This window comes from Actinoplanes sp. NPDC051475 (assembly GCF_040689425.1).
Taxonomy (GTDB): domain Bacteria; phylum Actinomycetota; class Actinomycetes; order Mycobacteriales; family Micromonosporaceae; genus Actinoplanes.
Window position 1 is genome coordinate 1 of record NZ_JBFAZZ010000002.1, and the last position, 56840, is coordinate 56840.

The window sequence follows — 56840 nt, forward strand, 5'->3', positions numbered from 1 at the left end:
GAGCAGGTCGGCATCTCCCAGATGCACGTCAGCCGCCTGCTCACCAAGGCCCTGACCAAGCTCCGCGGCCAGCTCGCCGCCGACAGCATCTGACCACTCAGCTACGAGAGCGCCAAGCGCTGAGCGCGTACCGGCCGTACAGTTGCGGCGTGATCGAGAACGAGTGGGTGCGCCATGCCGTGTGGTGGCAGGTGTATCCCCTCGGCTTCGCCGGTGCGTACCCCGAGCACGACAACGGCGGCCTCCGGCGGCTCGATGCCTGGCTCGACTACGCCATCGAGCTGGGCGCCTCAGGGCTGCTGCTCGGGCCGATCTTCGCCGCCGAGACGCACGGCTACGACACCGTCGACCATCTCCGTATCGACCCGCGGCTCGGTGACGACAGCGACTTCGACGCGCTGATCGCAGCCGCACACGAGCGGGGCCTGCGGGTCGTCCTGGACGGGGTCTTCAACCACGTGGGGCGCGGGCACCCCGCGTTCCAGGACGTGCTGGCCCACGGCGAGGCCGCCGCCACCGCCCGCTGGTTCCGCCGGCGCGGCGCGGACGGGTTCGTGACCTTCGAGGGGCACGACGCCCTGGTCACGCTCAACCATCTGGAGCCGGCCGTCGCCGACTACGTCGTCGAGGTCATGACGCACTGGTTGCGGCGCGGCGCCGACGGGTGGCGGCTGGACGCCGCGTATGCCGTACCGCCGTCGTTCTGGGCGAAGGTGCTCCCCCGGGTCCGGGCCGAGTTCCCGGAGGCGTACGTCTTCGGCGAGGTGATCCACGGCGACTACCCGGCCGTGGTGGAGCAGTCCACGCTGGACTCGGTGACCCAGTACGAGCTGTGGAAGGCGATCTGGAGCTCGCTCGAGTCGGCCAACTTCTTCGAGCTCAGCTGGGCCCTGGAACGGCACAACGACTTCCTCGGCACCTTCGTGCCGCAGACGTTCGTCGGCAACCACGACGTGACCCGGCTGGCCAGCAGGCTCAGCGACGAACGACTCGTGCCGCTCGCCGTGGCGGTGCTCCTGACCGTCGGCGGTACGCCGAGCATCTACTCCGGCGACGAGCAGGGCTTCCGCGGCGTGAAGGAGGACCGCGCCGCCGGCGATGACGCGGTGCGCCCGCCGTTCCCGGCCACGCCCGCCGGGCTCGTCCCGTACGGGCGGCCGTTGCTCCGCGTCCACCAGGAGCTGATCGCCCTGCGGCGGCGCAACGCCTGGCTGCACCGGGCCCGTACGCGCACCCTGCACCTGACCAACGAGCAGTTCGTCTACCAGGCGTACGACGGCGACAACAGCCTCGTCATGGCCCTCAACGCCGCGAAGGAGCCCGCCGTGGTGCCGGCCCCGTCCGGCGGCACCGTGGAGCTCGCGCCGCAGAGCTGGTCGGTCCTGACCTAGCGGCGCGGCGAGGGAAGCGCCCGGGCGACGTCGCCGTTCGCGGGGCCGAACGAGGTCAGGAACCGGTCGCGGAACTGGTTCATCGGCCACACCGGGGCGGCGGGCCCCGGCTTGAGCCCGTCGGTCCAGTTCCAGTCGGCGACCCGATCCAGCACCGCCTTGTCCTTGGCGACGATGGTGATGGGTACGTCGTGGGTGGCGCTTTCGCCGACCACGATCGGCGCCGGCTGGTGGTCACCGAGGAAGACCATGACGGTGTTCTCGTCGCCGTACTTCTCCAGGTACGAGATGATCGACGTCAGCGTGTACTGGATCGACCGGCTGTACTCGCGCTGGACCTTGGCCGGGTCCTTCCAGATCGAGCCGGGCTTCTTGGCGTCCGCCTTGATCTGCTCGTAGACCGCACCGTCGCCGACGTCCTTCCAGTCGATGAAGGTCGGGATCGGCGCCCAGGGCGTGTGGCTCGACACCAGCGGCATCTCGACGAACAGGGGCCTGTGCGCCGGGGCGTGCACGTTCTTCTCGAACCAGGAGAGCGTGTACTGGTCCGGCAACGGCCCCCAGCCGAACCTGGGGCCGGCGTAGCCGGTGTTGCGGGAGTCGTACACCCGGTCGTAGCCGTAGAAGTCACCCTCCGGCCAGGCCCGGGTGGTGCCCGGCATGACGCTCATGGTGTCGAAGCCGGCCTTCTTGAAGAGGCTGGTCAGCGTGAGCCGATCGCTGGACGTGAGGTTGCGGTAGCGCTTCTGGTTGTTGATCCACACCCCGGACAGCAGCGTCGAGTGGGCCAGCCAGCTGCCGCCGCCGAAGGTCGGCGAGCCGAGCCAGCCGCTCTTGGCCGCGAAGCCCGCCTTGGCGAGTGTCGCCGTCCCCTCGTCGAGCACCTTGACCGTGCCGGGGTTCAACACCGGGTTCTCGACGGCGGAGCGGCCGTAGCTCTCCACGAAGGTGACCATGACGTCCTTGCCGCGCAGCCCGGTGAGCAGCTGGTCCGCGGGGGTGGCCGCGAAGGCGTCGACCCGTACCTCGCGGGCGAACTTCTTCTCGTCGTTGAACCCGGCCTTCACCGAGTGGGCACGGTCCCAGGCGTACAGGGCGCTGCTGCGGGCCGCCACCGGGATGTTGTTGAACAGCTGGACGCCGAGCACCATGCAGACGACCCAGACGGCCGTGCCGGCGAGCGCGGTCCGGGCGGTGACCCGGCGGTGCTGCCCGGCCACCTTCGCGATCCGCATCGCGGCCAGCGTCATCAGGGTCACCACGGCGAGGACCAGGACGATCACGCCGATCAGCGCGCCGGTCGCGCCGGCGTCGCCGACGGAGCCCTTGAGGAATTCGCGGGCGTCGTCGAGGAGCACCCAGTCGAGCACCGGGTCGAAGGGCCGCACCAGGACCGCGTAGAAGCCCATGTCGAGGCACTTCTCGACGGTCAGCAACCCGAGTCCCGCCCCGAGCACCCCGGCCAGGACCCGCCGCCACCGCCCGGGCAGCAGGAGCAGCAGCCCGACCGCGACGAATCCTTCGATCGGCAGGCGCAAGTAGGTGCCCGGCCGCTCGAACCGGCTGAGCACGTTCGGCAGGATCAGCGCGGCGAAGACCAGCACGATCGCGCCCACGGTGAGCGCCCGGCTGGCGATCCGGCGCACGCGACCGGGAGGCGCGGACGCTTCCTCCGCACCCGCCTGCTCGAAGGAAACCTCCACGGTTCCGGTCTGCGAAGGCTCGGTCGCCGGCTCCGGTGCCGCCGCGGGGGCGGGGGCGGAGCGGCGCAAGCGGGCGGCGAGCGCTTCGCGGATGGAAACAGACAAGACGTGGCCCTCCTCCGGGACGTTCCCGAGTGAGGAACGGATCTCGGGCGCAAGCAGTTCAATGCCGTTCATCACCCCGCCGGCGAAGATCGGGTTGACACATCGGATCGGGTCGATACAAGCTGAGCTTCGACATGGCCTGACATCGATGTCATCAAGGGGACTCGCATGCTCGGACGCCGTACCGTCGCCGCCCTCGCCGGGGCGGTCCTGACCGTGCCGATTTCCGTCGCCGCGCAGGCCGCGGCCCTGCCGCCCCTCGTCGCGGAGCCGGCGGCGTACGTCAACCCGCTCATCGGCAGCACGAACCTGGGCAACACCTACCCGGGCGCGGTCACCCCGTTCGGCATGCTGGCGTGGAGCCCGCAGACGTCGCGCGGCAACCAGCTCTCGACCCCGGCGCCGGGCGGCTACCAGTACACGGCCACCCGGATCCGCGGACTCAGCCTGACCCACCTCAGCGGGGTGGGATGTTCCGGGGCGAACGGTGACATCCCGATCATGCCGCACGTCGGGGACGTGCCGACCTCGCCGACCGCGGACGCCACCGACGCCGTGTACGCCAGCACGTTCTCGCACGCCAACGAGGTCGCGAAGCCGGGCTACTACAAGGTCGGGCTGGACAGCGGCGCGGCTGCCGAGCTGACGGCCACGCCGCGTACCGGTTTCGGCAAGTTCACGTTCCCCGCCGACAAAGCGGCCAGCCTGCTGTTCCGTACGTCGTTGTCGGAGACCGGCAGCGAGGACGCGACGGTCCACGTCGACCCGGCCACCCGTACGGTCACCGGCTCGGTGAGCGCCGGCAACTTCTGCGGGCCGCAGAGCACCGACAACTCGCACGCGTACTACACGCTGCACTTCACCGCGAAGCTGGACCAGCCGTTCGCGGCCACCGGCACGTGGACGGACACGACCCTCACCCCGGGCGGCACCGAGGCGCGGGGCGGCAGTGGATACAGCAGCACGGGACGCCCGAACGCCAACAAGGGTTCCGGCGGATACGTCACCTTCGCCCCCGGCACCACGAGCGTGACGATGCGCGTGGCGATCTCGTACGTGAGCCTCGCTGGCGCGGAGAAGAACCTGGCGGCCGAGTCCCCGGACCGGCTCAGCTTCGGCGCGATCCAGGCCGGCGCCCGCGCCGCGTGGTCCGCCCGGCTGAAGAAGATCGGCATCGGCGGCGGCACCGAGGACCAGAAGACGACGTTCTACACGGCGCTCTACCACTCCATGCTGGAACCGACCCTAACCAGCGACGTGGACGGCGGCTACTACGGCGCCGACGGCGAAATCCACACGTTGTCCACAGGACAGAAGGCGCAATACGGGACATTCTCGGGCTGGGATGTGTACCGCGCCCAGGTGCAGCTGCTCGCCCTGCTCGACCCGAAGATGGCGAGCGACTACGCGCAGAGCCTCTACAACTACGCCACCCAGCGCGACGGCGAGTGGGACCGCTGGCTGCTCCAGCACGGCAAGACAGCCGTCATGTCCGGCGACCCGTCGGCGGCGGCGGTGGCCGGCATGTACGCGTTCGGCGCCCGCGACTTCGACGTGCGGGGCGCGTACGACTCCCTGGTCCACGCGGCGACCGTCCCCACCGCCAACGACTCCAGCGACACCGGCTGCAACGTCGAGTGCGTGGGCCAGCGCCCGGCCCTCGACAAGTACCTGGCGCTCGGCTACGTCCCCGCGGACGACTGCCACTGCTGGGGCGGCGCGGCCGAGACGCTCGAGGACGCCGCGGCCGACTACGGCATCGCCCAGCTCGCCAAGGGGCTCGGCGCCGACGACGACCACGCCGAGTTCCTGCGGCGGTCGCACAACTGGCGCAACGTCTTCGACGAGAACGCCAAGGCCGACCCCGGGCTCGAGCACAACGTCCGCGAGCGGATCACCGAGATCCAGGCGAGCGGCGAGAACGCCCCGTGGGAGGGCAAGGCCCAGGCGTTCGACGGCGACAAGGGCACCAAGTGGCTCACCTTCGCCACCACCGGCTGGGTACAGGCGAAACTCAGTTCCCCGCTGAGCGTGAACCGGTACGCCCTGACCTCCGCAAACGACGTACCCGAGCGCGACCCGAAGAACTGGGAGCTGCAGGGCTCGGCCGACGGCACCACCTGGACGACTGTCGACACCCGGGCGGATCAGAGCTTCGACAAGCGCGGCCAGACGAAGGAGTACGAGGTCGCGGACCCGAAGCCGTATGCGTACTACCGGCTGAACGTCACCGCCAACGGGGGCGCGCCCATCGTGCAGCTCGCCGAGCTGGAACTGGCCGACCCGGCCGTACCGACCCCGGTGCCGGCGGACGGCGCGGCGGTCGGCTGGATGCGCGACCGCTACAGCGACGGCACCTGGGCCGCGGGCTTCAGCCCGTCGACCGGCACCGGCTTCGTCGAGGGCAGCAGCGCGCAGTACACCTGGATGGTCTACTCCGACGTGGTGACGCTGGCGCAGAAGATGGGCGGGAACAAGACCGCCGTCGAGCGGCTGGACGCGTTCTTCGGCAACCCGGACGGCACGTTCGACCTGAGCGCCACCAAGAGCACGAGGTTCGACGCCACCAACGAGCCCGACATCCAGACGCCGTACCTCTACAACTACCTCGGGGCCGCGTACAAGACGCAGGAGACGGTCCGGGCGATCATCGACGGCAAGTGGAGCAACGGCACCGGCGGCATCCCGGGCAACGACGACGCCGGCACGATGAGCGCCTGGTACGTCTTCTCCGCCCTGGGCCTCTACCCCACCGTGCCGACCCGCGCCGAGCTGGTCCTCACCAGCCCGCTCTTCCCCCGCGCGGTGGTGCACCTGGGCAGCGGCAAGGACCTGGTGATCGAGGCGCCGCGGACCGACGCCAAGGCGATCTACGTCCAGAAGCTGACGGTGGACGGCAGGTCCACGACCAAGGGATGGCTACCGGCGTCGGCCGTCGCTGCGGGCGGCAAGCTGACCTACACCCTCGCCACGACGCCCAGCCTCACCTGGGGCAGCGGTCCGGGTGACGTACCCCCGCAGAATTAGGTTGCATTCCCCGCGGAAGCGGGACAAGTGGTGCCCCGGCGAGGGATCGTCGGGGCACACCCGTGTTTGCGGGTCCGACTGGCGGATACGGTGTGACGTCGTAGCCGCCGGCCCGACACCGACGACGGGAGCCTCTCGAGCCCATGCCGCCGCCCGACGATCTGCCGAGCTTCCTGCACGGAGTCGCCCCGATCCTGGACCGATGGGGCTACCTGGCGGTGGCCGGCGTCATCGGGGTGGAGAGCTTCGGGGTGCCCGCGCCCGGTCAGACGATCATGGTGGCCGCGGCGATCTACTCGAGCTGGGGCCGGCTGGACATCTTCGCGGTCGCCGCGATCTCGTTCGTGGCGGCGGTCCTCGGCGACAACATCGGCTACTGGATCGGCGTCCGCGGCGGCCGCAGGGCCGTGCACCGCTTCGGCAAGTACATCTTCATCACCCCCCCGCGGCTCGAACGCGCCGAGAAATTCTTCGCCCGCCGCGGCAACAGAATCGTCCTCGTGGCCCGCTTCATCGACGGGCTGCGGCAGCTCAACGGCGTGATCGCCGGCCTCACAGCGATGCCCTGGCGCACCTTCCTGATCTACAACGCCATCGGCGCGGCGCTGTGGGTGGGCTGGTGGACCACGATCGCCTACCTGCTCGGCACCCACCTCGTCGAGATCATCGACCAGGCCCACCATTACAAATGGTGGGCGATCGCGGCGATCGTCCTCGCCGTCGGCGCGTACGCCTACCTGCACCTGCGCCACATCCGCAAGCGCCGGGCGCGCAGCGCGGACACAGTGCAGGAGGAGTCACAGGCTTGACCGTTCCCCCTTCCGGGTAGGGCTAAGGCATGACCGGATGGGAGTGATAGTCGTGACTACAACGGCCAAGCCACTTGACCGCCGCCGGGACAAGGCGGGCGCCACCGGAGCCGCCGCCGAAAAGGCGCGGGCGGCCGTCACCGACCTCGACAACCAGCTCAAGACGATCGCCGGCCTCACCGAGGAGCAGCAGCTCTCGCTGCGCCGGGCCACCGACGAGGCGGCGCGCCTCAAGCGCTCGCTGAAGGCGGCCGGCAAGCGCCGCGCCGAACTGACAAAGCAACGCAAGAAGGCCGTCGCCCGCGCCGAGAAGGCGAAGGAGCGGGCCCGGGCGGCCGAGGCGAAGTACGACAAGGAACTACTCGCCGACATGGTCCGCCGCGAGAAGGAACGCGACCGGAACCAGACTGCGAATTCCTGACTTCTTTTCCGGTACGGGCGCCGGCGCGGCCAACCGCAACACCGGCGCCCTCACCTCACGGCCGGCGACGGCCGCTGCCTGGCTCAGGTTCCCGTCGCGGTCCCGCCCTGCGTGACCCCACCCTGGGCGCCGCCCTGCGTGCTTGATCCCGACGCCAGTTCCGAGTCCGTGACCGTCGTAGCGGTCGCGGTGTCCCCCGACGTTCTCGCCACCACACGAACCGTGTGCCCCTCCGACACCTCCGCGATCTGATCGGCGCCGTTGTCGACCGACGTCGCGCTGTTGACCACGTACGTCCTGCTGTAGCCGTCGGCGCTCTTCACGGTGAGGGACGTCGCGCTGACCTTGGACACCGTGCCCGTCTGGGTCTCCTGCGTCACGTAACCGCCGCTGCCGTCGGAGACCACGTACGTGCCGTGCAGCGCGCCGGCCATGCCGCCCCCACGGCCACCTCCGGCGAACTGCCCCCGGCCGCCGTCCGGCACCCCGCCGGGCACACCTTGCCCACCCGGTGCGGCGGCCGCCGCGGCACCGTTGCCGCCACTGTCGCTGTCGCCCCCGGAGCCGACCACCGCGGCGGTCACCCCGGCGGTCGCCACGACCGCGGCCACGATCGCACCGGCGACCGCGAGCTTGCCCTTGGCTCCTCCTCCCCCGGCCGGCCCCGAGCCCTCCGGCCCGGCGGCGGGAGGCCCCCACTCGGGCGGCGCCCCCGAACCGTCACCGGACGCCAGCACCGCCGACCAGGAAGGAGCGACAGGCACAGCGACCCCCGCCCCCGTCGCCGGCGCCACGCCCACGGGCGTCGCGGGCCCGGTCGCCGTCGCGGGGTCGGTGGCCGGTGGCCGGGCGATCACCGGATGGGCGTCGATCACCGTGGGGTCGTCTGCCGGCCCGGGCTGCGGCGTACCCGCGCCGGTGGGACGGAAGGCGTCGGTCGGGCGGTCGTGAACGGACATCGGTGCGGGTCTCCTCGGTCGGCGGATCAGCTACCGGCGAGCCTGGCCGTGCGGCCTGTGCGGGGCCTGTGCGTTTGCCAGGCGGCGGGTGTGACCCCGGCGCGGGCGGCCATAATCGTGCGTATGACCACGATGGAGCGGTTCGCATTCGCCGGGCGTACGTGTGTGATCACCGGGGCGGCGAGCGGCATCGGTGCCGCGCTCACGCTCGACCTGGCCCGGCGGCGGGCCGTGCTCGCGCTGGTGGACAAGGACGCCGACGGGCTGGCCCGGGTCGCCGCGCTCGCCCGGGAGCTCGGGGCCAAGGACGTCAGCACGTACGTGGTGGATCTCTCCGACGGCGGTGACCGGCTGGACCTGGCCGCCGAGGTGGCCGCCCGGCACGGTGGCACCGATCTGCTGATCAATAACGCCGGGGTGGCGCTGAGCGGCACCTTCGAGCAGGTAAGCATCAAGGACTTCGACTGGCTGATGGAGATCAACCTGCACGCCGTGGTGCGGATGACCAAGTCGTTCCTGCCGCAGCTGCTCGACCGCCGCGGCTCGCACATCGTGACCATCTCCAGCCTCTTCGGGCTCATCGCGCCGCCGGCCCAGGTCGCGTACGCCACCAGCAAGTTCGGCGTCCGCGGCTTCTCCGAGGCGCTGCGGCACGAGCTGGCCGGGCGGGTCGGGCTGACCGTCGTGCACCCCGGCGGTGTCCGTACCAATATCGCCGTGAACGCCCGGATCAGCGGCCCGGACCTCGACCGCGAGCAGGCCGAGCAGGCCCGGCGGTTCACCGAGCGGGCGCTGACGCTGCCGCCGGAGGAGGCGGCGAAGCAGATCATCGCCGCGATCCAGGCGCGCAAGCCGCGCCTGGTGATCACCAGGGCGGCGAAGGCGGCCGACCTGTTGGCCCGGGTCGTGCCCGGCCGCTACTGGTCCGTCATCGCGCGCGGGCTGCGCGACAGGCTGTAGGGGCCGTGTCGGCGCCATGTCGGCGCCGTGTCAGCGGGGCCGCGCACGCTGGGCGGCATGACAGATCTCGTGATCGAGGCCGAGGGCCTCGTGAAGCGCTTCGGCGAAACCAGGGCGCTGCAGGGCGTCGACCTGGCCGTGCCGCGCGGAACGGTCCTCGGCGTGCTCGGACCCAACGGCGCGGGCAAGACCACCGCCGTCCGCATCCTCTCCACCCTGCTCGTACCCGACGCGGGCAGCGCCCGGATCGGCGGGTTCGACGTCGTCCGAGACGCCGAGCGGGTCCGCCAGGCGATCGGCCTCACCGGCCAGTACGCGTCGGTGGACGAGGACCTCACCGGCCGGCAGAACCTCGAGCTGTTCGGCAAGCTGCTGGACCTGGGCCGCGCGGGTGCCCGGCGGCGGGCCGCGGAGCTGCTCGAGTGGTTCGACCTGACCGACGCGGCGGACCGGATGGCCAAGACTTACTCGGGCGGCATGCGACGGCGCCTCGACCTGGCCGCGAGCCTGGTCGGCTCGCCCGACGTGATCTTCCTGGACGAGCCGACGACCGGGCTGGACCCGGCCAAGCGCGAGGACATGTGGGACGTGGTCCGCACGCTCGTCGCCGGCGGCTCGACCGTCCTGCTCACCACGCAGTACCTGGAGGAGGCCGACGCGATCACCGTGATCGATCACGGCCGCGTCATCGCCCACGACACCCCGGACGGCCTCAAGCGGGTGGTGGGCGGCCAGACCCTCGAGGTACGCCCATCGCACCCGGCCGATCGGGAGCGCACCGCGGCCATCCTCTCCGAGGTCTCGTCGGGCGCGGTGGCCGACGAGATCCGCAAGGGGGTGCTCGCCGTACCGGTCACCGACGACGCGGCGCTGACCGAGGCCGTCGCCCGGCTGTCGGCGGCGGGGATCGCGGTCACCGAGCTCTCCCTGCACCTCCCCAGCCTCGACGAGGTGTTCTTCACTCTCACCGCCAAGGAAGAGGTGCCGGCATGACCACTCTCGTTCGGGAACCCCGTAAACCTGCCTCGTTGCGCCCGGTGGCGGCGACACCGCATCCACGCCCGCTGCGCCTGTTGCGGCATTCGCTCGCGCTGACCAAGCGCAGCCTGATCAAGACCTGGCGTACGCCCGAGGCGCTCATCGACGTGTCCCTGCAGCCGGTCCTGTTCCTGGTCATCTTCGTGTACGTCTTCGGCGGCGCGGTCGCCGGCTCGACCCACGACTACCTGCAGTTCCTGCTGCCGGGCATCCTCGCGCAGACGATCGCCACCGGCTGCATCGCGATCGGCGTCAACCTCAATACCGACCTGGAGAAGGGCATCTTCGACCGGTTCCGGTCGCTGCCGGTGCCCCGCTCGGCGCCCCTGCTCGGCGCGGTGCTGGGCGACATCGTGCGGTACGCGATCGTCACCGTGGTGACGGTCGGCTTCGGCTACATCCTGGGCTTCCGCATCACCACCGATCCGTTGAGCGCGCTCGCGGGCGGGCTGCTGGCGATCCTGTTCGCGCTCTGCCTGAGCTGGCTGCCGGTTTTCGTGGCGATGAAGGTCCGTACGCCCGGCGCCGTCCAGGGCCTGATGTTCGCCCTGATCATGCCGTTGAGCTTCGCGTCCAACGTCTTCGTCGGCACCGGCACCCTCCCGGGCTGGATGCAGGGATTCGTGAAGGTCAATCCCCTGACGCATCTCGTCGGGGCGGTCCGCGGGCTGTTCCTCGGCACGCCTCTCGAGAATCACGTGTGGTGGACCCTCGCGTGGTGCGCGGGATTCGTGGTGGTGTTCATGCCGCTGGCGCTGCGGGCGTACCGGAAAAAGGTCTGACTCCCACACTTTGGCCGGTTCTTGACAGCTTTGGGCCGCAGGTGGAGCCTGTATCCGTTTGATGCCCGGGTGCCCAGTTGACGGCACTCGTGGCACCGGGGTCCTCCTGCGGCCTCCGTCGATGAACGCAACCGCCGCCGACGGTTGCGTGGGTGATTGCGCCCAAAAGCCATTTGAGCCCTATCAACGTCAACATCGCATTAAATGAGTTTCTATCGATGGAACTGCTGATTGGGCCCTGGGCGAGCGGGCAAAGGGCGGCCTGACAGACGATCGTCGATGGAAGGATGGGACATGCGACCGAACACGTTCACCCGGGCCCTGCTCGCCGGCGCACTCGCGCTCTCCGCCGTGGTGGCCACAGGCGCCTCCGCCACCGCAGCACCGGCTCAGGCTCCCGCGGCACCCCGGTCCGCGGCGGGCACGATGACCTCCCAGGTCACCGGCACCTTCACCGACGCCCTCGGCGGCGCCGGCGCGGTGACCGGCACGTTCACCCCGACCCGCTTCGTGGCCCAGGGCGACCGGCTGCTCGCGACCGGCACCCTGCACAGCATCCTGACCGACTCGGCCGGCACCCAGGTCGGCGCGACGGACACCACCGTCACCATGCCCGTCCAGCTGCCTGCGGGCGGCGTGGGTGCGCAGGCCGTCTGCCCGATCCTCGACCTGACGCTCGGCCCGCTGGACCTCGACCTGCTCGGCCTTCAGGTGCACCTGAACCGGGTCGTGCTCGTCATCACCGCGGTGTCCGGCCCGGGCAACCTGCTCGGCAACCTGCTCTGCGCGATCGTCGGCCTGCTCGACGGCGGCCTGCCCCTGCCGCTGCCGCTGATCGCGAACCTGCTCAACCAGGTCCTGGCGCTGCTCTCGCTGTGACCGGCGGATGATCCGTCAACCGTCCGCGAGCAACCGGTCCATCACCTCATGGATCCGCGCGACGGTGACGGCGACGGGCTCCTCGCTGAGCCCGTCGAGCAAGGCACGGCGGCGGTCCTCGTCCCCGAGGGCCGCCGCCAACCGGCCGCCGAAGCCCGGCGGGACCAAGTTGATCACCGTGGCGCCGACCCGGGTGGACAGGGCCCACAGCTCACGGGCGCCCGCCTCGTCCCCGCGATACGCAGCGAGCGCGGCCCCGCCGATGCCCCAGGAACCGGAGAGCGGAATGTCCCGTGCGGACAGCGTCTCCTCCCGGCACTGCGCAAGCAGCGTGGCGGCAGACGCATCGGCGTGCTCCACCGGATGTTCTGCGGCGACGGTCAGGTACAGCACCGCGGCGGCCACCCGGAACATGACCCGGGGGTGCGGCATCGGCCCCGACACCTCGGCGGTCATCCGCACCAGCGCGTCGGCGTAGGCGAGGGTGCCCGGCACATCCCGCCGGTGCCAGGCCAGATGCGCGAGCCCCAGGTACGCCTGAGCCGCGTCACCCACCTCGGCCTGCGGGGACATCGCCGTTTCGTGCAGGCGCCGCTCGGCCTCGACGTCGCCGTCCACCGCCAGCCGGGCGTCGAGCACCACGCGGATCGACCGGGCGTCCTGCGCCGCACCGACCAGCTCCATGTGGCGTACGCTGCGCGCCAACCAGGTGACCGCGGTGTCGCGCTGCGAGGAGTACGAGTGGCCGACGGCCTGCGCCGACATCGCCATTCCCCAGTGGTCTCCCGCGGCTTCGAACAGCGCGTACGCACTCTCCGCATCGGCCACCGAGACCTCGGGCATCCCGCCGTTCTCCCGCATCACCGCCCGCGTGAAGTAGCCGAGCGCCCGCACGTACGGGTCGGGGTGGGCGATCAGCTTCTCCGCGCCGCGCAGGCTCTCCTCCGGCTGGATCCGGTCGAACGCGGGCAGCTCCTCGGCCGGCGCCGCGTACCGCGGTGAAACGTCCGCGGACCGTTCCGCCATCAGCAGGCGCAGCGCGCGCCGGGCCAGCACGGTCAGCCGGACCGGACCGGTGATGCCGCCGTTGATGCCGGTGAGGATGAGGACCTGGGCGAGGCGGTCCGCGTCCGGCAGGGGCCGACCGCTCCCGCGGCCGTTGGCGATCGCCGAGCGGCTGCGTGCCACCGGGTCGTCCACCCGCAACAGCAGCAGGCTCCACGCGGACACCTCCAGGTGCAGCCCGCGGACGGCCCACAGCTGGAACACGGTCCCGGCCAGGTCGACCGCGGCCGGCTCGTCCTCGTGGTCCACGGCCCAGCGTAGCGCCGCGACCAGGTTCTCCTGCTCGCGGGCGGTGGCAGCGAGCGTTTCGAGCTGACGCGGTCCGATGTGGTCGGCGGCCAGCTCGACGGCGCGGGACCGGGCCCACGACACCAGGCCGGTCATCGCGGCCGTGCGGTCGCCGAGGCGGGCCTCGCCGTACTCGCGGACGGTCTCCAGCATCCGGTAGCGCGGCGGGCCGCCCTCCCCCTCCTCGAGGGTCAGCAGCGACTGTTCCACCAGGACGGCGAGGCCGCGGCGCACGTCCGGCGTGCCGGCGACCGCGGCGGCCGCCTCGGCGGTGAACGGGGCCGGGATCACCGACAGTCGCTGGAGCAGGTCGCGTTCGGCCGGCGCGAGCAGCTCCCGGCTCCAGTCCACCATGGCCCACAAGCTGGCGTGCCGCTCGGGCAGCCCGCGCAGCGCGTCGTCGAGCAGCGCGAAGCGATCGGAGAGACCGGCCAGGACGTCGTCGATCGGCATGTGCCGCAGGCGTGCGGCGGCCAGCTCCAGGGCGAGCGGGAGGTTGTCGAGCCGGTGGCAGAGGGCCAGCGCGCGGTCCTCGTCCCAGGTGGGCGGGGCGCCGCCGGCCCGGGCCCGGGTCTCGAGCAGGTCCAGTGCCTCCGCGTCGGGCAGGGTCGCGAGCCGGTGCACCAGCTCCCCGACCAGCCCCAGCGGGGCCCGGCTGGTGGCCAGGACCGCGAGGTCGTCGGCGGCGGCCGCCAGCAGATCGGCGACGACGGTGGCCGCCGCGTCCAGGACGTGTTCGCAGTTGTCGAGGACGACCAGGCCGTCGACCTCACCCGCGACCACGCGGAGCCGCTCCTGCGGGGTGAGCACCCGCCGTTCGACGCTCATGCCCGGGGTGCCGCCGGCCGTCTCCGCCCCGCCCAGCGCCGCGAGGACCACGGGCAGCACTTCGCCGGGCGTACGCACGCCGGCGAGCTCGATCACCCGGACGGCGCCGGACGCCCGGCGGGCCACCTCGGCGGCGAGCCGGGTCTTGCCCGCCCCACCGGTCGCCACGAGGGTGACCAGCGCCGCCTCGGTCAGCTCGCGGGTCACGGCCGCCACGTCCGCCTCGCGACCGACGAGCGCGGTGCCGGGCCGCCGCCAGGAGCCGGGCATCGTCACCCGGGCCGCGCGGCGGGGCCGCGATCCGCGCGTCAGCTCGCCGCGCAGCAGGGCCAGGTGCACGGCCGCGATGACCGGGGAGGGGTCGGTGCCGTACCGGTCGGCCAGCTCGGCGCGGAGCCGCTCCACCACCTCCAGCGCCTCGGCGTCGCGGCCCTGCGCGGCGAGCACCTGCACCAACAGGGCCGCGGCCGGCTCGTCCGGCGGGGTACGGGCGACCAGCAGGCGCAGGTCGGCCTCGTCGTACGACCCGGCACCGGCGAGCGCCGCCTCGGCCCGTACGGCGGCGACGTCGCCGAACAGCCGGGCGGCGTCGGCGTCCACCAGCTCGGGAAGCTCCGGGAACAGGGCCCGGGCGGCGTCGGCTTCGCCGCGGGCGAGCTTCGGGTCACCGGCCTTCAGTGCGGCCCGCGCCCGGTCCGCGAGGCCGCGGGCGGCGACGACGTCGGTCTCGACCTGGTCGGCCGGCACCCGGTAACCGCCGGGCCCGGCCACGACCGGCACCCCCAGCCGGCGTACGCGGGAGATCAGCGCCTGCACGGCCCCACCCGCGTCGTCCGGCGGGTCGCCCTGCCAGACGGCGTCGATCAGCCCGGCCGGGGAGACGGCCCGCCCGCGCGCGCCGACGAGCTCGCGGATCACCGCGGCGAGGCGCTCGCCCCGCACCGGTTGTCCGTCGACGGCCAGCGGGCCGAGCGTCGTGATCCGCACTGGTCAGTTATAGCCTCCGGGCGCGAAGCCCCGGCGGTCAGTCGAAGGACGCGTACCGCTTGCGGTTCTGGCCGCCGATGGTGGTGAAGTCGCCGCCCGCACCGAGCGCACCACGGTTGCGGTCCACGACCAGCGTACGGACCCCGATGACCCCGTTGGCCTGCGGCGCCCAGCCGGTCAGCGCCCCGCCGCCGGTGACCGCGGCGAGCTTGACCCGCGGCACCGAGCCGTCGGTGCAGGTGCCGTGCGCACCGTTGTTGACGGTGGTGCAGGCCCGGTCGAAGTGGCCGCCGACGTAGATCGTCCCGCCCAGCGAGGCGACCGCGACCGCGTCACCGTCGAACACCCGCTGCCAGCGCATCGCCCCGCCGCCGCTGTACGCGATGACCCGGCCGCCCTGGCCGCCGGTGGCCACGTACACGCCGGCGGAGTCGGTCGTGAGCCCGTTGACCTGGGCCGGCGCCGTGGGCAGGAAGCCCCGGTCGACCGCGCCGCCGGCCGGGCTCACCGCGGCGATCCGCAGCGTCCGGCTGACGCCGTTGACCTGGTGGAACGCGCCGCCCAGGTAGACCCGGGAGCTGGTCACCCCGAGGGCGTGCACCGAGTCGTCCGCGCTGGGCCGCCAGCCGCCGTCCAGGGCACCGCTGGACAGCGAGAAGGCGGCGGCGTTGTGCCGGCTGCTGCCGTCGATCGCGCTGAAGCTGCCACCCGCGTAGAGCCGGCCGTTGCCGACGGCGAGGGCGTACGGGGCACCACTCACCCGGTGCGAGAACGAGCCGACGGATCCGGAGCCGGCGTCGATGCGGGCGAGATTGTCGCGGGCCACACCGGAGACGCGGGTGAAGGCGCCGCCCGCGTACACCGAGGAGCCGCTGACGGCGAGGGCCATCACCGTGCTGTTGGCCCCGGGCGACCAGGACAGCAGGGTCCCCGAGCCGGCGTCGAACGCGGCGAGCCGGGCCCGGGCGTAGCTGCGGCCGCCCCACGCGACGCTGGTGAAGGAGCCGCCGACGTAGACCGTGCTGCCGCGGTACGCGATCGCGTACACGGACCCGTTGAACAGCGGGGCCTTCTCGGGGCTCGCGCTGAGGGCTAGGGCCGGGGCAGCACCGGCGGCGGTGACGAGGGTGGTGGCGGCGACGGACGTCAGCAGTGCTCTACGCACAAAGTGGAGAAAACGCACATTTCAATCAACCATCCCGGCTGTGCGAAAGTCGCGCCGCCGCGCCGTCGCGGTCCTCTGCGAACGCCGCGAAAGGCTCTTCCTCGGCGACCAGCTCCTCCTGCCGCGCGTCCGGCGTACGCAGACCCAGTAGGGCGAGCCACTCCACCAGCTGCCGGTGCACCGCGTCGGGGCCGGCGAGCTCGCCCTGCGTGATCTGCCACTCGGCCGGGTGCACGAGCATCGCCTCGGTCTGCCAGCCGCCCAGCCCGCCGTGCGAGCCCACCAGCTCCTCGAAGGCGCAGACCTCGTCGGTGACCGGGTCGACGGCGCTGATCAGCACGAGGTCGCCGACGTGCCGGGACTCCTGGTGGCGCAGCAGGTCCCCGCGCGCCTGCGGGCCGTACGGCAGCAGCGGGTCCTGCCCCTGCACGGTCCCGTCGACCAGCCGGTGCGACCCGGCGGCGCCGTACGCGACCGGCCCGTCGCTCTCCCGCACCACCACCAGGCCGATGCCGGGGTGCCCGGCCAGGCCGCCGACCAGCTGCGGATAGTCGGCGTCGATGCGCTCCCGGTCCAGCCGCTCGGGATGGCGGGTCAGGTAGATCAAGGCGAGGTTGCCGGACGAGACCACCAGCAGCGGCGCGACCGGCCGGCTCGGGAAGTCGGGCTCCCTGGTCGCCTCCTGCTCGGCCGGTGCGGAGGGCGCGTCCGCGGGATCGGGCGCGGAGAAGCGGCCGACCGCCTCGTCGAGGGTCTCGCCGTACCGCTGGCGGAAGGTCGTGCCCTGGCTCTGGCCGTGGTCGGAGAGCACGACCATCCTGTACGCCCGCGCCGCCTCGGGCCGGAGCCGTTCGAGCACCCCGAGCATCCGGTCGAGGCTCTCCAGCTGGCGCATCGACTCGGGGCGGGCCGGGCCGGCGTGGTGCGCCACCTCGTCGTAGTCCACGAGGTCGCAATAGATCACCGGAGCGCCGCGGGCCATCTGCTCGGCGACGAGCGAGACGTTGACGTCGCGCAGCAGCACCGACGCCGGTCGCAGAGCCAGGAAGACGCCGGACCGGCTGACCCGCGGCTGCAGGTTGCGCCGCCGCTGGAGGCGGGCCTGGTGCAGCTCGGTGAGGACCTCGCCGACCCCGAGGACCAGCGCCCGGGTGAAGCCGAACGGGCTGGCCATGAACGCCGCCCAGCCCCGCGCCGAGCGGCCGGGCAGCGCCGCGTGACTCACCGTCAGCAGGTTGGTCACCGCATCACCGGAGAAGGCGTTGCCGATGCTGACGCCGCCGTCGCGCAGCAGGCCCCGGCCGTCGGAGAGGCGGGGCTCGATCACCGCGGCGTCCCGGGGCCGGTTGGAGACCATCAGCTTCCCGGTGCCCTTCTCGTACCAGCGGAAGCCGGGGATCTCCCGCGAGGCGCCGTGCAGGATGCCGGCCTGGGCGGCGGGGGTGGTCGACGGCAGCCCGGTGTGCCAGCCGCACACCGCGTGGGTTCCCGTCCGCAGCCAGCGGCCGATGGTGGGCAGGTTGCCGGCGCGTACGGCCCAGCGCAGCACCGGCTCGCTGACCCCGTCGAGCTGCACGACGAGCAGTCCCGGCTCGGTGCCCGGCGCCGGACGGCGCAGGGTGAGCAGGCGGCCGCCGCCCCGTCGCGCCTGCCGCCGCCGGACCGCCCGCATGAGGCGCCGGGCCTCCTTGAGGAACGTGCCGTCGGTGCCGCTGTCGACCATCCAGTCGATGACCGCCGCGCAGACCACCGCGAGCAGGGCGGCCACGCCGACGGTCGGCCAGCCGCTGAGCCGCTTGGACGGGTCCAGCTCCAGCGCCACCACCATCACGATGACCTGGGCGGCCACGCCGAGCAGCATCGCGCCCCAGCCGCCGAGCGCGGTGACGCCGGCCAGCAGCAGCGGGCGCAGCACCGCGCCGACCACCGCCACCAGGACGACGAGGCCCATGGTGTCGATGACGTCGGTGGCGCGTACGCCCGGCATCAGCCACAACGTGAAGGTCAGCACCACGAACGTCGTCACGCCGTTGCGGACGACCGCCTTCATCCGGTCGAGGACACGCGGCCAGGCGAACAGCGCGCGCAGCTCGGCGCGCCGTGTCCCCCCTGGTTCTACGGCCACGGGAAAACGATCGCACAGCAGGGGCGGACCGTGCTGCCCGCGTCGCGAAGGACACTCACCCGCCCGGCGGAACCCCGGTGTGCCCGCGGGCGTCGGACCGATAGCGTCGATCCCCGTGGAGGGCACTGTGCGTCGTCTCATCCCGTGTGCCGTGTTCGCCGTGCTGCTGGGCGGCTGCGCCCAGCCTCAGGCCCAGCCCCAGCCAGCCGTCGGGGCGGCGGCGCCGGCGACCTGGACGGTCCCCGACAAGTACGCGTTCACCCTCACGTCCGAGTGCGGCGAGCGGGCCCTGCTCGGCACGTTCCGGGTCACCGTCGTGGGTGACGAGGTGACCCGCGCCGAGGGGCTCGACGACGCGGCGCGGCGGGCGCTGATGCTGCGCCTCGCCAACCTCGTGCCCACCCTGCACCAGCTCGAGGCGCAGGCCGAGGCCGCGAAGAAGGACGGCGCCGACGTGGTCGAGGTCGAGCGGGAGCCGTCGGACGCCCATCCGACCCGCATCATGATCGACCGCTCGTCCGCCGCGGAGGACGACGAGGAGTGCTACACGATCCGGGACTACACGATCGGGTTAGCGGCCGAGCCGTCGGCGACGCCTTCGCGGTAGGTTCGCCGGACCTGCGAGGGATGGGGAGGCCCGCGTGCGGGTCGTACCCGTTCTTGTCGCCATGATCGTGCTGCTCGCCGGCTGCTCGTCGCCCGAGCCGCCGGGGCCGGCGGCGTCATCGCCCGGGGCGGCCGCGCCACGGCCGCGGGTCGTCGCCTACTTCACCGACTGGGGCGATTTCCCGGTGCGCAACGTCGACAAGAGCGGCGCGGCGGCCCGGCTCACCCACCTCGTGTACGCCTTCGGCAAGGTCACCGGCGGCGGCTGCACGGCCGGCGACCCCTGGGCCGACTTCGAGAAACCGATCGCGGCGTCCGACAGTGTGGACGGTGCCGCCGACCCGCCCGGGCAGCCCCTACGCGGTAACTTCGGCCAGCTGCGCAAGCTCAAGCAGCGGCACCCGAAGCTGCGCCTACTGTGGTCGTTCGGCGGCTGGACCGGCTCGAAGGGCTTCGCCGAGGCCGCGAAGGATCCCGCCGGCTTCGCGCGCTCGTGCGCCGCGCTGCTGCGCGATCCCCGCTGGGCCGGGCTCTTCGACGGCGTCGACGTGGACTGGGAATACCCGAACGCCTGCGGCTTGGCCTGCGACGACAGCGGTCGGGACGCGCTCGCCGGGCTGCTGTCCGCACTGCGCGCCGAACTCGGACCGGACGCCCTGGTCAGCGCCGCGGTCCCGGCCGACCGGGACAAGCTCACCGCCACCGACTACGCGGCGGCGGCCCGGTCGGCGACCTGGCTGAGCGCCATGACCTACGACTTCTTCGGTACGGGCGACACACCCGGTCCCACCGCGCCACACTCGCCGCTCACGGCGTACCCGGGAATTCCGCGCGAGACCGCGACCACCGACGCAGCGGTCCGCGAACTGATCGGCCTGGGCGTTCCCGGCGAGAAGGTCCTGCTCGGCGTCGGCTTCTACGGCCGGGGCTGGACCGGGGTGACGACGGCGGCGCCCGGCGGCCGCGCGAGCGGGGCGGCCGCGGGCAGCCACGAGAAGGGCATCGAGGACTACGACGTCCTGCGGTCGACCTGCCCCCCGACCGGCACCGCGGGCGGCACGGCCTACGCGCTCTGCCGCGGCCAGTGGTGGAGCTACGACACCCCGGAGACGATCAGGACCAAGATGGCGTACGCCCGCAGCACCGGCCTCGCGGGCGCCTTCGCCTGGGAACTGTCCGGGGACACCCCGGACGCCCGGCTCGTGACCGCGATGGCGGACGGCCTCGCCGGCTAGCCGATCCGGACCCAGACGTCGTCGATGATTCCGTGGAACTGGTCGTTGTCGGCGTAGGCGCCCTTGCCGCCGATGCTCAGCGGCCGGTTGTTGGCGACCGAGAGCTTCGCCGAGACCGTCCGGGTACCCCGCACCACGCCGTCGACCAGCACCACGAGGGTGGTGCCGGCCCGGCGGCACTCGACGGTGTGCCAGCTGCCGTCGGCGACGGAGAGGGAGCTGCGCACGATCTTGATGCCCGGCTGGGCGCCGACCAGCACGCAGCTCGGGCGCCCGGCCTCGCCGTCGATCTGGAGCTTCCACTGGCTGCTCGTGGTCGAGTAGCCCTTCTGCACGATGTTCTGGCCCTCGCTCGTCTGGCTGGGCGCGAGCAGCACCGACGCCCCGTACGAGATCGCCCGCGTGCCCGGGTTCAGGCTCGCCGAGCTGGGGCTCTGCAGCGCGGCATGCGGACAGGTGCCGGTGCACTTCGCCGGGAACCGCAACGCCTGGCCGCTGCGGTGCGGGACCGCCCTGACCGTGCCGCCGTTGCCGGCGATCAGCCGCAGGGTGTGACCGTTGCCGGAGTCGTCGCTGATCCCGCTCGACCGGCCGCCGTCGAGGGCGTACCGGGCGACCACGGTGCCGCTCACCGCAGTGGCCGCCGCGGTCACGGCGGCCGCCACCCGCACCGCCGCGGCGTGCGTGCCGGCCGGTGCGGCCTGCGCACCGGGCGCCGCGGTGACGGCGCCGGCCAGCACGGCGGCGAGGGTCAGGGCGAAGGCGGTACGGCGAGATTCCATGCCCGAATTATTACTTGTGAACCGATTCTGAGCGCGCGCAACCTCAGGAACGGGCCTTCTCCCTGGTGACCCCGGTGTCCGGCAGGCCCTGCGGGAAGGCGCTGTCGAGCGGCACCGCCGTCGCGGGCACCAGTCCGAGCTGGACACCCTGGCGCGGCAGGACGGCGTCGAGCAGCCAGTCCGCCGCCACGCGCACCCGGTTGCCCGGCATGGAGAGCAGGTGGTAGCCGCGGGTGACCACCTTGGCGGGCAGGCCGTTGAGCGGCACGCCCAGCGGGTTCGCCGCCGAGTCCAGGCCGCCCAGGTCCACCACGAAACCCAGATCATGATGCTCGTACGCGCGCCGCCGGCCCCGGCCGTACGACGCGGCGATGTTGTGCGCGACGGTCTTGCCCTGGCGGGTGGCGTGCTGTGCCGTCATGCCGGTGATCTCGCCAGGACGGGTGAGGTCGGGCACCGCCGCCGCGTCGCCGCACGCGTACACGTCCGGGCGGGCCGGGACGTTGAGGAACTCGTCGACGACCAGCCGGCCCTGCTTCGTCTGCAGCCCGAGGTCCGCCACGAGGGGATCGGGGCGTACGCCGACGCACCAGATGAGCGAGCGGGTGGGCACGAAGTCGCCGTCGCTGAGGTGCACACCCTCCGGGGTCGCCTCCCTGACGGAGCTCCCCAACAGCACCTCGACGCCGCGCCGGCGCAGCACCTCGTCGGCCGCCCGGCCCAGCCGCGGGTCCAGCGACGGCAGCACCCGGTCGGCCGTGTCGATCAGCAGCCAGCGGGGACGGCCGCGCAGGCCGGGGCGGCGCCGGGTCAGCGCCTCGGTGAACAGCACGCCCTGCGCTGCCACCTCCGTACCCGTGTAACCGGCCCCGACCACGACGAAGGTCGACCGGGCCTCCTGCTCGGCCGGGTTGTCGGCGGTGTCCGCCATCTCGATCTGCCGGGTGATGTGGTCGCGCAGGAACAGCGCCTCCGGGATGCCGCGGAAGCCGTGCGCGTACTCGGTGACCCCGGGCACCGGCAGCAGCTTGTTCACGCTGCCGGCGGCGATGACCAGGCGGTGGTAGCTCACGCTGCCCTTGCCGCCGTCGGGATCGCGGTAGGCGACGGTACGCGCGCTGAAGTCGAAGCCGTCGGCCTCGCCGAGGATCACCCGCACGCCGGGCAGCGCCGCGGCGAGCGACACCGACACCCGGCGCGGCTCGAGGATCCCGGTCGCGACCTCGGGCAGCAACGGCAGGTAGAGGAAGTAATCCGTGGGGTTGATGATGACGATGTCGGCGGCGCCGCGGGACAGCCGGCTGAGCGTCCGGGCGGTCTCGAAGCCGGCGAAGCCGGCACCGACGATGACGATCCGAGGACGGGCCATTCTGCGACGCTACCGCGGCGCGGAATGTGACATCAGGGCTTCTTGCGGGTAGGTAGGTGGTTCATGGCGCTGCCCATCGAGGATTACGCGATCATCGCCGACACCCAGACCGCGGCCCTGGTGGGACGGAACGGGTCGATCGACTGGCTGTGCGTGCCGCGGTTCGACTCCGGCGCGATCTTCGCCGCCCTGCTCGGCGACGAGGACAACGGCCACTGGAGCATCGCCCCGGCCGGCGAGGTGACCGCCGTACGACGCCGGTACCGGCCCGAGACGCTCGTGCTGGAGACCGAGTTCGAGACCGCCGACGGGGTCGTCCGGCTCATCGACTTCATGCCGCCCCGCGGCGAGGCCCCCGACCTCGTGCGGATCGTCGAGGGCGTCCGCGGCCAGGTGCCGATGACCATGCACCTGCGCCTGCGCTTCGACTACGGCAAGGTCGTGCCGTGGGTCTACCGGGAGAAGGGTGACCTGGTCGCCGTCGCCGGCCCGGACGCGGTGTGGCTGCGGACGCCCGTGCAGACCCGCGGGGAGAACATGACCACCCGCGCCGACTTCACGGTGGACGCCGGCGACCGTACGTCCTTCGTGCTGACCTGGCGCCCGTCGCACCTCCCGCCGCCCGAGCCGATCGACCCGGCGCACGAGCTGGGCGCCACCGAGGGCTACTGGCGGGGCTGGGTGTCCGCGTGCACGTACGAGGGCGAGTGGCGCGACGCCGTCGTCCGGTCCCTGCTCACGCTGAAGGCCCTCACGTACGCGCCGACCGGCGGCATCGTCGCCGCGGCCACCACGTCGCTGCCGGAGAAGCTCGGCGGCGTCCGCAACTGGGACTACCGGTTCTGCTGGCTGCGCGACGCCACGATCACCCTGCAGTCCCTGCTCTACTCCGGTTTCCAGAGCGAGGCGCTGGCGTGGCGCAAATGGCTGCTCCGGGCCATCGCCGGCAACCCCGCCGAGCTGCAGATCATGTACGGCGTGGCCGGCGAGCGCCGCCTCGACGAGTACGTGGCGGACTGGCTCACCGGCTATGACGGCAACCCGGTCCGGATCGGTAACGCCGCCGCCGAGCAGTTCCAGCTCGACGTCTACGGCGAGGTGATGGACGCCCTCCATCAGGGCCGACGCGCGGGCCTCAAGGCCGAGGACCCGGCGTGGGGCCTCCAGGTCAAGCTCATGGACTTCGTCGAGCAGCACTGGACGGAGCCCGACGAGGGAATCTGGGAGGTGCGCGGCGGCCCGAAGCACTTCGTGCACTCCAAGCTGATGGCGTGGGTCGCCGCCGACCGCGCGGTCAAGGCGGTCGAGGAGTTCCACCTCGAGGGGCCGGTGGAGCGATGGAAGGCCCTGCGCGAGACCATCCGCACCGACATCCTGGAGAAGGGGTACGACCAGGAGCGCCGCACCTTCACCCAGTTCTACGGCTCGGAGGAGCTCGACGCCGCGCTGCTCATGGTGCCGCTGGTGGGCTTCCTGCCGGCCACCGACGAGCGCGTGGCCGGCACGGTCGAGGCGATCGAGCAGCATCTGCTCCAGGACGGCTTCGTGCAGCGCTACACCCAGCACCCCGGCAGCGACGTCGACGGCCTGCCGCCGGGCGAGGGCGCCTTCCTGGCCTGCACGTTCTGGCTCGCGGACAACTACGCACTGATGGGACGCAACGACGAGGCGCGCGAGGTGTTCGAGCGTCTCCTCGCCCTGCGCAACGATGTCGGGCTGCTCTCCGAGGAGTACGACCCCGCCGAGGGCCGGCTCGTGGGCAACTTCCCGCAGGCGTTCAGCCACGTGCCGCTGATCGACACCGCCCGTACGCTCACCGACGCGATGGCTCCCACCGAGGCCCGCGTCCGCGAGGGCCTGAAATGAGGGCTACTCCGGCTGCGTGGTCGATGCCCGCAGGCGTACGCCGGTGATGGCGCGGCCGGTGACCTCGGTGACCTCGGCGCTGTGCCCGTCGACCTCGATGATCTCCCCCGGCCCGCTCGGGATGTGCCCGAGCCGGGACAGCACGAGACCCGCCACGGTGGTGTAGCCGCCCTCGAGCCCCTCGACGTCGACGCCGATGTCGGGCAGGTCGTGGATCGGGAAGGTGCCGGGCAGCAGCATCGCCCCGTCGTCCTCGTGCACCACCGCCCGCACGTCCCGGTCGGTCTCGTCGTAGATCTCGCCGACGACCTCTTCGACCAGGTCCTCCATCGTGACGATGCCGCCGGCTGTACCGTGCTCGTCCACCACGAGCGCGAACTGCTGGCGTTGCAGGCGCATCTGGTGCATCGCGTCGGAGACCTTCAGCGTCTCGGGAAGAAAGAGCGGGTCGAAGACGTACGCGATGACGGGACCGTCCACCTCGACCAGATCCCGCAGGTGCACCACCCCGAGCACGTCGTCGAGCCCCAACGGCCCGGTCACCGGCGCCCGCGAATGCCCGGCGGCCACCAACTGCCGCAACGCCTCCTCGGCGCGCAGCACCGCCGGCAGCGTCACCACGTCGCGTCGCGGAACGACGATCTCGCGCAGCGTACGGTCGGCGATCTCGAAAGCGCCGCTGATGATCGAGCGCTGCTCGGCGGAGAAGCTCTCCTGACCGGCGACGATGTCGCGAATCTCCTCGCTGGTCACCTCCTCCCGCGCGGCCTCCGGATCACCCCCGGCGATCCGCACGACGGCGTCACCGGCCTTGCCGAGCAGCCAGACCGCGGGCCGGGCGACGGCGGCGAGGAAGTCCAGGGGCCGCGCCACGGCCAGCGCCCATCCCTCTGCCCGCTGCATGGCGATGCGCTTCGGCGCCAGCTCGCCGATCACCAGCGTGAAGAAGGTCAGCACGACCGTCACCGTGATGATCGCCGCCGGCTCGGCGCCGCCGCCGAGGAAACCGAACGGACCGATCAACGGCTGGGCGAGCGACACGGCCGCGGCCGCCGACGCGAGGAAGCCGGCGAGGGTGATGCCGATCTGGATGGTGGCGAGGAAGCGGTTGGGGTCGCGGGCCAGGCGGGCCAGGGTGGCGCCGGTGCGGGACTCGCGTTCCAGTCGTTGCAGCTGGCTCTCGCGCAACGCGACGAGCGCCATCTCGCTGCCGGCGAAGACCGCGTTGAGCAGGACGAGAATCACGACGAGCGCGATCTGCCAGCCATAGCCACCCATCCGCGTCCCTTACCCCGATCCGGCCCGGCGAACGCCCATCCGTGGTGGCCGGGGTGAGCATTGGCCGGCAGCACTGATGCCGGCGGCGGCCAGCGCGCAGCAAACTGCCACCGCCACAAGGACACTGGTGTAGCCGCCCGTTGCGGTGTGAAGCGAGGCGGCGGCCAGCGGCGCGGTGGCTTTCGCGAGGGTGGTCGGCACGACGAGGGCGCCGGCGAGAGTGGCGTAGCGGCTGGTGTCGTAGCGCTCGGCGAGCAGGACGGGTTTGGCGATGGTGGCGACGCCGAAGCCGATGCCGAACCCGATGACCGTGCTGACGGCTCCCGCCGTGGTGGCGCCGAAGATCGGCATCGCCAGGGCGGCGGCCGCCTGGATGCCGAAGACGGCAGCGGTCACCAAGGCGGGACGGTAGCGGCGGTGCAGCCCGGTGGTGAGCAGTCGTCCGGCGACCGAGAGCACGCCGAGCAAACCCGCGATGGTGGACGCGAATGCCAGCGGGTGTCCCCAGGAGACCAGCGCGGCGACCAGGTGCACGGTGAGCGCGCTGACCGCGGCGGTGTGAGCGGTGAACCCGGCGGCGAGCAGCCAGAACCCGGGGTCGGCGAGCGCGGCGCGGATGGTGCTGGTCGTCGACGGGGGTCGGGCCGCTGCTGCCTGCCGATGGTGTGGGGGCCGGCGGACGGCGAGGGCGTGCAGCGGCACGGTGACCGTATGAACGGCGGCGAGGATGAGCAGGGTGGTGCGCCAGCCGTGGGCATCGGTGAGCCAGCCGGTCAGGGGCAGGAAGATGCTGCTGGCGAAGCCCGCGACGACGGTGAGCGAGAGCAGGGCGGCGGCGCGGCGTTCGGCGCTGAACCAGGCGATGATGACGGCGAAGGCGGCTTCGTAGAGGCTGGCTGCCCCGGCGGCGCCGATGCCGATCTGCACGAGATAGAGCTGCCACAGGTTCCCGATGCCGCTGAACGCCACCAGCATGAGCACGCCGAGCAGGGATCCGGCCGTCATCAGGGCGCGGCCGCCGTGGCGGTCGAGCCGGCGGCCGACCGGGATCGCCAGCACCGCCGCGGTGAGGACGTTGGCGGTTAAGGCGCCGGTGACCGCGGTGGTGCTGCTGTGCAGGTCGGTGGCGACCGGTTCGAGCAGCACGGCGAAGGCGTAGGAAAGGGTGCCGTAGCCGATGGTCTGGCTGATCGCGAGCGCCCCCACGGTCAACCGCCCGGTTCGTCGGTGGTCCCCGCCGGCGGCCGTGCCGGCGGGGACCCGGGTGGTGATCCGCCTGCCGGTCACCCGCAGCAGCCGCCCGCGTTCACCTCGGCCCTCGGCCGGTCGTCGAGCTGGTCGCCGGCCAGGGCGGCGAGCTGCAGCGCCACCTGCGGATCGATGCCCATCTCAGCAGCCGCGGCGTGGGTGGCCTCAGCGACCGAACCCGCCTCCGGAAGATGCCGCAGCGCGGCGGAGACGAGCCGGCCCGGGACGTCGGGGGCGAGGCCGTAGCGGGCGGCAGCGTCGTCGAGCATCGCCTTCGCACCAAGAGTCGCGGAGCAGACGCCGGTCTCGGGCAGGTCCAGCTGCACGTCGCGGGCGGCGGTCCAGTCCCCGGCCAGGGCGGCGGCGATGGAGCGCACCTGTTCGTAGCCGGTGGCGAGCAGGAACGTAGGCGCACGGCCGTAGGACTTCATGCCGACGGCGTAGTAGCCGGGCTCGGGCTGGGTGAGTTCGTCGACGCCGTGCGGACGTACGGTGCCGCAGGAGTGCTCGTTCGGGTCGATCAGCGGCGCCAGCGCGCGCGTGCAGCCCAGGGCGGGGTCGAGGTCGAGGCGCAGTTCGTCGGCGACGGTGTGGTCGGGCCGGAACCCGGTCGCGCCGACGATGCGGTCGGCGGTCAGGGTGCGGCCGTCCGCCGCGGTCAGTTCGGCGCGCCCGTCAACGGCGGTGACGGCCTGCACGGCGAACCCGGTCACCAGCGCGATGCGGCCGTTCTGCACGAGCAGCTTTATGCCGGTGCCGAGCGCGCCGCGGGCCGGCAGGGCATCGGCATCCCCACCACCCACGGTGCGGTCGACGTTGCCGCCCCGGGTGGCCCACGTGATCCGGGTGTCCGGCTCCTGCTCAGCCAACTCCGCGAGCGCGAGGAGGGTGTTCGCGGCGGAGTGCCCGGCGCCCACCACGACGGTGTGCCTGCCGGCGAACAAGGTGCGCTCGGCGCCGAGCACGTCGGGCAACCCCCCGCTGATCAGGTCCGCCGCCCGGTGCTCGCCGCGGGCCGCCAGGCCGTTGGCACCGAGCACGTTGGGGGTGCGCCAGGTGCCGGAGGCGTCGATGACGGCGGAGGCGAGCACGTCCTCGCCGGTGGCCAGGCGTACGACGAACGGCGCGTGCTCCCGCCCGGCGGTCTTGACCCGGTCCACACCGACCCGGCCGATCGCGACCACCCGGGCGTCGTAGCGCACGTACGGGGCGAGGGCCGGCAGTTTCGCCAGCGGTTGCAGGTACGCCTCGACCAGCTCGCCGCCGGTGGGCAGCACCTCGGGGTCGGGCTCGGCCCAGCCCGCGGCCTCCAGCAGGCGCCGGGCGGCGTGGTCGATGTCGTAACGCCACGGCGAGAACAGTCGCACGTGCGCCCACTCGGCCACCGCCGCTCCGGCCGTGGACCCGGCCTCCAGCACGAGGAACGGCAGCCCCCGCTCGGCGAGATGTGCGGCCGCCGCCAGGCCGACCGGCCCGCCACCGATGACCACGACCGGCCGCTCATCATTCTGCACTGATTCGTCGGTGGTGGTGCCGCAGCACGACGCACCGCCGGCGACCGCCTCGACCTTGGCCGCCGGAGCACAGCAGGCGTTCGCCTGCGCAGCAGCCTCCGCGGTCCCGCAACACGGCGATCCGGACTGGTTCTGCCCCATAACCTGTTCCCCCATCATCTTGATAGCTGTCGAAGCGACTCGTCCACCTTGCATTCCGATTAGACGACTGTCAAGCTATTCGGGTGTCGGTTCTTCCCGTGCTCGAAGCCACGCCCGTGCAGGCGTGCTGCCCGCCGCTGTCGGCCCAAGCCCTGACGTCACAGGTCGCAGGGCGGCTTGCGCCCCTGTTCAAGGCCTTGAGCGACCCGGTCCGGCTGCGCCTGTTGTCGCTGATCGCGTCCACGAACGAGGTGTGTGTCTGCGATCTGACCGACGGATTCGACGTGACCGGGGCGACCATCTCGCATCACCTGCGAGTGTTGCGGGAGGCCGGACTGGTGGACTGCGAACGCCGCGGCACGTGGGTCTACTACCGGGTGCAACGCGACGCTCTGGACCTGTTGGGCGGCCTGCTCGCCGACGCCGACGGCGCGGCGGCCATCACCGATCAGCGCGAAGTGATATCACCACAGCCTGATGTGACCCGCTTGCTGGGGGACCCGCTGCGGGCGCGGCTGGTGCAGATCCTCGCCGACGGTCCGGCCACGACCTCGCACCTGGTGGCCGGCACCGGCGCGAAGCAGCCGAACGTGTCCGGGCACCTCAAGCAACTGCGCGAGGCCGGCGTCGTGAGCGCCGAGCCGCGCGGCCGCTTCACCTACTACCGCCTGAACCCGGACGCCTTGCAGGGCGCCGCTCTGCACCTGGCCGGCCTCGCCGCACGGGCGCGCGCCAACGCCGAGCAGTTCCGCGCATGAATCCCGTTGAGACCTGGCGGCGCCTGCTCGCCGAATTCGCCGGCACTGCACTGCTGGTCACGGCGGTCGTCGGCTCCGGGATCATGGCCACGACCCTGTCCCCTGGCGACGTGGGTCTGCAGCTGCTGCAGAACTCGATCGCGACCGCGCTCGCTCTCGGTGCGCTCATCCTCACCTTCGGCCCGGTCTCCGGCGCGCACTTCAACCCGGTCGTGTCGGCCGCCGACTGGTGGCTCGGACGCCGGTACGGCACCGGCCTGACCGCCGGCGACCTCGCCGGCTACGCCGCCGCGCAGACCCTGGGGGCCATCGCCGGATCCGTCCTGGCCAACACGATGTTCGACCGGGCCCCGGTCAGCATCTCGACAACCGTCCGCACCGGGGGGCATCTGTGGCTCGGCGAGGTCGTCGCCACCGCCGGGCTGATCCTGCTCATCTTCGCGCTCGTGCGCTCGGGCCGAGCCGCCGTGGCACCCGCGGCCGTCGGTGCGTACATCGGGGCGGCGTACTGGTTCACCTCGTCCACCAGCTTCGCCAACCCCGCGGTCACCATCGGGCGAGCCTTCACCGACACTTTCGCCGGCATCGCCCCGGGCTCCGTGCCCGCCTACCTCGGCGCCCAGCTTGTCGGCCTGGCGGTGGGCGTGGGGCTCACCGCCGCCCTCTATCCCCACGCCGGCGCCGACGCCGGTCAGGTCGTCGTCCCCTCTGCACCCGCGGGAGAGAAGCTTTGAGCAAGAAGCCGTCCGTCCTGTTCGTCTGCGTACACAACGCCGGCCGCTCCCAGATGGCCGCCGGCTGGCTGCGCCACCTCGCCGGGGACAGGGTCGAGGTCCGCTCCGCCGGGTCCGCGCCCGCCGATCAGATCAATCCGGCGGCGGTCGAGGCCATGCGCGAGGTCGGCATCGACATCACCGGGCAGACTCCGCAGAAGCTCGAGTGGGAGACCGCCGAGAGCAGCGACGTCATCATCACCATGGGCTGCGGCGACGCCTGCCCCGTCTTCCCCGGCAAGCGCTACGAGGACTGGAAGCTCGACGACCCGGCCGGTCAGGGCGTCGAGACCGTACGCCCGATCCGCGACGAGATCAGGGCCCGCATCGAGAAGCTGCTCACCGACCTGGTCCCGGCCGGCTGACCGCGGCCCGGGCGGCCGCCGGATCGCTCGCGGCGAGCGCCTTCTGCGCCGCAGCCCGGCACTCGTCCATCGTGTACGCCCCCACCGCGGCCCGCACCCCCGGCACCGCCGCCGGCGACATCGAGAGGCTCGTGACGCCGAGCCCCACCAGCACCACCGCGAACGCCGGATCCGCCGCCGCCTCCCCGCACACCCCCACCGGCCGTCCCACCGCGGCGCCCGCCGCCGCGCACAAGGCGATCAGCGACAACAGCGCCGGCTGCCAGGGGTCCAGCAGGTCGGCCAGCTCGCCGCTGCGGCGGTCGGCGGCGAACGTGTACTGGCTGAGGTCGTTGGTGCCGACGCTGAGGAAGTCGACCACCTGGAGGATCTCCGCGGATCGCACCGCCGCGGCCGGCACCTCGATCATCACGCCGACCGTCGGCAGGCCGGCGTCGCGGCACAGCGCGGCGAACTGAGCGGCCTCCGCGACCGTGGTGACCATCGGCGCCATCACGGCTACGCGGGCGGTTGATTCGCGGGCGGCGGCGGCGATGGCGGCGATCTGGGTGCGGAGGATGTCGCCGCGGCGGCGGGCCATCCGGAGGCCGCGGATGCCGAGCGCCGGGTTGGGCTCGTCGTGCTCGTGCAGGAAGGGCAGCGGCTTGTCCGAGCCGGCGTCGAGGGTACGGACGACCACCTGCCGGTCGGGCATCGCGGCGAACACCTCGGCGTACGCGGCGATCTGCTCCGCGGGCGTCGGCGGATCGATGTGGTGCTGGAAGAGCAGCTCGGTGCGGAACAGGCCGACGCCCTCCACCGCCACGCCGGCGAGTTCGGCGGCGCCGCCGATGTTGGCCAGGAGTGCGACCGGGTGGCCGTCCGCCGTACGGCCGCGCAGGTCGGCGGGCTCCTCCCGGGCCGGGACGGGCCGATCGTCATCGACCTCCGTGGCGTGGCCCAGAATCACCCGGCCGGCGGTGCCGTCCACGGTGACGACCGTGCCGTCGGCGATGTCGAGCGCTCCCCCGCAGGCGACGACGGTCGGCAGTCCGCGGGCCCGGGCCAGGATCGCGGTGTGGCTGACGAAGCTGCCCGCCGAGGTGACGACGGCCAGCACCCGGGCCGGGTCGAGCAGCGCCGCGTCGGCGGGCGCAAGGTCCACCGCCACCAGGACGAACGGGCAGCCCGGCTCGGGCAGGGTCGGCATCGGCAGGTCGAGGCAGTGCGCCACCACGCGGTCGCGCAGGTCGTCGAGGTCGGCGGCGCGGGCCGCCAGCAGTCCGCCGGCGGCCAGGAGCGCAGACCGGTGTTCCGCGAGCACGGCCGCGACCGCATGCGGGGCCTCGAGGCCGGTGCGCACGGCCCGCGCGACGCCGTCCCGCAGGGTGGGGTCCGTGGCCAGCGCGGCCTGCACCCGCAGGATGTCCGCGGCGGTGCCGTCGGCGGCGGCCGCGCGCAGGCCGATGTCGTGGCAGACGGCGTCGATGGCCGCGTACGCCCGGTCCACCTCGGCGTCGGGGTCGGTGAACGGGCTGGGCGGAGGCAACCGCGGCGGGTCGGCCAGCCGGTACGCGGGCCCGGTGGCCGTGCCGGCGCTGGCCCCGAGGCCTCGGAGCAGCTCAGGCACCTGCCACGTCCACATCAGTGGCGAACAGCGACGCCAGGCGGTCGAGCGACTCGGCCGCGCCCTCGCCGTGCGCCTCCAGGATGAGCTCGGTGCCGCAGAGGGCGCCCAGGGTGAGCAGGGCCAGCACGCTGTCCGCCCGTACCGGCGGCCGGTCCAGCGTGCGGACGGTGACCGGCACGGGCAGCAGGGCGGCGGCCACGGCGATCCGTGAGGCCGCCCGCATATGCAGGCCGGCGCGCCCGGCCAGGAGAACCGTATGGATCATGGCTCGTCGTCCTCCGCGTGGAGCATCGCAACGATGGTCGCCGGGTCGTCCGCCTCGCGGAGGGCCCGCGCCCGTACGGGGTCGACGAGGATCCGGGCGAGCGCCGACAGCAGCGCCACGTGCCCGTCCCCACGTGCGGCGATGGCCACGCAGACGGTGACCGTGGCGCCGTCCCAGTCGACGCCGTCCGGGAAGCGCAGCACGGCGAGCGAGTCTCGGCGCACCAGCCCGCGCGACATGTCGAGGCCGTGCGGGATGGCCACGCCTTCGGCGAGGTAGGTGGACATGGCCCATTCGCGGTCGAGCATGGCCTCGCGGTAGGAGCGGTGCACCGCGCCGATCTCCTCGAGCACGTCGGCGCAGCGGTGGATCGCGGCCACCCGGTCGGTGGCGTGCTCGTGCACGCGGACGGCGGCCGCGTCGAGGACGGGCCGCAGGTCGATGGTCATCCGGCGAGCCTCACCAGCGCACGTCCCAGCACGCCGTCATTGTCGTCGGGATCCCAGGTGACCACCAGGGTGGGTGTGCCGTCGTGCTCCGGGCCGGTCACCATTTCCGCTGCCTGCACGCTCGGCGTGGCATTGGTCACCAGCAGCAGGCCGTGGACCTGCTGCTCGGCGAAGACCTGCTGCGCGGCGGCGACGGCGGTCGACTGCAGCGGGCCCGAGTCCACGTAGCACACGGAGACGCCGAACAACCGGTGCATCACCCCGGCCAGCAGGTTGCTGCCCTGGTCGTCGGGGACCCAGTGCAGGCCGGCGGCGGTGCGGCGCAGCGATTCGATGACCCTTTTCTCGTACGCGACCCGGCGCAGGTCGGCGAGGCGCAGCGGATCAAGGACGTCGACGAGCCGGCGGCGCTGCGGCCCGGGCATCGCGTCGAGCAGCATCGCGAGGTGCACCGACGTGACCCGGTCGAGCTGCGGGCGGGCCCGGGTCGCCGGCAGCGCGGCCAGCACCGCCGCGGCCTCGGCCAGCGGCAGCAGGGCCAGTTCGGCGGCGAGGCGGGCGTCGTCGAGGTGACTCAGCAGCGCCGCCCGCCGCTCCGGGTCGGCGGCGATCAGCATCTTGGCGATGAGCCGCCCGTCCATCGCGGCGAGGAGGGCGTCGATCCGGTCCCGCGGCATGGCGAGCAGGACGCCGACCGCGCGCTGCGGCGGCGAGGCGGTGAGCATGGTGACGACGTGTTCCGTCGGCATGGCGCCGAGCACGGTCAGCCCCCCGTGGTGCCGACGACCGGGCCGCCCTGCTTGACGGCGGCCACCACCCGCGCCACCTCCGGGTCGCCGAGGAACATGCGGAAACCGACCACCACCGCGCCCGGTGCGCCGGCCCGGGCGCGTTCGGCGAGGGCCGTCTGGCAGAGGACGACGTCCGCGTCGGCCGGGATGGCGGCGACCGGGTGGTGCTCGATCGTCACCGGATACTTGCGCAGCTCACGCCGGAGCTGGCTGGCCAGCATCACGCTGCTGCCCATGCCCGCGTCGCAGGCGACCACCAGCTTGTGGACGCTGCCGCCGTCGATGCTGCTCACCTCAGATGCCTTCCTCGTCGCGCGCCAGCCGGCCGAAGCCCAGCAGCAGGGAACCGACCACGAAGGACACCCCGGCGGCCACCACCACGCCGGCCAGCACACCGAAGTAGTCGCCGCGCGGGGTCTCGGCGAGGTAGGCGAAGATGCTGCCGGGCGACGGCGTGGCCACCAGCCCCACGCCGGTCACCATGAACGTCATGATCCCGGCGGCACCGCCGCAGATCGCCGCGAGCACCATGCTCGGCTTCATCAGCACGTACGGAAAGTAGATCTCGTGGATGCCGCCCAGGAACTGGATGGCCATCGCGGCCGGCACGCTGGGGCGCAGCGCCTTGGGGCCGAACAGCAGGTACGCGAGCAGAATGCCGAACCCCGGCCCGGGATTGGTCTCGAGCATGAAGAGGATCGACTTGCCGCTGTCCGACGACTCGGCGATGCCCAGCGGGCCCAGCACGCCGTGGTTGATGGCGTTGTTGAGGAACAGCACCTTCGCCGGTTCGATGAGGAACGCCGCACCGGGCAGCAGGTCGTGCTCGACGAGGAACCGGACGCCGTCCCCGGCCGCCGCGGTGAACACGCGCATGACCGGGCCGATCGCGAGCACGCCCGCCAGCGCCGACAGCGCGGCGACGATGCCCGCGGAGAAGTTGTCGACCAGCATCTCGAAGCCGGGCCGGATGCGGTCGGTGAAGAGGCCGTCGACGAGTTTGAGGGCGTACGCGGCTAGCGGCCCCATGATCATGGCGCCGAAGAACATGGGCGACTCGGAGCCGACGACCAGGCCCATCGTGGCGACGGCGCCGACGACCGCGCCGCGCTGCGCGTGCACCATCCGGCCGCCGGTGTATCCGATGAGGATCGGCAGCAGTACGTGGGACATGGGGTCGATGAGGGCGGCGAACTTCTCGTTCGGCACCCAGCCCTTCTCGAAGAACAGGGCGGTGATCAGCCCCCATGCGATGAACGCCGCGATGTTGGGCATCACCATGCCGGCGAGGTGTCCGCCGAAGCGCTGCACGCGTGCCTTGACGCCGGTGTCCTGGGCAGCGGGCGCATACAGCTCTGCCACGGGAGGGCTCCTCAGGGGGGAAGGTGGCTTTGTTGTACCGACGAGATCACCTACTGTCAATTGGCCGGGACCGCCGGGACCGAAATTTTCGGTGCCCCTGCGCGAACATGCGCGCACCATCGGTTTCCGATCCGCCAATGTGCACAAAGCCGGGATAGTGGCGCCCTTCAACCATTCCGGAACGTCCGGGCCGTTCGTCCCATACGGAGAATCGGCCGAACGGCCTGTCACCCGGCCACGCCCGGATTCGCGTCCTCTCTGGCGTACGGGGTGGGGCCGGCACCGAAAACGGGGGGTGCCGGCCCCACACCGAACTGGCGCGGCAGCAGCAGGGGAGACGTCGTGAGCCCACAGGCGGTGATTGACCGGCCCCGGTACGCTCACGGCTCCTTTGCCACGCCGATCGGATTGCGGGGAATGGACGACATCAGCGATGCCGCCTACGCGGTATTCGTTCGCGACCGTTCCCATGCGCTGCTCCGATCGGCCTTCCTGCTGACCGGCGATCAGCACCTCGCCGAGGACCTCGTGCAGGAGGCCCTGGCGCGCACCCACCGTGCCTGGTCGCGCCTCGAGTGCCCGGGCAACGCGGAGGCGTACGCCCGCAAGGTCATGTATCACGCCCAGGTCTCCCTGTGGCGGCGGCCGAAGGTCGCCGAGATCCTTCCCGGCGACGACCTCGAACGCGACGGCGGCAGCACCGACGACCCGGCGGAGGCCGCGGTCCACCGGATCGCCCTGCGGCGGGCCCTGCTCGCCCTCAGCCCCAAGCAACGCGCGGTCATCGTGCTGCGGTACTTCGAGGACCACACCGAGGTGGAGGCCGCCCGGATGCTCGGTGTCTCGGTGAGCACCGTCAAGACCCAGTGCGCCCGCGCCCTCGAGCGGCTCCGCGCCCTGGTGCCCGACCTGCACGCCCTCGCCGACGTGCACGAGGGTCCACGGTGACCGGTCGCGATCCGCTGCGGGAGTCGCTGACCGACCTCGCCCGCGCCGTCGCGCCCGCCGATCTCTACGAGCGCTCGCTGCGGCGGTCACGCCGCATCGGCCGCCGGGAGGCCGCGATCGGTACGGGTGCCGCCCTGCTCGCGCTCGGCCTGCTCGGCAGTGGACTCTGGCAGCTCCCCCGCGGCACCGACCAGAGCGCCCGTGGCGTCGTGGCGGTGCCGCTGAGCCCGGCCGCGGAGGCACCGCCCGGCTCCCCGGCCGCCGCGGCGACGACCTCCACCGGGCCCGTCCGCACGATACCGCCGAGCGGGCCGAGTCGCCCGCGACCGACGCCGGCCACCCTCCCGAAGCCGCGGTCCACCTCGCTGGCCGCCCTGCCGGGGCAGGCCTTCTACGACGACGCGGGCACGGACGGCGACCTGGTCCGGCTGACCCGCGACGGCGATCCGGAGACGGTGCTCTCCGCGCCCTTCTCCACGGTGGGTGTGTCGCCCGACGGCGCCCGGATCGCCTACGTCTCCGACGGGCAGCTCCTGGTCGTCGGGACCGGCGGCGGCGAACCGGAGCGGGTGTACGCGGGCTCCGCCTCCGCCGACCAGGCACCGGCGTGGTCGCCCGACGGCGCCCGGCTGCTCATCGACGCCACCGACCCGGGCCTGCTCGACGTGGCGACCGGGCGGTTGGACCCCCTGCCCAGCGGCCTCGAGGGCGAGCACTACCGCTGGTCGGGCGACGGCACCACGCTGGTGTACGCCACCCCCTCCTGCGGCCTCGAGGTCGCGGCCGTCGGCGCGCAGAGCGGCACACCCGTACCCGATCAGGACACCGCGGACGGCCCGGCGGCGTGCCGGCCCGTCAGCGTCGACTCCACCGGTGACCTGGTCACGGTGCGGACGGAAGCGGCCGTCACGGGTACGGCGGACGCCGTGCTGGACACCAAGACCGGCGAGCGCGTGGAACTCCCGGTCGGCGGCACAATCATCGGGGCAGTCTTCGATCCGGCGGGAAACCTGCTTGTCCGCTGGGTGCACGGGGGCGGCAACCGGCTCTCCCTCTTCGACCGCGACTTCACGTTGCTCGTGCAGGCCGGGGAGCCCGCCGGGCTGAAGGGCCTGGATCTGGTCGCCTATACGCGCTGAGAATGCGACGATCATGGCGATGACCGACACCCCGCCCTGGTGGCGCCGCAGACCCGTGGTGGTCGCGGTGGTGCTGCTCATCCTGCTCACCGAACTGATCGTCGGCTGGCATCCGCTGGTCGAGGCGGTCGCGCAGCTGCGTACGCCGCACTGGAACTGGGTTGCCGGAGCGGTCGTCGCCGAGATCGCGTCGATGGGCTCCTACGCGCGCATGCAGCGGGCCCTGCTGCGCGGCGCCGGCACCAAGGTGCAGGTCCGCAAGCATGTGGCGCTGGCGTACGCGGCCCACTCGCTGAGCGCCACGCTGCCCGGCGGCCCGGTGTTCTCCACCACCTTCAACTTCCAGCACATGCGGCGCTTCGGGGCGTCGTCGGCGGTGGCCTCCTGGTGCATCGCGCTCAGCGGGGTGCTGTCGGCGGGTGCGCTCGTGGTGATCGGGGCGATCTTCGGCATCCTGACCCGCAGTACGGGCAGCTGGCAGACCCTGCTCGGCTACACGGGCGGTGCCCTGCTGGTGGCGCTGACCGTCCGGGTCGTGGCGCAGCATCCGGAGTTGCTGATGACCCCCGCCCGCCGGCTGCTGCGCGGCGTCAACCGGATCCGCCGGCGGCCGGCCGACAGCGGCCACGCCCGCCTGGCCGGCTTCCTGCGCCAGCTGCGGTCGGTGCGCGTACGGCCCCTGGACTTCGGGTACGCGGCGGTGCTCGCGGTCGCGAACTGGCTGCTCGACGCGTTGTGCTTGTGGATGTGCTGCATCGCCGTGGGTGCGACCGACATCCGGCCCGCCCAGCTCGTCATCGCGTACTGCGCGGGCATGGCCGCGGCGAGCGTACCCATCGTGCCCGGCGGTCTGGGCGTGGTCGACGGCGCGCTGATCCTCGGCCTGGTCGCCGGCGGCCTGACCGGCAGCTCGGCGGTCGCCGGGGTGGTGCTCTACCGGCTGATCAGCTTCGGCTTCATCATCGGCCTCGGCTGGCTGGTCTGGCTGGTCATGCGGTCTAGGGCAAGAGCTCCTCGGGGCGTACCGGCCCACTGACGTCCCCGCTGCGGCGGCCGAACAGCTTCCAGCTGCGCTTCTTCTTCTCCGGTTCCCGGACCGCCTCGCCGTTGAGCACTGCCAGGCGGTGCTGCGCGACCGGGTTCTCCGGCTCGAGCTTGAGCGACAGCAGGAACGCCTGCCGGGCCTGGTCGGCGTGGCCCAGCGCGTCCAGCGTCACGCCGTGGGTGAAGTAGTAGTGCGCCTCGTCCGGGTCCAGCCCCACCGCGGTACGCGCGGCCTGCTCGGCGTCCGCGTACTGCCGCTCGGCGGCGAGCAGCGACCAGGCCACCCGGTCGTGCCAGAGCGGATTCTTCGGCTCGGCGATGACCGCCCGGTACGCCATCGTGACCGCCTCCTCGTGCCGCCCGAGCAGGGTCAGCGCGCGGCTCGCGATGGCCAGCGGCCGGGGGTCCTCGGGGGCCAGCTCGATGCCGCGGTTGGCCGCGTCGAGCGCCTTGTCGACCTCGTCGAGCACCAGCCTGATGCGGGCCATCAGGACCCAGCCCGGCGCGGACGCGGGGTCGGCGGCGAGGATCGGCTCGAGGTGCTGCGCCGCCATGGCCGGATCGATCCGCTCGAAGTACGCGGCGGCGCGGGCCACCCCGATCTCGGTCGGCGTGCCGGACCCGGCGGACCCGGCCTTCTGCGGCTGCGGCGGCGCCGTGCGCGCGGCGTCGACATCGGTCATCGGTACGCCCGGGCCCGCGCGAAGGTAAAGGTCACACGGTCATCATCGGCAGGATCGGCGGCGGCTCTGAGCCGTTTCCGGGAAAAGGCCCTTTCCGGAGTACGGGGTCATGCGCCTGCAGTCGGTAGCCAACCTCCGGACCTGAGGTGGTCGTGCGGCTCGATCTCCGGTACCGCCGCGTACGCCCGGACCGGGAACGTCCCGAAGGCAGCCACCCGTGGCGGCGCGGCGGTGAACCGGGCGCCCACCGGGGGCAGGTTCTCCAGGCCGGTGAGGTGCTCGACGATCGGGATGCCGGCGCCGAGGAGCAGGGTGTGGGCGGGGCGGTTCCCGGCGGCCTCCGGCGAGACGTCGTCGATGTTGACCGCGTCGATGCCGACGAGCGCGGCACCGTGGTCGACCAGCCACTGCGCGCCCGCACCGGTGAGGAAGGGCGCGTTCTCCACGTACGCCGGGGTGGCCCAGTGCAGATCGCCGCCGGTGTGCAACAACACGGCCCGGCCGGCGACGTTCAGGTTCTCGAGCGCGTCCACACCCACGCCGCGGACGTCGCTGCCCGCCGTACGGACCACCACGGCGGGCAGGTCGGCGAGGCGCTCGAGCGGGAGTCCGGCGAGGTCGGTGCCGCCGGCGTACCGGTGGAACGGGCTGTCCAGGTAGGTGCCGGTGTTGCCGACCATCGTGATCGTGTCGATGGCGAACTCGGTGCCCTCCGCATAGACCGCGCGAGAGGCCTCCCTGGTCAGGTGCGGCGTGATCACCGGCGTGGGCAGTCCCGGGTACGTGGTCAGCCCCGCGCAGATCACGTGGCTGAGCTCCACCCATCGGGTCCGCGGGAGCCGCTGCGACGGACCGCCCGGGGTGCCCAGGTGCGGCTCCGCGAAGACCCGGATGTTCGCCAGCTCGACGCGGTCGGCGAGGAGCAGCCGGCACGCCGTGACGAACAGCGACGCGATCTCCGCCTCGGTCACGTCCGCGTGCGGGACGTCGACGCGGAAACCCTGCGCCTGCAGCCCGCCGCCGTTGGAGAAGGTCACGACGGCGTCGAACTCCGCCCGGTACTGCAGCACGGTCTCCCCGCCTCCTATCGCAGCTCGATGACGGCCTCCACGAGAAGCCAGATGCCGAAGATAGCGAAGAGGGCGGCGGCGCCGTACTTGATGACCTTCTCCGGGAGGTGCCGGCCCAGGAGGCGGCCCACCAGGATGGCGAGGGCGTCCGCCGCCACCATGCCGACCGTGGAGCCGAGCCAGGTGCCGAACCAGCCGTACTGGGTGGCCAGCGTGATGGTGACCAGCATGGTCTTGTCCCCCAGCTCGGCCAGGAAGAACGCGCCGCCGACGGCGAGGATCGCGGACCCGGTCGAGCGCTCTGCCTTGGCCTTCTCGTCGTCGGTGAGCCGGTCGCCGCGCAGGGTCCACGCGCCGAACACCAGGAAGGCCAGGCCCGCCACCAGGGAGATCCAGCCGGTGGGCAGGGCGGCGCCGAGGCCGTACCCGACAGCGACCGATACGAGGTGGACCACCGCCGTCGCGACCGTGATGCCGATCAGCACCGGCAGCGTCCGGAAGCGGGTGGCGAAGGTGAGGGCCATGAGCTGCGACTTGTCGCCCAGCTCGGCCACGAAGACGACGGCGAAGCTGACCGCCGTCGCGACGAGGAAACCGTCCATGGAAGGGAACTCCCGGTGCGTGTCGGACCGGGGCTCGGGCGCAGGGCGACCTCGACCCGGCCATCGGAACTGGCCAAGTCGAAGGTCTCGCTCGCCCCGGCGGACCGAGGCCGCGTGGCCGGATGCGCCGCAACGAGCCCGGCGGATCAGTATGTCGACCACGACGTTGGGAGCTACTCCCCTTCGCGATCCGGATCCTACCCGCTCCGGCGGCCGTCGAGCCGGGGCCAGCAGTGTGACCCCTGTCCCGTCGGGCCTCGGGACAGGGGTCGGACCGCGGTCAGCGTGCGGCGATCAGCTTCTGCAATTCCATCCGGCTGAGCGGGTTCACGCTCTCCGCCCGCTTGCTCGCCGCCGCGGAGGGCGTCGGCTGCGGGAGCGGCTCGCAGCGCTTGTCGGACGTGTTGGCCTTGACCCGCTTCGGCAGCTTGCCGGTGGCGAGGTAGTCGGCGATCGTGTCGTCGACGCAGGCGTTGCCGAAGAGCGAACCGGCGTGGGTGGTGCCGCCGACGCCCTCGACGAGGGCCGAGCGGGGGAACCGCTTGCGCACCTCGAGGCTGCCGGAGAACGGCGTCGCCGCGTCCAGCGTCTCGCTGATGAGCAGGATCGGCGGAACCTTCCGGCCGGTCACCGCGACGGGGTTGCCCGCCTTTGCCGGCCAGTTCAGGCAAGGCGCGTTGAACCAGGCGTTGCCCCACGTCTCGAACGGCGCCTTACGGTGCACGCGCCAGTTGTCCGCGCGCCACGTCGACCAGGACGCCGGCCACTTGACGTCGGTGCACTGCACGGCCAGATAGATCGCGTACCCGTTGTCGGCGCCTTCCTCCTGCGGGTTGCCCTCGTCGAACAGCGACTTCAGCGGCTGCGCGTCCCGGTCGTTGACCCACGCCGAGAACGCCGACGCGACCGTCTCCCAGCCGAAGACGTAGTACCCGGCCTGGAGGAACACGTCCGTGAACTCGTCCGGGCCGATGACGCCCGCGGCCGGCTTCGCGATGAGCCGATGCTGCTCGCGGTAGAAGAGCTTCTCGACCGCTTCCCCGGTACGGCCGAGGTGGTAGACGCTGTGGTACTTGGCCAGCCAGCGGAAGTAGATCTTCATGTTGCGGTCGAACGCGATGTCCTGGTCGAGGTTGGCGTCGTACCAGACCCGCGAGGGGTCGACGTTGCCGTCGAGGACCATCCGGCCCACCCGGTCCGGGTAGCGCGTCGCGTAGACCTGGCCGAGATAGGTGCCGTACGAGAAGCCGTAGTAGTTGATCTTATCGGCCCCGAGCGTCGCACGGATGCTGTCCATGTCCTGGACCGAGTCGACCGTACGCAGGTGCTTCAGCAGCTCACCGCCGCTGCGGGCACAGGCCGCGGCGTAGCCCTTCGCCCGCTTCAGCCACGCCTTCTCGATGGCCGCGCTGGTGGGCACGTAGGGCGGCCGGTTGTAACCGGTGTAGTCGCCGTCGCAGGCCAGGACCGGTTCGCTGGAGCCGACGCCGCGCGGGTCGAAGCCGATCCAGTCGTACGCGGCACCCGCGCCGTCCGGCACGAACTCGCCCAGCACCGAGAGAATCAGCCCCGAGCCGCCGGGGCCGCCCGGGTTGACCAGCATGACGCCCTGGTACTCGCCGTCCGGCACGGTGTGCTTGATCCGCGAGACAGCCAGCTTGATGTGCTTGCCGCCGGGGTGCGCATAGTCGAGCGGCACGCTGACGAACCCGCATTCGGCCTTGCGCTCACGCAGGGCCGGGCTGTCGCACTTGCCCCAGCCGACAGCGGAGTACGCGGCCCGGTCGCCGGACGGCTCCGCGGCAGGCGCCCCGGCAGCCGCGGCCGCACCGCCCATCACCAGAGCGAACAAGGCGGCGACCGCCAGAAGTCTTCTCATGCCTTACCCTTCATGTGGATTCGCCCCATATGGTCCGGGGTGGACGGCCGGATGGCGGCCGCCCACGCCGGGGCGTGACACGAAAGAGCGGGCGGGCCGGTCAGGCTCGGCGGGTCCGCTGCGCGATCACGGCCACCCCACCGAGGGCCACCACGACCAGGCCGTAGACCAGGGCGGTCAGGTGCAGGCCGAACGATGTGGCCGCCAGCCCCGCCACCACGGCCGGCAGGCTGAAGGCCAGGTACGCGATCGTCAGCGCCACCGCCAGCAGCTCGCCACGCTCCGCGGGGGCGGCCAGCACCGCCAGCGTGCTGAAGGAGGCCAGCGCCGAGGCGCCGAAGCCCACCCCGGCAAGCACGGTCCCGGCCGCCGCGAGCACGACCGATTCCGACTGGACGGCAAGCAGCGTCACCGCCGTACCCGCGGTCAGCAGGACGCCGGCGATGGTCAGCACCCGCGCTGTCGGGCGGCCGCGCAGCGCGAAGGCCGTCACCGCGCCGGTCCCGCAGAGCAGCGTCACCACCAGGCCGCCGATGAGGTGACTGGCCAGCCCGAAGACGCCGGCCGCCACCGAGGGGCCGAGGGAGAGGTAGAGCCCGCCCAGGGCCCAGCTCGCCACGATGATCGGCACCAGGGCGAGCACGTCGGCGCGCAGCCGGGCCGGCACGCCCAGCCGCGGCACCAGCGACCGGGCACCACCCGGGCGGCGGCCGGAGGTCTCGGGCATCAGCAGCACCGCACCGGCCGCGAGGACCATGCCGGCGAGCAGGAGGGCGTACACGAGGCGGGTGGGTCCGGGGGCGTACTGCACGAGCGCCCCGGTGCCCAGCGACCCGAGCGCCAGGCCGGCCGGGGGCACGATGCTGTTGATCAGGCCGGCCCGGCCGGGGGCGTGCGGCGGGTCCAGGTCGACGAGGGTAGCGCCCAGCGTGGTCAGCGCGGCGCCGGTCGCGATGCCCTGGAGGAAGCGGGCGGCCAGCAGCACGCCGACGTCGCCCGCGGCGAGGAAGAGCGCGAGCGCCACCGCCTCCAGCGCGATGGCGGCGACGAGAACAGGCCGGCGCCCGACGTGGTCGGAGAGCGCCCCGAGCACGAGCAACGCACCGATCAGGCCCACCACGTACACGGCGAACACGACCGTCAGGGTGACCGCGGAGAAGGACCAGAGCTGCTGGTAGACGACGTACAGCGGGGAGGGGGCGCTGGAGGCGGCGGTGAACGCCACCAGGATCGCCGCGATGGCGGCGAAGGCGACCGGATGGGACAGCCGTCTCGGCTCGCGAACGAGGGCAGGTGCGGTAGTCATGACACTCCCAGTCGATGACAGACAGGTCTGTCTGGCAAGCCCGACACTAGACAGATCTGTCTGCTATCGTCAATCGCATGTCTGGTGCATCACCGCGCAAGCCGTCCGCGCGCGACCGGCTGCTCGCCTCCGCCGACGAGCTCTTCTACGCCGAGGGAGTGCACACCGTCGGCATCGACCGCGTCATCGAGCACGCGGGGGTGGCCAAGGCGTCGCTCTACAGCTGCTTCGGCAGCAAGGACGGCCTGATCCGGGCCTACCTGGAGGGCCGACACCAGCGCCGCCGGGAGCGCATCCTCGCCGAGCTCGAGCGCTTCCGGACGCCCCGCGACCGGCTGCTCGGCGTCTTCGACGTCCTGGCCGAACAGGCCGCCGCGCCGACCTTCCGCGGCTGCGCCTTCTACAACGCCAGCGCTGAGTCGACGCCGGGCGGCGTCGTCGAGGAGGTCAGCGACGCCAACCGCGCCTGGACCCGCAGCCTCTTCACCGACCTGGCCCGCGAGGCCGGAGCGCCGGACCCGGCCGCGCTCGCCGCGCAACTGGTCATCCTCTACGACGGCACCTCGGTGGGCGCCCGGATGGACCGCACCCCGGCAGCAGCGGTCACCGCCCGCGCCGTGGCGGCCGCCCTGCTGGACGCCGCACTGGGGGACCACCCGGACGCGCCAGTCCCATATGCACCGACTCGCGGCGATGGTGATGTCACCATGCGGTGATGGAGTTCTGGGGCGGGCAGCCGTGCTGGCTGCACCCACACATGGGGACTACCACGGTGGACGGCCGCGCCTTCCAGGCGTACATGGTGGCGCTGCAGCACGTCGTCGTGACATTGGACGCCGATCCCGGCTGGCGGCGGTGGTGGCGGGCTTCCGGCGTATCGGAATGCGAGCTGGGGATAGTCGCCGAGGGCCACCTCCATCACCTGCGGCCGAGCGCCGACATCCGGAAGGTCCGCGACAAGATCCGGGCCAACTTCACCTGTGCCGCTCCGGCCGCGGCGGGCCGGCGGCCGGCCGAGCTCTTTCCCCTGGCCGTACGGGAAGTGACCGGGATGTTCGAGGTGATCCGCGAGGCGATCGGGCTGGGCGAGCTCCCGCCGGTCCCGCCCCTGCCCGATCTTCCGGAGCACCCGGAGGAGCCCGAGGTCACCCGCAAACCGCTGCCCACCGACGCCGGCGAGGTCGAGCAGCAGGGTTACCTGACCCTCACCCAGATCCAGGAATTCTTCGGCGACGACCCGGCCGCTACCCGGCGAGGCGATTGACCCGGTCCGGCCGGTGCGCCCCGGGCGACCGCGGTCGCGGCACCGTCAACGTGGACGGCGCCACCACCACCGCCGCGCCGCCGAGGCCGATACCCGCGTAGGTCACCGGCCGGGCGAACCGCAGCACCACGGCGTAGAGCACTCCCAGGAGCACCGTGGCCAACGCCGCGGCCACCAGCCCGGGGAACTGCAGGTACGCGAGGTACGCCAACGCCCCGAACCCGATGGTCGACGCCGAGGGAGCCCCGAAGCGCCGCCAGATCCCCTCGTCGCCCGGATGACGGTTGAGCAGCAGCAGCGCCGCCAGCGACGTGGCCAGCAGCAGGAGCAGGATGCCCAGGCCGCCGCCGATCGCCAGCCGGCGTCCGAGCGACTCGACCGGGTCCAGGTCGAAGCCCGCGCACACCCCGATGACCAGGCCCGCGGCGAGGCTCTGGGTGAACGAGGCCGGCCGCGGCGCAGCGAGCCCGGCGGACAGCACCCGTTCCCGGCCGAGCGCCACGACGTAGCGGGCGATGGTGTGGTGCAGGGCCAGCATGGCGGCGAGCAGGCCGGCGACGACCAGGGCCCGGCCCAGGGTGACCGCCCAGGGCGCGAGGCGGGCCGAGGCGAGGTCGAAGGCGAGCTCGGGCCCGCGGGCGGTCGACGCGGCGACGATCCGGCCGGGCCCCGCGCCGACCGCCATCGCCCAGCTCGACGCGGCGTACAGGACGGTCAGGAGCAGGACGGACAGGACGGCTGCGCGGGCGGTCGAGCGGCGGGGAGCGTGGACGTCCTCGGCGTACGCGGCCGTCGTCTCGATGCCCACGAAGGCGAACGCGCCCACCACGAACAGCAGCCCCAGCACCGGACGGGAGACGCCCGTCAGGTGGACCGGATCCAGCGCCGTCCAGCTGAGCCGTCCGGCGGCCGGATCGAGCAGGTTCGCGACGGCGTACGCGACGGCCACGACGATCCCCGCGACCACCAGCACCGCCGGCAGCCAGACGGTACGCGCCAGGCCGAGCAGCCCGCACCCGGCGACGACGACCCAGCACGCCCCGGCAGCCACCCACCACTCCACGTCGGCCAGCGGGGCGGCAGCCGCGGCGACCACGCCGTACAGGCCGATCTGCAGTGCGTTGTAGGAGAGCAGGGCGAGCCACGCCGCCCCGACGCCGGCCGGGCGGCCCAGCCCCCGCGCGATGAACGTGTAGAGCGCGCCCTGCCCCGGCGCGCGGCGGATCATCGCGGTGTATCCCGCCGTGAAGGCCAGCATGAGCAGGCCCAGGCCGGCGAAGAGCAGCGGGAGGGCGAGCAGACCGCTGTCGGCGTACGCACCCGGCACGACGGCGGTGACGACCGTCAGCGGGGTGGCCGCGGCCAGCGCGAGGAGGACGACGGACGCGCCACCGAGGCGTCTCGCCGCCGGGGTGGGTGGCGAAGGCACCGCTCCATTGGAGACCCCCGGCGGCGGTCTAACAACATGCTGTGACCATCAAATAACCGATAGTGAGAAGATTGGCACTCCCTATGGCTCGATGAGGGTCTTCCTGCCGATGCCCGCACGGAACTGGTCGAGCGCCTCGGCATATCGGGCCAGAGGAAACCGGTGGCTGACGAAGATCCGCGGGTCGAGCACGCCCGCGGCCATCAGCTCGCCGGCCCGGTCGAAGCTGTGCAGGACGGCCATCGAGCCGGTGATCGTGATCTCGCGCCGATAGATCTCGTACGGCTCGATCTCCACCCGGGCGTCGTACGCCGAGACCCCGAACTGCAGGAACGTCCCACCCCGGCCGACGCGCCCCAGCCCGTCGCGGATCGCGGCGGCCGCCCCGGTGCAGTCGATGACGACGTCCCAGCCGCGCGGGGCGTCCAGCTCCGCGGCGTCGGTGACCGCGGCCGAACAGCCGAGCACCTTCGCCGTCTCGAGCCGTTCCGGGTTCAGGTCCACCATGGAGACGGTCGACGCGCCCGCGCGCTTGGCGAGCTCCAGCATCATCAGGCCCATCGTTCCCGAGCCGTAGATCAGGAAGGTGTCCGCCATCCGCCGGGGCAGGACGTCGAAGCCGCGGACCGCGCAGGAGAGCGGCTCGATCAGCGCGGCGTCCCGGGCGGCGAGGTGGGGCGGCAGCCTGAACAGGTTGGCCATCGGCGCGGACACGAACTCGGCCGCCGCGCCGCTCTTGGAGACCCCGATCGCGTTCCAGTTCTCGCACTGGTTGCCCCGCGCCCGTTTGCACTCGTAGCAGTGGCCGCAGTACAGCGACGGGTCCACGGCCACCTGGTCGCCCACGGCGTACCCGATGACGGCCGAGCCGATCTCGACGATCTCCCCCGCGAACTCGTGCCCGGGGATGATCGGAAAGGCGGGCGCGAACTCGCCGTCCATGATGTGCAGATCCGTGCCGCAGATGCCGACCGCCGCGGGCCGGACCACCACGTCGGCAGGGCCGGGAGTGGGATCGGGCACGTCCGTGATCTCGATCGTCCCAGGCGTGACGACCACCGCTGCCTTCACTTGACCGCTCCCATCGACAGGCCGCGGACCAGCTTGTTCTGCGCCAGCCAGCCGGCGATCAGCACCGGCAGCGAGACCAGCGTCGCCGCGGCGCAGAGCCGGGCGAGGAACAGGCCCTCCGAGGAGATGAAGCCGACCAGGAAGATCGGCGCCGTACCGGCGTTCGTCGCGGTCAGGTTCACCGCGAGGAAGAACTCGTTCCAGGCGAAGATGAAGCAGATCAGCGCGGTCGCGGCCAGGCCGGGCGAGACGATCGGCAGGATGATCTTCCGGATCGAGGTGAGCAGGCCGGCCCCGTCCACCTCGCCGGCCTCCAGCACCTCGCGCGGCACCTCGAGCAGGAACGAGCGCATCATCCAGACCGCCAGCGGCAGGTTCATCGAGGTGTAGAGGACCACCATCGTCCACACGTTGTCGAGCATGCCGAGGTTCTTGACCAGCAGGTACACCGGGAGCAGGGCGGCCACCGCGGGCATCATCTTCGTCGAGATGAAGAAGAAGAGCGCGTCCGTCCACTTGGCGACCGGGCGCAGCGACAACGCGTACGCGGCCGGCGTGGCGAGCAGGACCACGAACAACGTGGAGAAGAGGCTGGCCATCAGCGAGTTCAGCAGGAACGGCGTGATGTTGCGGTCGAAGACCTGCGCGTACTGGTCGAGGGTCGGGGTGAAGACCCAGGACGGCGGGTTGCTGGCGGCGGCCTGCTCCTGCTTGAAGCTGGTCAGCACCATCCAGATGACCGGGAACACGAACACGATCCCGGCGACCCAGGCCACCGCACCCCAGACGGTATTGCTCAGCCGGAGCCTCATCGGCCCTCCTCCATCCGGAACAGGCTCGAGATGACGCGCAGCGCGAATGTCGCCACGATGATCGTCAGGATCACCACGATGACGCCGGCGGCCGACGCCTCGCCGTACTCGAACTTGCGGAACGTGGTCAGGTAGATCTCGTACGGCAGGTTCGTGGTCGCCGTGCCCGGACCGCCCTGGGTGATGCTGAAGACCGAGTCGAAGGTGTTGACCAAGTAGATCGAGCCGAGCAGGGCGCCCAGCTCCAGGTACTGGCGCAGGTGCGGGATCGTCATCCGGGTGAAGATCTGCCACGCGTTGGCGCCGTCGACCCGGGCCGCCTCGAGCACCTCCTCGCTCTGCGACTGCAGGCCCGCCAGCAGGATGAGCATCATGAACGGCGTCCACTGCCAGACCAGCGTCGTGATGACCGCCGCCTTCGGGTACGACGAGATCCAGTCCGTCGAGCCGCCGAAGAGGCCGTTGATGAGCCCGTACGCCGGGTTGTAGATCGCGTGCTTCCACAGCAGGGCCGCTGCGATCGGCATCACCAGGAACGGGGTGATGAGCAGGGTCCGCACCACCGACCGGCCGACGAACCTGCGGTCCAGCAGCACCGCCAGTGCCAGGCCGAGGATCATCGAGAAGATGACCGCCCCCGCGGTCAGCAGAACCGTGTTGGCCAGCGCGGCTCGCAGGCGCGAGTCGGTCAGCACGGTGACGTAGTTGTCCACGCCGACGAAACCGCGGGCGCCCGGGCGCAGCGCGTTCCAGCTCTGCGTGGACAGGTAGATGGTGACCAGGAACGGCACCTGAGTCACGATGATCGCGAAGACCAGGGCCGGCAGGAGCGGGGCCCGGCGGACCCATCGCTCCCGTGCGCCGCCCTTGGCGGGTACGGGGGTGTGCGGCGGAGGGGTGTCCGTCCTGCCTTCCGCCCGGGGAATGACGTCAGTCATCTCGGTCGAGCCTTCCGGTCGGGTGCGGGCACGCCACCGCTGGGGCGGCGCGCCCGCGAGGCATTACTTGTATTTCTTCGCAACGTCTTCGGCGAGCTTCTGGCCGTCGGCCAGCGCCTTGTCGACCGTCGTGCTGCCCGCGACGGCGGCGCTGACCTCCTGCGACACCTTGGTGCCGAGGTCCGCGAACTCGGGGATGCCGACGAACTGCACGCCCAGCGCGGGCCGCGGCTGCAGCCCCGGGTTCTGCGGCTTCGCGTTTTCGATCGATCCGAGCGTGATGTCGGCGAAGGCCTTCGCGGACTCCTTGTACTCCGGGATCGAGTACGTCGAGGTGCGCTTGCCGGACGGCACCCGCGACCAGCCGAGGTTCTTGCCCACGAGCTGCTCGTAGTCCTTGCTGGTGGCCCAGGAGATGAACTTCCAGGCTGCGTCGGACTTCTTGGTGGTCTTGGGCATGGCCCACGCCCACGTCCACAGCCAGCCGGAGTACTCGGTCTTGTTCACCGGGGCGTACGCGTAGCCGACCTTGCCCGCGACCTTGGAGGCCTTCGGGTCCTCGAGGGTGCCTGCGGCCGACGTGGCGTCGTACCACATGGCGGCCTTGCCCTGGCCGAAGGTGTTGAGGCACTCCGTGAACCCGGCCTGCGGCGCACCCGACTCGCCGTAGTTCTTCAGCAGGTTGACGTAGAAGTTCGTCGCCTCGGTGAACTCGGGCGAGTTGACCTTGGGGGTCCAGTCCTTCTCGAACCACGTACCGCCGTAGGTGTTGACGACCGTCGTCAGCGGGGCGAAGAGCTCACCCCAGCCGGGCAGGCCCCGCAGGCAGATGCCCGCCACGCCCTTCTGCTTGTCGTTGAGCTTCTGCGCCATGTCGGCCACCTGGGCCCACGTCGGCTTCTCCGGCATCGTGAGGCCCTTGGCCTCGAACATCTCCTTGTTGTACATGAGGAAGGAGGACTCGCCGTAGAACGGTGCCGCGTACATCTTGCCGTCGTCGCCGGTCAGCGACTGCACCATCGGCTTGATCAGGTCGGCCTCGTCGTAGGCGCTGTCCTTGCCGGCGTAGCTCGACACCTCGTGGAGCCAGCCGTTCTTCGCCCAGATCGGCACCTCGTACGCGCCGACGGTGGCGACGTCGTACTGCCCGCCCTGGTTGGCGACGTCCTGCGTCACCTTGTCGCGCAGCTCGTTCTCCGGGAGGATCGTGAACTTGACCGTGATGCCGGTCTGCTTGGTGAAGCTGTCGGCGGTCAGCTTCTGGATGTCCTCCATCTGCGGGTTGCCCACCATCAGCGCGGTGATGGTGTTGTCCGCCGAGTCTCCCCCGCCGGTCGAGCCGGCACCCGAGCATCCGGAGAGGACGAGCGCGCCGGCGGTCGCACCGGCAATCAACAACGAGAATTTCTTTCCTGTTTTTTGCACAGCGGATCCTCCGTTTGAAGACATGCACCACCGCGCCGGGCAGGCGCCGGGCGAGAAAAACTGCGACGAGCGGAATCAGACGCGGATGACCTGAGGGCCGAGCCGGGAATAGCGGTGTGCCTCGGAAGCCGGCAGCCCGGTGTCCGTGACCAGGGATTCGAAATCGGATATCTCGGCGAATCGGCAGAACGTGCGTACGCCGAATTTCGTGTGTATGCCGGCGAATATCCGCCGGCGGGCCGCGCGCACCGCGTGGGCCTTCACGTCCGCCACCGCCGGGTCCGGAGTGGTCAGTCCCACCTCACGGGAGATGCCGTTGGCGCCGACGAAGGCGAGGTCGATGACGAAGCCGGCCAGCATGCCGCTGGCCCAGTGGTCGACCGTGGCCAGCGTGCGGCCGCGTACCCGGCCCCCGAGCAGGAGCACGGTGACCGGCGAGTTCGTGGACAGCCACGCCGCGGTGTTCAGCGAGGCCGTCACCACGGTCAGGGGACGGTCGGCGGGCAGCGCCTCGGCGATGAGCTGCGGGGTGAAGCCCTCGTCGATGAAGATCGTCTCCGCGTCGCCGATGAGTCCGGCGGCCGCGGCGGCGATCCTGCGCTTCTCCGGGACCCCGCGCGTGGTTCGCATCGCGAGGTCGGTCTCGAATTTCGCGGTCTCCACCGGATACGCGCCGCCGTGCGTACGCCGCAACAGACCGTGCTTTTCCAGCAGTCGCAGGTCACGCCGGATCGTTTCCGCGGAAACGCTCAGCTCGGCGGACAGTTTTGCGACGTCCACCTCGCCTTGCCGCCGCGCCAGGGCGACGATCTGATGCTGCCGTTCTTCCGCATTCAATCCGCACCTCCGGCCGCCCGTCGAGGCGGTCGCCGTGACCGCGTTTGCCGTGGACCATTTGTAACACCGGAGAAACGTGTGGCCCCCATCACAAGCCAGGCCGATTCGGTGTGTCTCTGCCCGTTTGGCAAGCGCCCCGGCGCGGCAGATATCATCCCACCGCCTGCTGAATCGGGACGAAGGTTGTGCCCGATTGCCCGGAAACGCTGCCCGGATCATGCCCGAGGGTGTGAGCTCGGTCGCCGGGCCTCATCGGGCCCCGCGCACGGGCAGCTCACCAAGACCGTCACGGAAAAGGCTCATCTCGCCCGGCGCCGGACCGACAAACGAGGTCATGGGCATGCTCGCAACGCAGCAACTCACGGAGTTCCTCTCCGCCGTCGCCGACCGGCCGGAAGAACCCGTGGCACAGTACGCGGCCGTGGAGTGTGCCGCGCGTGCCCTCGAGGCGGACATCGCGGTGCTGGTCATCGACGCCGGCGTGGTCGCCTCGTACGGCCTGCCCGCCGAGCAGGTGCCGCTCACCACGCTCCAGGACGCCGCCACCGACCGGACGGAGACCGTCGAGCTCGCCGGCCTCCCGTACGCGCTCACCCACGCACCGATCTCCGGCCCGGCGAGCGGCCTGCTCATCCTCGGCCGCCGGCAGGGAGCGTTCTCCGACGAGGAGATCTGCCTGCTGCGCGGGATGGCGCGAGTCCTCGAGCTGAGCCTGCAAGCGCTGCACGTCATCGAGGCCGAACGCCGCCAGGCCCAGGAGAACGGGCGCCTCGTCGACTCGCTCCAGGAACGCCAGCGGCTCTTCGAGCACCTGAGCCGCATCCAGCGTCTGATCGCCCGCCGCACTCCCCTCCAGCAGATCCTCGACTCGATCACCGCGGCCGCCGCCGAGCTGCTCGGCCTGGAGATGTCCTCGCTCAACCTGCTGGAGAAGGACGACCCCTCGGTCGGCAGCATGGTCTCCCACGTCGGTTTCGCCCCGGACATCCTCAGCAAGATGCAGCGGGTCCCGCTCCCCTCGGCCGGCGTGGCCGGGCTGGCGGTCATGGCCGACGAGATGGTCCTGGTCGAGGACTACGAGAACTGCCCGATCGCCATCCCGGACATCCAGTCGCACCTCAAGGCCGTCATGGCGGTGCCGGTGCACGAGAACGGCGAGGTCGTCGGCTGCCTCACCGTCGGCACGTGTGCCGGCCCGCGGAAGTGGGACAAGTCGTCGCAGGAGATCCTGCGGGCGTTCGCCGAGCATGTGAGCCTCGCCCTGACCGACGCGCAGACGTTCGCGGCGATGAACCAGGCGTTCCACGACTCGCTGACCGGGCTCGCCAGCCGGGCACTGTTCCTGACCCGGATGGAACGGGCGTTCACCGCGGCCGGCGAGGCCCGCACCGGCACCGGGGTCCTCTTCGTCGACCTGGACCGCTTCAAGGTGGTCAACGACTCCCTCGGCCACGCCGCCGGCGACGTCCTGCTGGTCGGGGTCGCCGAGCGCATCCGCGCCTGCCTGCGCCCGGGAGACACGGCGGCCCGCCTCGGCGGCGACGAGTTCGCGGTGCTGCTGCCGATGGCGTACGACGCCAGCGAGGCCGTACCCGTGGCCCAGAAGATCCTCGAGGCGCTGCGCGAGCCGTTCGTGCTCGCCGGCAAGGAGACGTTCGTCAGCTGCAGCATCGGCATCGCGTACAGCGCGCCCGGCGAGCTGAAGGACGCCCACGACCTGATGGTCCGCGCCGACCTCGCCATGTACCAGGCGAAGAAGGAGGGCAAGGACCGCCTCGAGAGCTTCGAGCCGGCGATGCAGATCTCGTTCCAGGCGGGCCTCCAACTCGAGGCCGACCTGCGCCGCGCCGTCGTCCGCCACGAGTTCGAGCTGCGCTACCAGCCGATCGTGCACCTGCGTACCGGCGAGATCACCGGCCTGGAGGCGCTGGTCCGCTGGCAGCACCCCGAGCGCGGCCTGATCCCCCCGCTGGACTTCATCCCGCTCGCCGAGGAGACCGGCATGATCGTGCCGATCGGCGAATGGGTGCTCCGCGAAGCCTGCCGCCAGGCCGCCGCCTGGAACGCCGTCCGCGAGGGCAAGCGCCCGCTGAGCGTGAGCGTCAACATGTCGGCGGTCCAGCTGGACGTGGAGGAACTCCCCGAGGTGGTGGCCTCCGCCCTGGAGCAGAGCGGCCTCCCGGCGGCCTCCCTGGTGATCGAGCTGACCGAGTCACTGCTCGTGGACCACCGGCCGTCGACGCTGCGCCAGCTCGAACGGATCAAGGAGCTGGGCGTCCGGCTCGCCATCGACGACTTCGGCACGGGCTACTCGTCGCTGGCGTACCTGCGCCGCTTCCCGGTCGACATCATCAAGATCGACAAGAGCTTCGTGGACGACGTCGGCGACGTCCCCGCGGCGGCCGCCCTGACGCTGGGGATCATCCAGCTCGGGCAGGCCCTCAGCCTGTCGACGATCGCCGAGGGCATCGAGGATGCGGGGCAGCTGAGCGAGCTCGCGGACGGGAACTGCGAGCTGGGCCAGGGCTACTACTGGGCCGAGCCGCTCAACGAGGCGGCAATGGGAGAACTGCTCTCCCGGTAGCGGTCACCCGGCCGCGCGGGCGAGCAGGAAGCCGAGTGAGGCCGCGCCAAGGCCGGCCAACACACTGCCGAGCGCGTACGCGAGCGCGTGGAACCGCTCCCCGGAGCGCGCGAGCCCCAGCGTCTCGTAGCCGAACGTCGAGTACGTGGTGAGCGCCCCGCAGAAACCCGTGCCCAGCAGCGCGGCGACTGCGGGGGCTACCGGCAGGCCGACGAGGAAGCCGAGCAGCGCCGAGCCGGCCACGTTGACGGTCAGCGTGCCCCACGGGAACCGTGACTCGTGCCTCGACTGCACGTACCGGTCCGTGAGGTAGCGCAGCGGGGCACCGATCGCCGCGCCGAGCGCGACCAGCAGCACGGTCACCGGCGCACCGCCACCTCAGTGAGAGCCGTGCCGAGCCAGACCGCCACGAGTGCCCCGGTCAGCGTCACGGCCAGGTAGACCAACGCGACGCCGGGCGCGGCCTGCAGCACGTCGACGGTTGCGGTGGAGAAGGTGGTGTAGCCGCCGAGGAAGCCGATGCCCCAGAACGGGCGGACCAGGCGATGCTGCAGCCCGAGGTGTCCGATGAGGACCATGAGGACGCCGATGAGGAGACAGCCGCTGACGTTGATCGTCCAGGTGGACCAGGGGAACCCGGCCGGGTCGTGCGGCCAGGCGGTGGAGATGCCGTAGCGGGCCAGGGCACCGAGCATGCCGCCCGCCGAGATCGCCGCGAGCACCTGCCACCGGCCATGGCCCGGAACCTCGGTGTCCGGGACCTCGGCGTCCGGCGAGTCCACGCCGACCGCCGGCATTGAAGCGCGCGGCGGGGCGGCTTCCGCAGGCAGGACGGCTTCCGAATCCATGCGATCACGCTAGCTCAGGCCACCATCCGCCCGCGCGCGTGTGACTGCAACCGTTAGTCGGCCCGCCTCACGCCTTCTGAACTGGCCCGCTGCCGCGCGATTGCAGCAGCCCGGTGCGGCGCAGATCGAGCAGGATGCCCTGCAGGAAGCTGAGCGGGATGTCCTGGGCCGCGGCCAGGCCGCCTTGACCAGGTGCGTCAACAAGTAGCCGAATTGAGCGCACTCGATCATGGCCGATGTGAGTGCGTTGGTTGTTCGCCGCTGTCACGGGTTCATTGCAAGTCCGCCGACAAAAGCAACGCCCAAACCCATGAGGAGCACCAGGATCCCGAAGTGCGGGCGGTCCATGTTCCCCATCATCAACAAGCCGAGGCCCGCTATGCCTAACCCCACGAGAATAATCAGGCATCCCGAACCCATGGAGCTGTGAAGTTCTTTCCGCTGATGTTCGGCGTTCGCGACCCGGCACGGCTCGCATCGTGGAACCGGCCCCTGGTCGACGTGCATTCCGCAGAAGAGCTTGCCGCATCCGCTACAGCTGATGACACCAGGGTTCGGACAACCCGACGTGTGGCATGTCATCGGTTCACCTCCGGGGTCCCGGATCCACCCGACACCCGCCAAGGCCTGCGCCGCAATCCTGCGGGCGGGCTCCGTCGATCGCCTAGCGGTCACCGTCAGACGTCGATCGGCTTGTGGGTGCGCACTCTTTCGAGCAGAGTGTCGGCGATCATGAATTCCCGCGCCTGAGGTTGTGGCGATCACGCAATTCCACACGGCGCCGATCGCATGGTTCCCGATGGGACGATTCGGCTCCGCCATCCCTCATCCGTGCTTGTTCTCAACATCGTGGACATGCTGACCTGCCGCGCGGAGGGCACTGGTGCCTGCGTCCGCGGTGACGCACCGTGAGCTATGACTGCCTTCTCCGCTCCTGAGCAGACCATCATCGCCTCGGACGGCCGCGTTCTCCGCGCGGCAGTGGCCGCCTACCTGGGCCGTTACCGCGGCCAGTCCCGCCTGCACACCGGCTCTGATCTCAAGATCTTCATGGCGTCCGGCACGTGAGCACTCAGCACGCGGAACTGCCGCCCTCCATGCCGCCCCAACCGCACGCTCGTGCCCATGTGAGTGTCCGGTTCACCGTCGACGGAAAGCGGCTGAATCTCGCCGCTTCAAGACCGGGCGCCCCTGTCGGATAGCAGACAGCGGCGTGTGGCTCGACACGGCCGAATTTCCGCTGCTACCGCCTTAGCGTCGAGTTGATACCGCACCGCCCGGGAGCACCCATTGACATCGACCCGCCGAACATCAGGTCGCGCTGAGTTGGCGCGACGCTCCAAGCGGCCGGAAAGTCTTGGCCATCAGCCGCTCGAACTCGTACTGCACCGCGTATGGAAAGGGCATTGATCGAAGTTCGGATGGCTCGGTGGTAACTGAGGCTGTACGGACGATTCTCCACGATGTTGCCGCCCGGAACGGCGCCGGGTGGTCGAGCGAAAGCGAACAGGCGTCCCATGAGTCAGGACACCACCGGCGCGAACGAAGCCGACATTGACAAAGCCGATGGAACCAGCGCACCGGCCAGGAAGGCCGGCTTGTGGCTGACCATCGCGGCGGGCGCCGTCGGCCTGGGATCGACCTTGCTTGCCGGCCGGCCTGTGTCGACAACAATGATTGCGGTCGTGCTGGTGCTCGCTGGTCCGGCATGGCTGCTCCGTCGCAACCTCAAGAAGCTCGCAGGCGAACCCCGTGCGCGCAAGATGGCCGCGTGGGCGGCGACCACCGTGGTGGCGATCGGTGTCACCGCGACGGCGGCAGTTCCAACGGCTCGGTCCCTTGTGGTGCACGATCTCCTCGGCTGGCCGGACAACGCTACGGAAATTGCCGCAGTCGTCGCTGTGAACATCGAACCACGAGTTGACCCCTCCCCATCAACCCGAGGATCCCAACTTGGGATCGCCCCACGAGGATCGGCATCATTCGCCCCGGCGCAGCCTATTCTTCTGAACAAATTT

The 56840-nt window shown here is 71.8% G+C and carries 52 protein-coding genes and 2 pseudogenes (1 of these 54 running past the window's edge); 24 read left to right on the forward strand and 30 right to left on the reverse strand.

Annotation, left to right across the window (positions count from 1 at the left end):
- On the forward strand, window positions 1-93 hold a 93-nt coding region (locus tag AB0368_RS04520), incomplete at its 5' end, for a sigma factor-like helix-turn-helix DNA-binding protein (RefSeq protein ID WP_366152363.1).
- A gap of 56 nt (window positions 94-149) precedes the next feature.
- Entirely contained in the window at window positions 150-1391 is a 1242-nt protein-coding gene (locus tag AB0368_RS04525) for an alpha-amylase family protein (RefSeq protein WP_366152392.1), read from the forward strand.
- Here the strand turns inward: AB0368_RS04525 and AB0368_RS04530 are convergent.
- Window positions 1388-3199 (reverse strand): sulfatase-like hydrolase/transferase, encoded by a 1812-nt coding sequence (locus AB0368_RS04530; protein WP_366152393.1) that lies wholly within the window; start codon window positions 3197-3199, stop codon window positions 1388-1390. The two genes, AB0368_RS04525 and AB0368_RS04530, sit on opposite strands and share 4 nt — an antisense overlap.
- A gap of 168 nt (window positions 3200-3367) precedes the next feature.
- On the opposite strand from AB0368_RS04530, the gene AB0368_RS04535 reads away from it, so the two are divergent.
- The 3 genes from AB0368_RS04535 to AB0368_RS04545 all read left to right on the forward strand — a co-directional run bounded on the left by AB0368_RS04535 (window position 3368) and on the right by AB0368_RS04545 (window position 7456).
- The gene (locus AB0368_RS04535) at window positions 3368-6226 is read left to right on the forward strand and encodes a GH92 family glycosyl hydrolase (RefSeq protein ID WP_366152394.1); all 2859 of its coding nucleotides are present in this window, start codon (window positions 3368-3370) and stop codon (window positions 6224-6226) included.
- Window positions 6227-6369: 143 nt separating this feature from the next.
- The gene (locus AB0368_RS04540; RefSeq protein WP_366152395.1) at window positions 6370-7035 is read left to right on the forward strand and encodes a DedA family protein; all 666 of its coding nucleotides are present in this window, start codon (window positions 6370-6372) and stop codon (window positions 7033-7035) included.
- A 52-nt stretch (window positions 7036-7087) separates the two neighbouring features.
- Window positions 7088-7456 carry a hypothetical protein gene (locus tag AB0368_RS04545; protein ID WP_366152396.1) on the forward strand — a complete coding sequence of 123 codons (369 nt, stop codon included), beginning with the start codon at window positions 7088-7090 and terminating at the stop codon, window positions 7454-7456.
- A gap of 83 nt (window positions 7457-7539) precedes the next feature.
- Here AB0368_RS04545 and AB0368_RS04550 read toward each other — a convergent pair whose 3' ends face one another.
- Complete coding sequence (locus AB0368_RS04550; RefSeq protein ID WP_366152397.1) at window positions 7540-8415, reverse strand: hypothetical protein; 876 nt, start codon at window positions 8413-8415, stop codon at window positions 7540-7542.
- 123 nt (window positions 8416-8538) lie between these two features.
- Here AB0368_RS04550 and AB0368_RS04555 point away from each other — a divergent pair, with 123 nt between their 5' ends.
- From AB0368_RS04555 to AB0368_RS04570, 4 genes are all read left to right on the forward strand, one after another.
- The gene (locus AB0368_RS04555; RefSeq protein ID WP_366152398.1) at window positions 8539-9375 is read left to right on the forward strand and encodes an SDR family NAD(P)-dependent oxidoreductase; all 837 of its coding nucleotides are present in this window, start codon (window positions 8539-8541) and stop codon (window positions 9373-9375) included.
- Window positions 9376-9432: 57 nt separating this feature from the next.
- Window positions 9433-10368 carry an ATP-binding cassette domain-containing protein gene (locus AB0368_RS04560; RefSeq protein WP_366152399.1) on the forward strand — a complete coding sequence of 312 codons (936 nt, stop codon included), beginning with the start codon at window positions 9433-9435 and terminating at the stop codon, window positions 10366-10368.
- Complete coding sequence (locus AB0368_RS04565; protein WP_366152400.1) at window positions 10365-11195, forward strand: ABC transporter permease; 831 nt, start codon at window positions 10365-10367, stop codon at window positions 11193-11195. Before AB0368_RS04560 ends, AB0368_RS04565 begins: the two co-directional genes overlap by 4 nt.
- 294 nt (window positions 11196-11489) lie before the next feature.
- Window positions 11490-12074 (forward strand): hypothetical protein, encoded by a 585-nt coding sequence (locus AB0368_RS04570; protein ID WP_366152401.1) that lies wholly within the window; start codon window positions 11490-11492, stop codon window positions 12072-12074.
- Between the two features lie 15 nt (window positions 12075-12089).
- On the opposite strand, the gene AB0368_RS04575 is transcribed toward AB0368_RS04570, so the two are convergent.
- From AB0368_RS04575 to AB0368_RS04585, 3 genes are read right to left on the reverse strand one after another with little or no spacing between them, the layout of a single operon-like run.
- Window positions 12090-15242: a BTAD domain-containing putative transcriptional regulator gene (locus tag AB0368_RS04575; RefSeq protein WP_366152402.1), complete on the reverse strand. Its 3153-nt coding sequence runs from the start codon at window positions 15240-15242 to the stop codon at window positions 12090-12092.
- Between the two features lie 37 nt (window positions 15243-15279).
- Window positions 15280-16407, reverse strand: coding sequence for a hypothetical protein (locus tag AB0368_RS04580; RefSeq protein WP_366152403.1), 1128 nt, complete (start codon window positions 16405-16407; stop codon window positions 15280-15282).
- A gap of 25 nt (window positions 16408-16432) precedes the next feature.
- Window positions 16433-18532 carry an alkaline phosphatase family protein gene (locus AB0368_RS04585; RefSeq protein WP_366152404.1) on the reverse strand — a complete coding sequence of 700 codons (2100 nt, stop codon included), beginning with the start codon at window positions 18530-18532 and terminating at the stop codon, window positions 16433-16435.
- A 115-nt stretch (window positions 18533-18647) separates the two neighbouring features.
- Between AB0368_RS04585 and AB0368_RS04590 the strand changes: the two genes are divergently transcribed.
- Together AB0368_RS04590 and AB0368_RS04595 are read left to right on the forward strand one after the other, a co-directional pair.
- Window positions 18648-19139: a DUF6174 domain-containing protein gene (locus AB0368_RS04590; protein WP_366152405.1), complete on the forward strand. Its 492-nt coding sequence runs from the start codon at window positions 18648-18650 to the stop codon at window positions 19137-19139.
- A 34-nt stretch (window positions 19140-19173) separates the two neighbouring features.
- The gene (locus AB0368_RS04595; RefSeq protein ID WP_366152406.1) at window positions 19174-20373 is read left to right on the forward strand and encodes a glycoside hydrolase family 18 protein; all 1200 of its coding nucleotides are present in this window, start codon (window positions 19174-19176) and stop codon (window positions 20371-20373) included.
- On the opposite strand, the gene AB0368_RS04600 is transcribed toward AB0368_RS04595, so the two are convergent.
- Both AB0368_RS04600 and AB0368_RS04605 read right to left on the reverse strand, forming a co-directional pair.
- Entirely contained in the window at window positions 20370-21155 is a 786-nt protein-coding gene (locus tag AB0368_RS04600; RefSeq protein ID WP_366152407.1) for a LamG-like jellyroll fold domain-containing protein, read from the reverse strand. The genes AB0368_RS04595 and AB0368_RS04600 overlap by 4 nt on opposite strands.
- 43 nt (window positions 21156-21198) lie before the next feature.
- Window positions 21199-22524, reverse strand: a complete 1326-nt coding sequence (locus AB0368_RS04605) for an NAD(P)/FAD-dependent oxidoreductase (RefSeq protein WP_366152408.1) — start codon at window positions 22522-22524, stop codon at window positions 21199-21201.
- A gap of 63 nt (window positions 22525-22587) precedes the next feature.
- On the opposite strand from AB0368_RS04605, the gene AB0368_RS04610 reads away from it, so the two are divergent.
- On the forward strand, window positions 22588-24390 hold the full coding sequence (locus tag AB0368_RS04610; RefSeq protein ID WP_366152409.1) for a glycoside hydrolase family 15 protein: 1803 nt from the start codon (window positions 22588-22590) through the stop codon (window positions 24388-24390).
- A gap of 3 nt (window positions 24391-24393) precedes the next feature.
- Here AB0368_RS04610 and AB0368_RS04615 read toward each other — a convergent pair whose 3' ends face one another.
- The 3 genes from AB0368_RS04615 to AB0368_RS04625 are packed head-to-tail and all read right to left on the reverse strand — an operon-like array spanning window position 24394 to window position 28589.
- The gene (locus AB0368_RS04615) at window positions 24394-25668 is read right to left on the reverse strand and encodes a hemolysin family protein (RefSeq protein WP_366152410.1); all 1275 of its coding nucleotides are present in this window, start codon (window positions 25666-25668) and stop codon (window positions 24394-24396) included.
- A gap of 9 nt (window positions 25669-25677) precedes the next feature.
- Window positions 25678-26955, reverse strand: coding sequence for an MFS transporter (locus AB0368_RS04620; RefSeq protein ID WP_366152411.1), 1278 nt, complete (start codon window positions 26953-26955; stop codon window positions 25678-25680).
- Entirely contained in the window at window positions 26952-28589 is a 1638-nt protein-coding gene (locus AB0368_RS04625; RefSeq protein WP_366152412.1) for an FAD-dependent oxidoreductase, read from the reverse strand. Before AB0368_RS04625 ends, AB0368_RS04620 begins: the two co-directional genes overlap by 4 nt.
- A gap of 65 nt (window positions 28590-28654) precedes the next feature.
- On the opposite strand from AB0368_RS04625, the pseudogene AB0368_RS04630 reads away from it, so the two are divergent.
- From AB0368_RS04630 to AB0368_RS04645, 4 genes and pseudogenes are all read left to right on the forward strand, one after another.
- Window positions 28655-28993 (forward strand): annotated as a pseudogene (locus tag AB0368_RS04630) (metalloregulator ArsR/SmtB family transcription factor); the annotation flags it as partial.
- 57 nt (window positions 28994-29050) lie between these two features.
- The gene (locus AB0368_RS04635; RefSeq protein ID WP_366152900.1) at window positions 29051-29329 is read left to right on the forward strand and encodes a metalloregulator ArsR/SmtB family transcription factor; all 279 of its coding nucleotides are present in this window, start codon (window positions 29051-29053) and stop codon (window positions 29327-29329) included.
- Window positions 29326-30063 (forward strand): aquaporin, encoded by a 738-nt coding sequence (locus tag AB0368_RS04640; RefSeq protein WP_366152413.1) that lies wholly within the window; start codon window positions 29326-29328, stop codon window positions 30061-30063. Before AB0368_RS04635 ends, AB0368_RS04640 begins: the two co-directional genes overlap by 4 nt.
- The gene (locus tag AB0368_RS04645; RefSeq protein WP_366152414.1) at window positions 30060-30467 is read left to right on the forward strand and encodes an arsenate reductase ArsC; all 408 of its coding nucleotides are present in this window, start codon (window positions 30060-30062) and stop codon (window positions 30465-30467) included. Before AB0368_RS04640 ends, AB0368_RS04645 begins: the two co-directional genes overlap by 4 nt.
- Here the strand turns inward: AB0368_RS04645 and AB0368_RS04650 are convergent.
- The 6 genes from AB0368_RS04650 to AB0368_RS04675 are packed head-to-tail and all read right to left on the reverse strand — an operon-like array spanning window position 30442 to window position 34943.
- Window positions 30442-32076: a putative PEP-binding protein gene (locus AB0368_RS04650; protein WP_366152415.1), complete on the reverse strand. Its 1635-nt coding sequence runs from the start codon at window positions 32074-32076 to the stop codon at window positions 30442-30444. The genes AB0368_RS04645 and AB0368_RS04650 overlap by 26 nt on opposite strands.
- The gene (locus tag AB0368_RS04655; protein ID WP_366152416.1) at window positions 32069-32341 is read right to left on the reverse strand and encodes an HPr family phosphocarrier protein; all 273 of its coding nucleotides are present in this window, start codon (window positions 32339-32341) and stop codon (window positions 32069-32071) included. Before AB0368_RS04655 ends, AB0368_RS04650 begins: the two co-directional genes overlap by 8 nt.
- Entirely contained in the window at window positions 32338-32790 is a 453-nt protein-coding gene (locus AB0368_RS04660) for a PTS sugar transporter subunit IIA (RefSeq protein WP_366152417.1), read from the reverse strand. The genes AB0368_RS04655 and AB0368_RS04660 overlap by 4 nt, the downstream gene beginning before the upstream one ends.
- Window positions 32787-33539, reverse strand: coding sequence for a hypothetical protein (locus AB0368_RS04665; protein ID WP_366152418.1), 753 nt, complete (start codon window positions 33537-33539; stop codon window positions 32787-32789). Before AB0368_RS04665 ends, AB0368_RS04660 begins: the two co-directional genes overlap by 4 nt.
- Window positions 33540-33553: 14 nt before the next feature.
- Window positions 33554-33874: a PTS lactose transporter subunit IIB gene (locus AB0368_RS04670; RefSeq protein ID WP_366152419.1), complete on the reverse strand. Its 321-nt coding sequence runs from the start codon at window positions 33872-33874 to the stop codon at window positions 33554-33556.
- Between the two features lies 1 nt (window position 33875).
- Window positions 33876-34943 (reverse strand): PTS mannitol transporter subunit IICB, encoded by a 1068-nt coding sequence (locus AB0368_RS04675; protein WP_366152420.1) that lies wholly within the window; start codon window positions 34941-34943, stop codon window positions 33876-33878.
- Window positions 34944-35360: 417 nt separating this feature from the next.
- Here AB0368_RS04675 and AB0368_RS04680 point away from each other — a divergent pair, with 417 nt between their 5' ends.
- Genes AB0368_RS04680 through AB0368_RS04690 form a run of 3 tightly spaced genes read left to right on the forward strand, consistent with a single transcriptional unit; the run spans window position 35361 to window position 38066 of the window.
- Window positions 35361-35891 (forward strand): SigE family RNA polymerase sigma factor, encoded by a 531-nt coding sequence (locus AB0368_RS04680; protein ID WP_366152421.1) that lies wholly within the window; start codon window positions 35361-35363, stop codon window positions 35889-35891.
- Window positions 35888-37030 carry a hypothetical protein gene (locus AB0368_RS04685; protein ID WP_366152422.1) on the forward strand — a complete coding sequence of 381 codons (1143 nt, stop codon included), beginning with the start codon at window positions 35888-35890 and terminating at the stop codon, window positions 37028-37030. The genes AB0368_RS04680 and AB0368_RS04685 overlap by 4 nt, the downstream gene beginning before the upstream one ends.
- 19 nt (window positions 37031-37049) lie before the next feature.
- On the forward strand, window positions 37050-38066 hold the full coding sequence (locus tag AB0368_RS04690) for a lysylphosphatidylglycerol synthase transmembrane domain-containing protein (RefSeq protein WP_366152423.1): 1017 nt from the start codon (window positions 37050-37052) through the stop codon (window positions 38064-38066).
- On the opposite strand, the gene AB0368_RS04695 is transcribed toward AB0368_RS04690, so the two are convergent.
- From AB0368_RS04695 to AB0368_RS04715, 5 genes are all read right to left on the reverse strand, one after another.
- Window positions 38029-38757 carry a hypothetical protein gene (locus tag AB0368_RS04695; protein ID WP_366152424.1) on the reverse strand — a complete coding sequence of 243 codons (729 nt, stop codon included), beginning with the start codon at window positions 38755-38757 and terminating at the stop codon, window positions 38029-38031. The two genes, AB0368_RS04690 and AB0368_RS04695, sit on opposite strands and share 38 nt — an antisense overlap.
- A gap of 107 nt (window positions 38758-38864) precedes the next feature.
- Window positions 38865-39827, reverse strand: a complete 963-nt coding sequence (locus AB0368_RS04700) for a cyclase family protein (RefSeq protein ID WP_366152425.1) — start codon at window positions 39825-39827, stop codon at window positions 38865-38867.
- Window positions 39828-39841: 14 nt separating this feature from the next.
- Window positions 39842-40429, reverse strand: coding sequence for a TMEM165/GDT1 family protein (locus AB0368_RS04705; protein WP_366152426.1), 588 nt, complete (start codon window positions 40427-40429; stop codon window positions 39842-39844).
- Window positions 40430-40709: 280 nt separating this feature from the next.
- Window positions 40710-42308: an alpha/beta hydrolase gene (locus AB0368_RS04710; RefSeq protein WP_366152427.1), complete on the reverse strand. Its 1599-nt coding sequence runs from the start codon at window positions 42306-42308 to the stop codon at window positions 40710-40712.
- Between the two features lie 100 nt (window positions 42309-42408).
- Window positions 42409-43614, reverse strand: a complete 1206-nt coding sequence (locus AB0368_RS04715) for an MFS transporter (RefSeq protein WP_366152428.1) — start codon at window positions 43612-43614, stop codon at window positions 42409-42411.
- Between the two features lie 77 nt (window positions 43615-43691).
- On the opposite strand from AB0368_RS04715, the gene AB0368_RS04720 reads away from it, so the two are divergent.
- Both AB0368_RS04720 and AB0368_RS04725 read left to right on the forward strand, forming a co-directional pair.
- The gene (locus tag AB0368_RS04720; RefSeq protein WP_366152429.1) at window positions 43692-44330 is read left to right on the forward strand and encodes a TetR/AcrR family transcriptional regulator; all 639 of its coding nucleotides are present in this window, start codon (window positions 43692-43694) and stop codon (window positions 44328-44330) included.
- Window positions 44330-44878 carry a hypothetical protein gene (locus AB0368_RS04725; RefSeq protein ID WP_366152430.1) on the forward strand — a complete coding sequence of 183 codons (549 nt, stop codon included), beginning with the start codon at window positions 44330-44332 and terminating at the stop codon, window positions 44876-44878. Before AB0368_RS04720 ends, AB0368_RS04725 begins: the two co-directional genes overlap by 1 nt.
- On the opposite strand, the gene AB0368_RS04730 is transcribed toward AB0368_RS04725, so the two are convergent.
- The 6 genes from AB0368_RS04730 to AB0368_RS04755 form a co-directional block, all read right to left on the reverse strand.
- Complete coding sequence (locus AB0368_RS04730) at window positions 44859-46307, reverse strand: APC family permease (RefSeq protein WP_366152431.1); 1449 nt, start codon at window positions 46305-46307, stop codon at window positions 44859-44861. The genes AB0368_RS04725 and AB0368_RS04730 overlap by 20 nt on opposite strands.
- A gap of 81 nt (window positions 46308-46388) precedes the next feature.
- The gene (locus AB0368_RS04735) at window positions 46389-47378 is read right to left on the reverse strand and encodes a zinc-dependent alcohol dehydrogenase family protein (protein ID WP_366152432.1); all 990 of its coding nucleotides are present in this window, start codon (window positions 47376-47378) and stop codon (window positions 46389-46391) included.
- On the reverse strand, window positions 47375-48190 hold the full coding sequence (locus tag AB0368_RS04740) for a carbohydrate ABC transporter permease (protein ID WP_366152433.1): 816 nt from the start codon (window positions 48188-48190) through the stop codon (window positions 47375-47377). Before AB0368_RS04740 ends, AB0368_RS04735 begins: the two co-directional genes overlap by 4 nt.
- Window positions 48187-49128: a sugar ABC transporter permease gene (locus AB0368_RS04745; RefSeq protein ID WP_366152434.1), complete on the reverse strand. Its 942-nt coding sequence runs from the start codon at window positions 49126-49128 to the stop codon at window positions 48187-48189. Before AB0368_RS04745 ends, AB0368_RS04740 begins: the two co-directional genes overlap by 4 nt.
- Before the next feature lie 63 nt (window positions 49129-49191).
- Window positions 49192-50526 (reverse strand): sugar ABC transporter substrate-binding protein, encoded by a 1335-nt coding sequence (locus AB0368_RS04750; protein ID WP_366152435.1) that lies wholly within the window; start codon window positions 50524-50526, stop codon window positions 49192-49194.
- A 102-nt stretch (window positions 50527-50628) separates the two neighbouring features.
- On the reverse strand, window positions 50629-51390 hold the full coding sequence (locus tag AB0368_RS04755; protein WP_366152436.1) for a DeoR/GlpR family DNA-binding transcription regulator: 762 nt from the start codon (window positions 51388-51390) through the stop codon (window positions 50629-50631).
- Between the two features lie 340 nt (window positions 51391-51730).
- Between AB0368_RS04755 and AB0368_RS04760 the strand changes: the two genes are divergently transcribed.
- Window positions 51731-53974 carry an EAL domain-containing protein gene (locus tag AB0368_RS04760; RefSeq protein WP_366152437.1) on the forward strand — a complete coding sequence of 748 codons (2244 nt, stop codon included), beginning with the start codon at window positions 51731-51733 and terminating at the stop codon, window positions 53972-53974.
- A 3-nt stretch (window positions 53975-53977) separates the two neighbouring features.
- On the opposite strand, the gene crcB is transcribed toward AB0368_RS04760, so the two are convergent.
- The 3 genes and pseudogenes from crcB to AB0368_RS04775 form a co-directional block, all read right to left on the reverse strand.
- Complete coding sequence (gene crcB, locus AB0368_RS04765) at window positions 53978-54337, reverse strand: fluoride efflux transporter CrcB (RefSeq protein WP_366152438.1); 360 nt, start codon at window positions 54335-54337, stop codon at window positions 53978-53980.
- Window positions 54334-54822, reverse strand: coding sequence for a CrcB family protein (locus AB0368_RS04770; RefSeq protein ID WP_366152439.1), 489 nt, complete (start codon window positions 54820-54822; stop codon window positions 54334-54336). Before AB0368_RS04770 ends, crcB begins: the two co-directional genes overlap by 4 nt.
- 88 nt (window positions 54823-54910) lie before the next feature.
- Window positions 54911-55000, reverse strand: a pseudogene (locus AB0368_RS04775) (Rrf2 family transcriptional regulator); the annotation flags it as partial.
- 737 nt (window positions 55001-55737) lie between these two features.
- Between AB0368_RS04775 and AB0368_RS04780 the strand changes: the two are divergent.
- Both AB0368_RS04780 and AB0368_RS04785 read left to right on the forward strand, forming a co-directional pair.
- Entirely contained in the window at window positions 55738-55890 is a 153-nt protein-coding gene (locus AB0368_RS04780; RefSeq protein ID WP_366152440.1) for a hypothetical protein, read from the forward strand.
- Window positions 55891-56339: 449 nt separating this feature from the next.
- Window positions 56340-56840, forward strand: the start of a protein-coding gene (locus AB0368_RS04785) for a hypothetical protein (RefSeq protein WP_366152441.1). Its footprint extends 576 nt past the window's final position; only the first 501 of its 1077 coding nucleotides appear in the window; it begins with the start codon at window positions 56340-56342; its stop codon lies beyond the right edge, outside the window.

Coding starts and splice junctions, on each gene's coding strand:
- AB0368_RS04680 (WP_366152421.1), top strand. CDS start 35,361: ATGGACGACATCAGCGATGCCGCCTACGCGGTATTCGTTCGCGACCGT.
- AB0368_RS04570 (WP_366152401.1), top strand. CDS start 11,490: ATGCGACCGAACACGTTCACCCGGGCCCTGCTCGCCGGCGCACTCGCG.
- AB0368_RS04705 (WP_366152426.1), bottom strand. CDS start 40,429: ATGGACGGTTTCCTCGTCGCGACGGCGGTCAGCTTCGCCGTCGTCTTC.
- AB0368_RS04555 (WP_366152398.1), top strand. CDS start 8,539: ATGACCACGATGGAGCGGTTCGCATTCGCCGGGCGTACGTGTGTGATC.
- AB0368_RS04690 (WP_366152423.1), top strand. CDS start 37,050: ATGACCGACACCCCGCCCTGGTGGCGCCGCAGACCCGTGGTGGTCGCG.
- AB0368_RS04740 (WP_366152433.1), bottom strand. CDS start 48,190: ATGAGGCTCCGGCTGAGCAATACCGTCTGGGGTGCGGTGGCCTGGGTC.
- AB0368_RS04550 (WP_366152397.1), bottom strand. CDS start 8,415: ATGTCCGTTCACGACCGCCCGACCGACGCCTTCCGTCCCACCGGCGCG.
- AB0368_RS04745 (WP_366152434.1), bottom strand. CDS start 49,128: ATGACTGACGTCATTCCCCGGGCGGAAGGCAGGACGGACACCCCTCCG.
- AB0368_RS04760 (WP_366152437.1), top strand. CDS start 51,731: ATGCTCGCAACGCAGCAACTCACGGAGTTCCTCTCCGCCGTCGCCGAC.
- AB0368_RS04565 (WP_366152400.1), top strand. CDS start 10,365: ATGACCACTCTCGTTCGGGAACCCCGTAAACCTGCCTCGTTGCGCCCG.
- AB0368_RS04695 (WP_366152424.1), bottom strand. CDS start 38,757: ATGACCGATGTCGACGCCGCGCGCACGGCGCCGCCGCAGCCGCAGAAG.
- AB0368_RS04535 (WP_366152394.1), top strand. CDS start 3,368: ATGCTCGGACGCCGTACCGTCGCCGCCCTCGCCGGGGCGGTCCTGACC.
- AB0368_RS04770 (WP_366152439.1), bottom strand. CDS start 54,822: ATGGATTCGGAAGCCGTCCTGCCTGCGGAAGCCGCCCCGCCGCGCGCT.
- AB0368_RS04605 (WP_366152408.1), bottom strand. CDS start 22,524: ATGGCCCGTCCTCGGATCGTCATCGTCGGTGCCGGCTTCGCCGGCTTC.
- AB0368_RS04610 (WP_366152409.1), top strand. CDS start 22,588: ATGGCGCTGCCCATCGAGGATTACGCGATCATCGCCGACACCCAGACC.
- AB0368_RS04780 (WP_366152440.1), top strand. CDS start 55,738: ATGACTGCCTTCTCCGCTCCTGAGCAGACCATCATCGCCTCGGACGGC.
- AB0368_RS04710 (WP_366152427.1), bottom strand. CDS start 42,308: ATGAGAAGACTTCTGGCGGTCGCCGCCTTGTTCGCTCTGGTGATGGGC.
- AB0368_RS04660 (WP_366152417.1), bottom strand. CDS start 32,790: ATGACCATCGACCTGCGGCCCGTCCTCGACGCGGCCGCCGTCCGCGTG.
- AB0368_RS04560 (WP_366152399.1), top strand. CDS start 9,433: ATGACAGATCTCGTGATCGAGGCCGAGGGCCTCGTGAAGCGCTTCGGC.
- AB0368_RS04540 (WP_366152395.1), top strand. CDS start 6,370: ATGCCGCCGCCCGACGATCTGCCGAGCTTCCTGCACGGAGTCGCCCCG.
- AB0368_RS04655 (WP_366152416.1), bottom strand. CDS start 32,341: ATGATCCATACGGTTCTCCTGGCCGGGCGCGCCGGCCTGCATATGCGG.
- AB0368_RS04640 (WP_366152413.1), top strand. CDS start 29,326: ATGAATCCCGTTGAGACCTGGCGGCGCCTGCTCGCCGAATTCGCCGGC.
- AB0368_RS04625 (WP_366152412.1), bottom strand. CDS start 28,589: ATGATGGGGGAACAGGTTATGGGGCAGAACCAGTCCGGATCGCCGTGT.
- AB0368_RS04665 (WP_366152418.1), bottom strand. CDS start 33,539: ATGCCGACGGAACACGTCGTCACCATGCTCACCGCCTCGCCGCCGCAG.
- AB0368_RS04720 (WP_366152429.1), top strand. CDS start 43,692: ATGTCTGGTGCATCACCGCGCAAGCCGTCCGCGCGCGACCGGCTGCTC.
- AB0368_RS04715 (WP_366152428.1), bottom strand. CDS start 43,614: ATGACTACCGCACCTGCCCTCGTTCGCGAGCCGAGACGGCTGTCCCAT.
- AB0368_RS04600 (WP_366152407.1), bottom strand. CDS start 21,155: ATGGAATCTCGCCGTACCGCCTTCGCCCTGACCCTCGCCGCCGTGCTG.
- AB0368_RS04725 (WP_366152430.1), top strand. CDS start 44,330: ATGGAGTTCTGGGGCGGGCAGCCGTGCTGGCTGCACCCACACATGGGG.
- AB0368_RS04615 (WP_366152410.1), bottom strand. CDS start 25,668: ATGGGTGGCTATGGCTGGCAGATCGCGCTCGTCGTGATTCTCGTCCTG.